General features: G+C 40.4%; 49 protein-coding genes and 1 pseudogene. 25 read left to right on the plus strand and 25 right to left on the minus strand.

What is annotated here, in order from left to right; all coding sequences use genetic code 11:
* Positions 1-243: 243 nt before the first annotated feature.
* Positions 244-1,346: pseudogene (locus tag FTU65_RS11155) on the plus strand (OmpW family protein).
* A gap of 68 nt (positions 1,347-1,414) precedes the next feature.
* Here FTU65_RS11155 and FTU65_RS11160 read toward each other — a convergent pair.
* Positions 1,415-2,935: an acetyl-CoA C-acetyltransferase gene (locus FTU65_RS11160; protein WP_180010379.1), complete on the minus strand. Its 1,521-nt coding sequence runs from the start codon at positions 2,933-2,935 to the stop codon at positions 1,415-1,417.
* A 241-nt stretch (positions 2,936-3,176) separates the two neighbouring features.
* Between FTU65_RS11160 and FTU65_RS11165 the strand changes: the two genes are divergently transcribed.
* From FTU65_RS11165 to dnaX, 5 genes are all read left to right on the plus strand, one after another.
* Entirely contained in the window at positions 3,177-4,568 is a 1,392-nt protein-coding gene (locus tag FTU65_RS11165; RefSeq protein ID WP_180007894.1) for a 3-oxoacyl-ACP reductase, read from the plus strand.
* Positions 4,569-4,736: 168 nt separating this feature from the next.
* The gene (locus FTU65_RS11170) at positions 4,737-5,591 is read left to right on the plus strand and encodes a MaoC/PaaZ C-terminal domain-containing protein (protein WP_180065288.1); all 855 of its coding nucleotides are present in this window, start codon (positions 4,737-4,739) and stop codon (positions 5,589-5,591) included.
* Positions 5,592-5,666: 75 nt separating this feature from the next.
* Positions 5,667-6,953 carry a serine hydrolase gene (locus FTU65_RS11175; RefSeq protein ID WP_180066801.1) on the plus strand — a complete coding sequence of 429 codons (1,287 nt, stop codon included), beginning with the start codon at positions 5,667-5,669 and terminating at the stop codon, positions 6,951-6,953.
* Between the two features lie 84 nt (positions 6,954-7,037).
* Positions 7,038-7,487 carry a copper resistance protein NlpE N-terminal domain-containing protein gene (locus FTU65_RS11180; protein WP_180007896.1) on the plus strand — a complete coding sequence of 150 codons (450 nt, stop codon included), beginning with the start codon at positions 7,038-7,040 and terminating at the stop codon, positions 7,485-7,487.
* A 134-nt stretch (positions 7,488-7,621) separates the two neighbouring features.
* Positions 7,622-9,841, plus strand: a complete 2,220-nt coding sequence (dnaX, locus tag FTU65_RS11185; RefSeq protein WP_180066803.1) for a DNA polymerase III subunit gamma/tau — start codon at positions 7,622-7,624, stop codon at positions 9,839-9,841.
* A 21-nt stretch (positions 9,842-9,862) separates the two neighbouring features.
* Here dnaX and FTU65_RS11190 read toward each other — a convergent pair whose 3' ends face one another.
* The gene (locus tag FTU65_RS11190) at positions 9,863-10,294 is read right to left on the minus strand and encodes a thioesterase family protein (protein ID WP_180041166.1); all 432 of its coding nucleotides are present in this window, start codon (positions 10,292-10,294) and stop codon (positions 9,863-9,865) included.
* A gap of 36 nt (positions 10,295-10,330) precedes the next feature.
* On the minus strand, positions 10,331-11,491 hold the full coding sequence (locus FTU65_RS11195) for an iron-containing alcohol dehydrogenase (RefSeq protein ID WP_168377751.1): 1,161 nt from the start codon (positions 11,489-11,491) through the stop codon (positions 10,331-10,333).
* A 118-nt stretch (positions 11,492-11,609) separates the two neighbouring features.
* Here FTU65_RS11195 and FTU65_RS11200 point away from each other — a divergent pair, with 118 nt between their 5' ends.
* Genes FTU65_RS11200 through FTU65_RS11215 form a run of 4 tightly spaced genes read left to right on the plus strand, consistent with a single transcriptional unit; the run spans position 11,610 to position 15,376 of the window.
* Complete coding sequence (locus FTU65_RS11200; protein ID WP_180005225.1) at positions 11,610-12,125, plus strand: low molecular weight protein-tyrosine-phosphatase; 516 nt, start codon at positions 11,610-11,612, stop codon at positions 12,123-12,125.
* Positions 12,126-12,134: 9 nt separating this feature from the next.
* On the plus strand, positions 12,135-13,172 hold the full coding sequence (gene murB / locus FTU65_RS11205; RefSeq protein ID WP_180066805.1) for a UDP-N-acetylmuramate dehydrogenase: 1,038 nt from the start codon (positions 12,135-12,137) through the stop codon (positions 13,170-13,172).
* Positions 13,173-13,193: 21 nt separating this feature from the next.
* Positions 13,194-14,333: a YdcF family protein gene (locus FTU65_RS11210; RefSeq protein WP_180066807.1), complete on the plus strand. Its 1,140-nt coding sequence runs from the start codon at positions 13,194-13,196 to the stop codon at positions 14,331-14,333.
* Positions 14,333-15,376, plus strand: coding sequence for an alpha/beta hydrolase (locus FTU65_RS11215; protein ID WP_180066808.1), 1,044 nt, complete (start codon positions 14,333-14,335; stop codon positions 15,374-15,376). The genes FTU65_RS11210 and FTU65_RS11215 overlap by 1 nt, the downstream gene beginning before the upstream one ends.
* A 453-nt stretch (positions 15,377-15,829) precedes the next feature.
* Here the strand turns inward: FTU65_RS11215 and FTU65_RS11220 are convergent, their stop codons facing one another.
* On the minus strand, positions 15,830-17,500 hold the full coding sequence (locus tag FTU65_RS11220) for an FMN-binding glutamate synthase family protein (protein ID WP_078188593.1): 1,671 nt from the start codon (positions 17,498-17,500) through the stop codon (positions 15,830-15,832).
* Positions 17,501-18,340: 840 nt separating this feature from the next.
* Entirely contained in the window at positions 18,341-19,339 is a 999-nt protein-coding gene (locus FTU65_RS11225) for a YafY family protein (RefSeq protein ID WP_168377745.1), read from the minus strand.
* A gap of 260 nt (positions 19,340-19,599) precedes the next feature.
* Here FTU65_RS11225 and FTU65_RS11230 point away from each other — a divergent pair, with 260 nt between their 5' ends.
* The 4 genes from FTU65_RS11230 to FTU65_RS11245 are packed head-to-tail and all read left to right on the plus strand — an operon-like array spanning position 19,600 to position 23,300.
* Positions 19,600-21,147 carry a circularly permuted type 2 ATP-grasp protein gene (locus FTU65_RS11230; RefSeq protein ID WP_168377744.1) on the plus strand — a complete coding sequence of 516 codons (1,548 nt, stop codon included), beginning with the start codon at positions 19,600-19,602 and terminating at the stop codon, positions 21,145-21,147.
* Between the two features lie 22 nt (positions 21,148-21,169).
* Positions 21,170-21,772: an alpha-E domain-containing protein gene (locus FTU65_RS11235; RefSeq protein ID WP_168377743.1), complete on the plus strand. Its 603-nt coding sequence runs from the start codon at positions 21,170-21,172 to the stop codon at positions 21,770-21,772.
* Entirely contained in the window at positions 21,769-22,548 is a 780-nt protein-coding gene (locus FTU65_RS11240; protein WP_168377742.1) for a transglutaminase family protein, read from the plus strand. Before FTU65_RS11235 ends, FTU65_RS11240 begins: the two co-directional genes overlap by 4 nt.
* Before the next feature lie 17 nt (positions 22,549-22,565).
* A complete protein-coding gene (locus tag FTU65_RS11245) occupies positions 22,566-23,300 on the plus strand; it encodes a proteasome-type protease (protein WP_180010367.1) in 735 nt (244 codons plus the stop codon).
* 94 nt (positions 23,301-23,394) lie between these two features.
* Here FTU65_RS11245 and alr read toward each other — a convergent pair whose 3' ends face one another.
* The 12 genes from alr to ppsA all read right to left on the minus strand — a co-directional run bounded on the left by alr (position 23,395) and on the right by ppsA (position 36,238).
* Complete coding sequence (gene alr / locus FTU65_RS11250) at positions 23,395-24,465, minus strand: alanine racemase (RefSeq protein WP_180010366.1); 1,071 nt, start codon at positions 24,463-24,465, stop codon at positions 23,395-23,397.
* A 48-nt stretch (positions 24,466-24,513) separates the two neighbouring features.
* Entirely contained in the window at positions 24,514-25,953 is a 1,440-nt protein-coding gene (gene dnaB, locus FTU65_RS11255) for a replicative DNA helicase (protein WP_078188586.1), read from the minus strand.
* 237 nt (positions 25,954-26,190) lie between these two features.
* Positions 26,191-26,637, minus strand: coding sequence for a 50S ribosomal protein L9 (gene rplI / locus FTU65_RS11260; RefSeq protein WP_078188585.1), 447 nt, complete (start codon positions 26,635-26,637; stop codon positions 26,191-26,193).
* Positions 26,638-26,646: 9 nt separating this feature from the next.
* Positions 26,647-26,874: a 30S ribosomal protein S18 gene (gene rpsR, locus FTU65_RS11265; RefSeq protein WP_004278792.1), complete on the minus strand. Its 228-nt coding sequence runs from the start codon at positions 26,872-26,874 to the stop codon at positions 26,647-26,649.
* A gap of 12 nt (positions 26,875-26,886) precedes the next feature.
* A complete protein-coding gene (gene rpsF / locus FTU65_RS11270) occupies positions 26,887-27,273 on the minus strand; it encodes a 30S ribosomal protein S6 (RefSeq protein WP_004696436.1) in 387 nt (128 codons plus the stop codon).
* 518 nt (positions 27,274-27,791) lie between these two features.
* Entirely contained in the window at positions 27,792-28,670 is an 879-nt protein-coding gene (cyoE, locus tag FTU65_RS11275) for a heme o synthase (protein ID WP_180066810.1), read from the minus strand.
* Between the two features lie 10 nt (positions 28,671-28,680).
* The gene (locus tag FTU65_RS11280; protein ID WP_078188582.1) at positions 28,681-29,007 is read right to left on the minus strand and encodes a cytochrome o ubiquinol oxidase subunit IV; all 327 of its coding nucleotides are present in this window, start codon (positions 29,005-29,007) and stop codon (positions 28,681-28,683) included.
* On the minus strand, positions 29,007-29,627 hold the full coding sequence (gene cyoC / locus FTU65_RS11285) for a cytochrome o ubiquinol oxidase subunit III (protein ID WP_078188581.1): 621 nt from the start codon (positions 29,625-29,627) through the stop codon (positions 29,007-29,009). Before cyoC ends, FTU65_RS11280 begins: the two co-directional genes overlap by 1 nt.
* Positions 29,628-29,631: 4 nt before the next feature.
* Positions 29,632-31,620, minus strand: a complete 1,989-nt coding sequence (cyoB, locus tag FTU65_RS11290) for a cytochrome o ubiquinol oxidase subunit I (RefSeq protein ID WP_078193968.1) — start codon at positions 31,618-31,620, stop codon at positions 29,632-29,634.
* 3 nt (positions 31,621-31,623) lie between these two features.
* Positions 31,624-32,691, minus strand: coding sequence for a ubiquinol oxidase subunit II (gene cyoA / locus FTU65_RS11295; RefSeq protein ID WP_078193967.1), 1,068 nt, complete (start codon positions 32,689-32,691; stop codon positions 31,624-31,626).
* Positions 32,692-32,993: 302 nt separating this feature from the next.
* A complete protein-coding gene (locus FTU65_RS11300; RefSeq protein WP_180010364.1) occupies positions 32,994-33,776 on the minus strand; it encodes an RDD family protein in 783 nt (260 codons plus the stop codon).
* Positions 33,777-33,859: 83 nt separating this feature from the next.
* Positions 33,860-36,238: a phosphoenolpyruvate synthase gene (gene ppsA, locus FTU65_RS11305; protein ID WP_180010363.1), complete on the minus strand. Its 2,379-nt coding sequence runs from the start codon at positions 36,236-36,238 to the stop codon at positions 33,860-33,862.
* 153 nt (positions 36,239-36,391) lie between these two features.
* Here ppsA and FTU65_RS11310 point away from each other — a divergent pair, with 153 nt between their 5' ends.
* Positions 36,392-37,228: a pyruvate, water dikinase regulatory protein gene (locus FTU65_RS11310; protein ID WP_168377735.1), complete on the plus strand. Its 837-nt coding sequence runs from the start codon at positions 36,392-36,394 to the stop codon at positions 37,226-37,228.
* Positions 37,229-38,229: 1,001 nt separating this feature from the next.
* Here the strand turns inward: FTU65_RS11310 and FTU65_RS11315 are convergent.
* The 5 genes from FTU65_RS11315 to FTU65_RS11335 form a co-directional block, all read right to left on the minus strand.
* Positions 38,230-38,802, minus strand: a complete 573-nt coding sequence (locus tag FTU65_RS11315) for a flavoprotein (protein ID WP_180004943.1) — start codon at positions 38,800-38,802, stop codon at positions 38,230-38,232.
* 260 nt (positions 38,803-39,062) lie between these two features.
* The gene (gene yiaA / locus FTU65_RS11320; protein ID WP_180065293.1) at positions 39,063-39,539 is read right to left on the minus strand and encodes an inner membrane protein YiaA; all 477 of its coding nucleotides are present in this window, start codon (positions 39,537-39,539) and stop codon (positions 39,063-39,065) included.
* Positions 39,540-39,772: 233 nt separating this feature from the next.
* Positions 39,773-40,780: an LLM class flavin-dependent oxidoreductase gene (locus FTU65_RS11325; protein WP_180010361.1), complete on the minus strand. Its 1,008-nt coding sequence runs from the start codon at positions 40,778-40,780 to the stop codon at positions 39,773-39,775.
* A gap of 178 nt (positions 40,781-40,958) precedes the next feature.
* Positions 40,959-41,486: a hypothetical protein gene (locus tag FTU65_RS11330; RefSeq protein ID WP_168377731.1), complete on the minus strand. Its 528-nt coding sequence runs from the start codon at positions 41,484-41,486 to the stop codon at positions 40,959-40,961.
* 287 nt (positions 41,487-41,773) lie between these two features.
* Complete coding sequence (locus tag FTU65_RS11335; protein WP_078193959.1) at positions 41,774-42,202, minus strand: glycine zipper domain-containing protein; 429 nt, start codon at positions 42,200-42,202, stop codon at positions 41,774-41,776.
* A 368-nt stretch (positions 42,203-42,570) separates the two neighbouring features.
* Here FTU65_RS11335 and prfA point away from each other — a divergent pair, with 368 nt between their 5' ends.
* Together prfA and prmC are read left to right on the plus strand one after the other, a co-directional pair.
* Positions 42,571-43,659: a peptide chain release factor 1 gene (prfA, locus tag FTU65_RS11340; protein ID WP_078188570.1), complete on the plus strand. Its 1,089-nt coding sequence runs from the start codon at positions 42,571-42,573 to the stop codon at positions 43,657-43,659.
* The gene (gene prmC / locus FTU65_RS11345; RefSeq protein ID WP_180010360.1) at positions 43,659-44,477 is read left to right on the plus strand and encodes a peptide chain release factor N(5)-glutamine methyltransferase; all 819 of its coding nucleotides are present in this window, start codon (positions 43,659-43,661) and stop codon (positions 44,475-44,477) included. The genes prfA and prmC overlap by 1 nt, the downstream gene beginning before the upstream one ends.
* 76 nt (positions 44,478-44,553) lie before the next feature.
* On the opposite strand, the gene FTU65_RS11350 is transcribed toward prmC, so the two are convergent.
* Together FTU65_RS11350 and FTU65_RS11355 are read right to left on the minus strand one after the other, a co-directional pair.
* Entirely contained in the window at positions 44,554-44,907 is a 354-nt protein-coding gene (locus FTU65_RS11350) for a hypothetical protein (RefSeq protein WP_078188566.1), read from the minus strand.
* A gap of 200 nt (positions 44,908-45,107) precedes the next feature.
* Entirely contained in the window at positions 45,108-46,142 is a 1,035-nt protein-coding gene (locus FTU65_RS11355) for an AraC family transcriptional regulator (protein WP_180010359.1), read from the minus strand.
* Between the two features lie 141 nt (positions 46,143-46,283).
* On the opposite strand from FTU65_RS11355, the gene FTU65_RS11360 reads away from it, so the two are divergent.
* The 3 genes from FTU65_RS11360 to FTU65_RS11370 all read left to right on the plus strand — a co-directional run bounded on the left by FTU65_RS11360 (position 46,284) and on the right by FTU65_RS11370 (position 50,463).
* Positions 46,284-47,054 carry a 3-hydroxyacyl-CoA dehydrogenase gene (locus FTU65_RS11360; protein WP_078188564.1) on the plus strand — a complete coding sequence of 257 codons (771 nt, stop codon included), beginning with the start codon at positions 46,284-46,286 and terminating at the stop codon, positions 47,052-47,054.
* A gap of 318 nt (positions 47,055-47,372) precedes the next feature.
* On the plus strand, positions 47,373-48,509 hold the full coding sequence (locus FTU65_RS11365; RefSeq protein ID WP_180010358.1) for an acyl-CoA dehydrogenase family protein: 1,137 nt from the start codon (positions 47,373-47,375) through the stop codon (positions 48,507-48,509).
* A gap of 310 nt (positions 48,510-48,819) precedes the next feature.
* Entirely contained in the window at positions 48,820-50,463 is a 1,644-nt protein-coding gene (locus tag FTU65_RS11370) for an AMP-binding protein (protein WP_180010357.1), read from the plus strand.
* Between the two features lie 162 nt (positions 50,464-50,625).
* On the opposite strand, the gene FTU65_RS11375 is transcribed toward FTU65_RS11370, so the two are convergent.
* The gene (locus FTU65_RS11375) at positions 50,626-51,141 is read right to left on the minus strand and encodes a pyridoxamine 5'-phosphate oxidase family protein (protein ID WP_180066811.1); all 516 of its coding nucleotides are present in this window, start codon (positions 51,139-51,141) and stop codon (positions 50,626-50,628) included.
* Between the two features lie 661 nt (positions 51,142-51,802).
* Between FTU65_RS11375 and FTU65_RS11380 the strand changes: the two genes are divergently transcribed.
* The 5 genes from FTU65_RS11380 to FTU65_RS11400 all read left to right on the plus strand — a co-directional run bounded on the left by FTU65_RS11380 (position 51,803) and on the right by FTU65_RS11400 (position 55,319).
* A complete protein-coding gene (locus tag FTU65_RS11380; RefSeq protein ID WP_180066815.1) occupies positions 51,803-52,531 on the plus strand; it encodes a HesA/MoeB/ThiF family protein in 729 nt (242 codons plus the stop codon).
* 58 nt (positions 52,532-52,589) lie between these two features.
* Positions 52,590-53,888 (plus strand): AarF/ABC1/UbiB kinase family protein, encoded by a 1,299-nt coding sequence (locus FTU65_RS11385; RefSeq protein ID WP_180066813.1) that lies wholly within the window; start codon positions 52,590-52,592, stop codon positions 53,886-53,888.
* 83 nt (positions 53,889-53,971) lie between these two features.
* Positions 53,972-54,352, plus strand: a complete 381-nt coding sequence (gene folB / locus FTU65_RS11390) for a dihydroneopterin aldolase (protein ID WP_111884985.1) — start codon at positions 53,972-53,974, stop codon at positions 54,350-54,352.
* Positions 54,309-54,758 carry a 2-amino-4-hydroxy-6-hydroxymethyldihydropteridine diphosphokinase gene (locus FTU65_RS11395; RefSeq protein ID WP_078193947.1) on the plus strand — a complete coding sequence of 150 codons (450 nt, stop codon included), beginning with the start codon at positions 54,309-54,311 and terminating at the stop codon, positions 54,756-54,758. The genes folB and FTU65_RS11395 overlap by 44 nt, the downstream gene beginning before the upstream one ends.
* 162 nt (positions 54,759-54,920) lie before the next feature.
* Positions 54,921-55,319, plus strand: a complete 399-nt coding sequence (locus FTU65_RS11400; RefSeq protein WP_257222994.1) for a DedA family protein — start codon at positions 54,921-54,923, stop codon at positions 55,317-55,319.
* The last annotated feature ends 94 nt before the right edge of the window (positions 55,320-55,413 follow it).

Genomic DNA, 55,413 nt, shown 5'->3' on the forward strand with positions numbered 1-55,413 from the left:
GAGGATCAGAAAGCTTGTTTGAATCGATGTATTTCATCCGCAGATTATGCACGAATGCTAAGAAATCCGGAGTGCAAATATTAACCAAAAAGAAGATCGTTTTTTGATTTATGAAAGAGATCTAATATATAAAAACATAATATAACTATAGAAAATTATACTAATTACATAACTTTTAAATATAAGAACAAAGAATGTTTTTATAAGTTGATTAAAAAAATATGCAAGACAAGGAGTTAGCATATGAAATTGATAAAAATTGTCACACCTGTTGTTTTACTTGGGCTTACACAATTTACATTTGCAGATGGTAACTTTAAACGTTTTTCTGTATCTGCGGGTTGGATGCATGTGATGCCGCAAGGAAAGGCAAATCCATTTAATATTAATACTGCGGTAGCAAATGGCACACAGGCTGAAGTAGGCACAATTAGTACTGAAGGTTTTCTAAAAGCGATTGATCCGAATGCAATTTATAATGAAGGGAGTAATTCTGCGAATCTTAAGGACACTTTAACCGACCTTGTGAATGGCCCTTTGGGAGGATTAATTAAAGATAAAGATGGCAATATCAAGTCAGAGATTGCAGGGATCGCAACGATCAATGGACTAGATAATTGGTCAGCTGAAGGTACGGGGCTTGAAGCAGAAGATGTTGATACATTAGGTTTAACATTTAACTACCATATTAATGATAATGTTTCTTTGCAAGTGATTGGCGGCATCCCACCTGAGGTAGATATTAAAGGTAAGGGTATGATTACCGCGCCATTATCTGGTCTAGCAGAGCCAGGTGGTCTAGGCGGTTTATTATTCCCTGATGGTTTGCCACTAGATTACGCAGTACCCATTACGGATTTATCATCTTATGGTAAAGCGGCGAGTGCGAGAGCTTGGACGCCGGTATTTCAGGCACAGTACCAATTTGGTCAGTCGGGTGTAAATAAGTTTAGACCTTATGTGGGCGCAGGGATCATGTATGCTTATTTTAATGATATTGAACTCAATAAAGGGGCATTGAATCTGACTTAATTGCTGCAGGGCATATGATTCAAAACATTAAAGATAATAATGCAGGTGCAGCACTCGATGGTAAAGAATCATCTGGAAAAATGGTGGTCGATGTCGATGCGGATGATGCGATTGCTCCAATTGTCACACTCGGATTTACCTATGACTTCACCCCAAGTTGGTTTACAGTTGCTTCGGTGTCTTATGCGAAGTTAAATAACAAAACCAAGATTGATGTGATTAACCAAACGACGGGTGAACAATTAATTCATGCAACGACCAAGATCGATATTGATCCGCTGATTACTTATTTAGGTGTTGGTTATCGTTTCTAAAAATTTACGGAATCAAAGAATAAAAAAACCGCTCTCAAGAGCGGTTTTTTGCTTTAAAACATAAAGGATTATTTTTCAATAATTGCTGTTACGCCTTGACCACCCGCAGCACAGATCGATACAAGTACACGGCCTGAACCTTTTTGGTTCAATAGTTTTGCAGCAGTTGCGATAATACGACCGCCAGTTGCAGCAAATGGGTGACCTGCAGCAAGTGATGAGCCTTTCACGTTCAATTTAGAACGATCAATTGAACCCAATGGTGCATCTAAGCCTAAACGTTCTTTACAGAATTTAGGATCTTCCCATGCTTTCAGTGTAGACAATACTTGAGATGCAAACGCTTCATGAATTTCATAGTAATCGAAGTCTTGTAGTGTAATGCCTGCACGTTCAAGCATACGAGGCACTGCATACGCAGGCGCCATCAACAAGCCTTCTTTCTTCTCTACAAAGTCAACCGCCGCAGTTTCTTGGAAAGTTAAATAAGCAAGAACTTCGTGACCGTTTGCTTTTGCCCATTCTTCTGACGCAAGAAGGACACATGACGCACCATCAGTCAGTGGAGTCGAGTTACCCGCAGTCATCGTACGCGCATCGCCTTTACCAAATGCTGGTTTTAACTTCGCTAGTTTTTCTACTGATGAGTCTGCACGTAAGTTATTGTCACGCTCTAAACCAAGGAATGGCGTAATGAGGTCATCGAAGAAACCTTCATCATATGCTGCTGCCATTTTTTGATGTGAAGATGCAGCAAGTTCATCTTGCGCTTCACGAGAGATACCCCATTCAAGTGTCGTAATTGCTTGATGGTCACCCATAGAAAGACCTGTACGTGGTTCACCGTTCTTCGGTGCATCCATCAAATCTTTAACATTAATTTTAGTTAATGCTTTTAGGCGGTCTTTACCCGTTTTAGCAATGTTCAACTCAAGTAAAGCTTTACGTAAACCATCACCAAAAGCGATCGGTGCATCAGAGGTTGTATCTACACCACCAGCAACACCCACTTCGATTTGACCCAAAGCAATTTTATTAGCAACTAAGAAAGCAGCTTGTAAACCCGTACCACATGCTTGTTGAATATCGTAAGCAGGTGTTTCAGGAGCAAGTTCAGTATTGAGTACACACTCACGGGTCATGTTAAAGTCACGACTATGTTTTAACACAGCGCCAGCAACAACTTCACCAAGGCGTTGACCTTGAAGGTTGAAGCGTTCAACAAGACCATTTAATGCAGCTGTGAACATATCGCTGTTCGATGCAGTGAAGTAAGCGCCGTTAGAACGAGCGAAAGGAATACGATTACCACCGATAATAGCAACGCGGCGAACTGTGTTTTGACTCATGGTATTATCCTGTTGAACAGACGTTTGAGTTGTTGATTTTGAAGCTGTTTTAGGGGTTGAAGCGGGTGTCTTAGTACGTGTAGATGCACGACGAGGAAGGCTCGTTTTAGCGGCATCACTTGTAGACTTGGTTGCTGTGCCCATACTTTTAGCGGTACGTGGCGTACTCTTTGATGTATTTGACACAGTTTCCGTAGTCGGACTTTCGACTGCTGGATTTTCTTGAGTTGTTTTGCTCATAAGGCTTTTCCAAGCATGTTGATGATCTTCTTGACGGCTACATTAGCATATTCACCAAAGGGGTAAATTGACTAAAATGACATTCGCTAAAGCATTCAGGTCAAGCCATCTGCGGTTTAACTCAAGTATGATTCCATGGAAACTGATGGAACTATTGAAATATAAGTATCTGACATCATCTTGAAGTTAAAGGGATATCTTCAGATCCATCAAAAATTAATCTGTATGAGAGATAATAAACATGACTGATCAATACCAAACATTTGCAAAATCTCCTATTGGTAAATTTGTCATCAAAAATTTAGGTTTACCATCACCGACTTTTTTAGAGCGTTTTGAGTCTGCAACACCTGTAGTTAAAGGTGCGGTTTTATTCGGTGCAGCGCCTGCTTCAACATTGTCTGGTGCAATTGCACAAGTCTTGGCAAATATTCATGCTAATAGCTATGCAGGTAATAATGCTGAATTACAACAAGCTGCGGCAAAATCAGGTCTGAACTTAAGCGCATTTAACGAAGGCGATAAAGAGTCTAAGTTTAAAGTTGTGGTATTTGATGCTTCAGGTATTCAAAACTCAGAACAACTGCATGCCTTATATGCATTTTTTAACCCAATCGCACGTCAAATTCAGGCGTCTGGTCGCGTTGTCGTTGTTGGTACAACACCAGAGACTGCGAAAACTGTGAAACAAGCCATTGCACAACGTGCATTAGAAGGTTTTGTAAAATCAGTGGGTAAAGAGTTTAAGAAAGGGATTGCTGCACAGTTAGTCTATGTAGACGAAGGTGCTGAAGCAAACTTAGAATCTGCATTACGTTTTGTGATTTCACCACGTTCAGCTTATGTATCGGGTCAAGTGATTCGTGTATCTAAAGCAGATGTGGTAGATGTTGATTGGAATAAGCCGCTTGCAGGTAAAACAGCTGTTGTAACAGGTGCAAGCCGTGGTATTGGTGAAGCAATTGCACATGTATTGTCACGTGATGGTGCGCATGTGATTTGTTTGGACGTTCCACAGCAGCAAGCAGACCTTGACCGTGTTGCAGGTGAAATTGGCGGTTCTACGCTCGCGATTGATATTACTGCAAGCGATGCAGGTGAAAAAATCAAAGCTGCTGCAGCTGCTCAAGGTGGTTTGGATATCATCGTGCACAATGCAGGGATTACCCGTGACAAAACTTTGGCCAATATGAAGCCTGAGCTTTGGGACTTGGTGATTAACATTAACTTGTCTGCGATTGAACGTGTAAATGATTACCTTCTTGAAAATGATGGCTTCAATGCAAATGGTCGTATTGTGTGCGTATCTTCTATTTCAGGTATCGCAGGTAACTTAGGTCAAACCAACTATGCTGCATCTAAAGCAGGTGTTATTGGTGTTGTGAAGTTCACAGCGCCGTTACTTAAAAATGGTGTAACGATTAATGCTGTTGCTCCGGGCTTCATTGAAACGCAAATGACTGCTGCGATTCCATTTGCAATCCGTGAAGCAGGTCGTCGTATGAACTCGATGAGTCAAGGTGGTTTACCTGTGGATGTTGCTGAAACGATTGCGATGTTTGCTTCAACTGCGTCGACTGGCTTGAACGGTAACGTGGTACGTGTGTGTGGTCAAAGCTTGTTAGGGGCTTAAAGCATTCCTCTTAAAATTCCCTCTCCTTTTAGGAGAGGGCTAGGGAGAGGTAAAAATTTGCTATAAATGGAATGGGGCTAAGCCGCATCCAGCCTTCTCCTCGAGCCATATATGGCGCAAGCGAAGAGGCTTTTAAAACATTGAAATAAAAACTTCCAAAGGTTTCGTATGAATACTCGCCATTTTAGTCAACTTCCAAAGCCTTATTTAGCCTATCCAAAAGTGATTCAAGGCTTGATTTTTAAAAAGCCAAAAGGTGAAAAAGTTCTGCCGCAAGTTGAATATGTGGTGGATTCATTTAAGGTCGATCAAAAGCATTTAAAAGCTTATAACGAAGTGTGTGGCTTTAAAAACAATGGTTATATCCCAGCGATTTATTTGGCTGTGCTTTCTCAAAGTTTGCAAATGCATATGATGACTACGGAAGCTTTTCCATTTGCGATCTTAGGTTTGGTACATATTCGTAACCAAGTGAAGCAATATCGCAAAGTTGGTGTGAATGAAACACTGTCATTGTCATGCAAATTCGGTGAATTACAGCCACATGATAAAGGTGTGCAATTTGACTTTATTACTACTGCAAAAGTGGGCGATGAAGTGGTTGTAGAATCATTAACCACGTATTTAGCACGTCAAAAAAACGACAACAAAGCTGTGGCAAAATCTACCGAAATAAAGCCAGCAGAGTTGCAAGTTCAAGCTGAATGGAATGTTTCTGAAAATACCGGTCGCCGTTATGCGTTGACTTCTGGTGACTTTAACTTGATTCATATTCATGCTGTAACAGCAAAAGCGTTTGGTTTTAAACAAGCCATTGCACATGGTATGTGGAGTAAAGCCAAAGCCTTGTCGAGCTTAACTTTGCCAGATGCCTATGAAGCAGATGTATGGTTTAAATTACCGATGTATTTGCCTTCTCAAGTCGAGTTCCTAACTGCGCAAACAGGTAAAGATACAGAGTTTGCCATTCGAAATAGTAAGAACAAAAAACCGCATGTCGCGGGAAGTGTGAAGGCACTTTAAGACTTAAGCCTAAATCGATATCGGTTTAGGCTTTTTTGTTTTAATCTCAAGCGATTCATATTCAAAGGAATGATGATGCAGGCGCTCAAAGAATATCTATTTGCACAGAAGAATAATTATCAAGGTACAGTCGACGAGGCGTTTCAAGATTTGGCGGTGCAATTTAGCCGGATGCAGGATGCTCGAACCCACTTAGGCGGAGCTGCCTTAGTGGTGTATTTTAAAGGTCAAAAAGTTGTGGATATTTGGACCGGTAAAAAATCAGCCGAAGAAGCTTGGAAGTCCAATACCCCCTCGGTCTGTTATTCCACGGGTAAAGGCGTACTTGCAACGCTAGCACATATCTTAGTGAGCGAAGGCTTTCTAGATTACGATACTCCCGTTGCAGCATATTGGCCGGAGTTTGCTCAAAATGGCAAGTCGGATATCACATTAAGGCACATGCTGAGTCACCAAAGTGGTTTATACGATATCCGTAATATCATTGAAACGGCATCTGAAATGGCAGATTGGCCACATATGCTCAACGTGATTGAACAAGCTAAGCCACGTTTTGAGCCATCAACTGATGCAGCATATCAACCGTTAACCTTCGGTTGGCAAGTCGGTGGTGTACTTGAAAAGGCCACAGGTCGACCGCTTGCTGAACTAATGCAACACTATTTGGTTGAGCCTTTGGCATTGGATCATGCATTTTTTGGCGTACCAGAGCATCAACTTAGTGAGGTTGCTCGCTTGATTCCGAAAAAGAAACAAGTAGAACGTGCTGTAGATACATCTGCACAAGAAAATACCCAAGCGCAGACAACGAAAAAAAAGACTGATACACGAAAACCATCAATCTTTGATCAGCTCCTACAACTTTCGGGACAAAATTTGCAAGACTTTCAAGATGGTATGATTCCAAAAGGAATGCGCAAGTTTTCATTTTTTAGTGATGAGGGTTTACAAGCCATCATTCCTGCAGCAACAGGCGTATTTAGTGCTAATAGTTTAGCGAAAATCTATGCAATGCTAGCCAATCATGGCCAGTGGCGAGGACAGACCTTAATCACACCACAAGTTTTTGAATCTTTAAGTAAAATTCAATATAAAAAACGTGATCGTATTATGCCTTTACCGATGAATTGGCGTTTGGGATATCATCGAATTTTAACTTTAGGTAAATCTAGTGAAGGTTTTGGACATATTGGTTTTAATGGTTCTGGGGCCTGGTGTGATCCGCAGCGTGATTTAAGTTTTGCTTATACACATAACTTTGCGACGGGTTCAATTACCGGCGATTATCGCTTATGGGGCTTAACTCAAGAAACGCTACGCTGTGCAGACAAAGCACTTAAAGGACGCAAGGGCTGGCTTTAAGATACTTCGGGATAGAACAGAAATTGGGGAAATGTGAAAAATATGCTATTTTCCCTCGCTGTTTTAGACTGCTGTGATATCCCTATGAAAAAAGTTGTTTTGATTCCCTTAGTCGCAACGTCGGCAATGTTGGGTTGTCAGGATTCAACTCCAACGAAAGCAAAAGAGATAGAAGCGATTACTGCCGAAAAACAGCAAGCTGCATGGGTGGGTGATTTTAAAGGTACAACGCCGTGTATGGGCTGTCTTTCTCGTTGTGAAGATTGTCCCGGTATGGCTGTGGCTCTTGAGCTACATGAAGACCAAACCTATACACTTACTCGTGAAAGTCTAAGTGGTCATAACGAAGTAGAAGTGCTAAAAGGTGTAATTCGTTTTAAAGATGAATCAAAGCAGCAGCTAGAACTTATGAATGTGCAAACGCGTAATCTTTTGTATGTTGATTTGGATCAGCAATTACTTGAAATTCGGGAAGACCAGACGGCGAAACGCTATCAAATGCAGAGTGATTTCCTTTTAAATAAAGCAGTTTAAGCATTCGTAATTTATATTAAATTTGCCTGATCATTGTGATAGCTCAAGATCGGATTTTTATTGTCCAAACTCTGCCATTTATTTCACTATTAGACAAAAAAACAGTATGCTTACACCTGTAAAAAGGAGCATACATGTATCAAGTACTTGCACGAAAATACCGTCCACGAAATTTTATTGAACTCGTGGGACAAAACCATGTGTCACGCGCACTTACCAGTGCCTTAGAACGTGGTCGGTTACATCATGCGTATTTATTTACAGGTACTCGAGGTGTGGGTAAAACCACTATTGCCCGTATTTTGGCAAAATGTCTGAACTGTGAAACAGGTGTAACCTCAACGCCGTGTGAAGTCTGCCCAACGTGTAAAGCAGTAAATGAAGGTCGTTTTATTGATTTAATTGAAATCGATGCGGCATCACGGACCAAAGTTGAAGATACGCGAGAACTACTCGATAACGTTCCTTATGCACCAACCCAAGGTCGCTTCAAGGTTTATCTGATCGATGAAGTGCATATGCTCTCTACGCATTCATTTAATGCGTTATTAAAGACTCTAGAAGAACCGCCAGAGCATGTGAAGTTCTTATTTGCTACTACAGATCCACAAAAATTACCGATTACTGTAATTTCACGTTGTCTGCAATTTACTTTGCGTCCTTTAGCGGTGGATGAAATCACATCGCATTTGACAGATATCTTACAAAAAGAACAAATTCAAGCGGAGCAAGATGCGATTTGGCAAATTGCTGAATCGGCTCAAGGTTCACTGCGTGATGCATTGTCACTAACTGATCAGGCGATTGCCTATGGTCAGGGTTCAATTCAGCACCAAGATGTTAAAGACATGTTGGGCCTAATTGACCGTACGATCATTTATGATTTGATTTTAGCCATTCATCAAAATCAGCGTGAACGCGTGAGTGCTTTACTCATGCAATTCCGTCAACAAGCGTTGGATGTTTCGCTGGTATTAGATCAGTTGATTTCAACGTTACATGAACTGGCATTATTACAATACTTGCCAGACTTAGCGTTGAAATATAGCGCTGAGATCAATCAAAAAATTATGCAATTGTCGCAGTTGATTTCAGCTCAAGATTTGCAGTTGTATTATCAAGTCGCATGCAAAGGTCGGGCAGACTTGCAGTTGGCAGTCACGCAAGAGCAAGGTTTTGAGATGTGTGTGCTGCGTCTATTAGCATTCCGACCATTACAGCCAAACGAAATGTTGGTCTCTGCCGTACAGCAAGAGTCAGCCGCACAGCCACAGCTTGCTCAAAATCAGGCCGAAACAGTTCAGCCGACTCAAACACAGTCTTTGCAGCAACCCAATACCGTTGTTGAGTCTGCTGCACAGGTTGCCACTGTTGAGCAGCCTGAAGCTGTACCCGCTGTAGACACATCGCCAGCTTTCGATGATTTTGATGATTCACATTATGATGACGATGATGGCTATGTTTCTGCACCTGCAGCCGACGAACCTTCATCTGATGATTTTTTAGATGATCCTGAAGAAGACGCAATAAGCCAAACTTCTACAGCATCTACAGCAAATGGCACTCTAGATACGCAAGAGGTTGCACCGGTTGAGTCTGTATCGACACAGCAAAATGACACGCTTGTTATGGATGCCGTGGCAGAAGATACATTATTTGATTTAGATCCGACGCCGAGTACTGAAACTGAAGAAGTTGATGTGAGCGCTATAAATTTTGAAGATATTGCACCTTTAGAACCAACAGCTTTAGAGCCAACAAGTACACAGCCTGAAACAGCTCAGCCACATTTGATAAATGCCGTTGAACCACAACATGTGGTGAATGAATCAGTTTCGGGTGCTCAAGGCGACAATGGTTTTGATCTAGCATCACCACAAGTTACGCAAAGTTCCGTTTCTTCGGATGCTGTTCAAACGGGTTCATCCTCTACCTTGATGCCACAAGATATTTTGACTTTACAGCCTCAAACCCTTGAAGGTGAGTGGACGGTCGAAAAGTGGGAGTATTGGTTCCGAAATAGTCAACTTTCACCTGCGGTACAAGAGTTGGCGCAGCATGGCATTATGCGAGGTACGATTGACGGTGAATCGACTTTCCATATTCCAAAGCGGTACGAAGCTTTAGTGACTCAATTACAGCATGTATTGGAACAAGCGATTCATACGCAATGGTCAAAATGTCGTTTCCATATCAGCTTTGAAGATGTCGAAGAAACCACACCATATGCTTTACAACATGTCCGCAAGGAAAAGGCCTTTGCACGTGCAAATGAGTTATTACATGCAGAGCCTGTTGTGAAAGACTTACTCAAAAGCTTTGATGGTGAGTTGCAAAATATCCAGCTCAAATAAGTTTTAAGCTGGATATAAAAATTAAAGTAAAAACTGAGTTAAAGCATCTCGCATTTCATCGGGTATCGAGGTGCTTTTTCGTGTTTGGCGGTCAACAAACACATGCACGAAATGTCCTTGGGCTGCAGCCTCATTTTGTCCTTGTTTAAAAATAGCCAAGTCATAGCGCAGTGAAGAATTACCAATTTTTTCAATCGCAACCCCAACTTCAATGATTTCTGGATAGGACAGTTCTTGTAAAAAACTGCAGGCTGAATCGACCACTAAACCGATGATCGGGGTATTTTGCAAATCAAAACCGGCATGTTGAATCAAGAGTGCATTTGCAGCGGTATCAAAATAGCTGTAATAGGTGACATTATTGACGTGGCCATACATATCGTTGTCTGCCCAACGCGTTTGGATTGGAAATAAAAATCGATAGTTTTGGCGGCGTTTAGTTTCAGGTTTCATCGTTGGTATTTTCTTTATTTCAAAAATGAGTGAACTTTAGGCATAAATTGATTGGTAAATCTGGCGTGCATCTTCAAACTGCAGTTCTCGCGGATTATTTTGTAATAGTCGTGTTTGTAATAATGCGTCTTCTGCTAAACGATCGAGCATATTTTCAGGCACATTCAGTTGGCTGAGTTTTAGCACCAAACCGCTCTGATCTAAATGATTTTGCATATGATCAATAAATAAATCACATAAACCATCGGTACAGCCCGTACTGTATGGGTCTAGCCAACTCATAAGTTCTGCATAATGCTGCTTGGCCTGAGGTGCATTAAACTTTAACACTTCAGCGAGAACCAGTGCATTGGTATGACCATGCGAGAGATGAAAGTGTCCACCGAGTGGATAGGCGAGTGCATGCACCGCTGCAACTGGAGCATTAGCAAAGGCCTGACCTGCAAGCATTGAACCGACTAGCATGTGCTGACGCGCTTCGAGGTTATGTCCATCTTGTAAAACCAGTGCTAAGTTTTTATTTAATAAACGCAAAGCTTGTTTGGCGAGCATATCCGCATACGGATTTTTTTTGATTTTTGATGTATAGGCTTCAATGGCATGCACCATGGCATCGATACCTGTCGCTGCGGTAATATGTGCGGGAAGATTTAATGTAAAGTTCGCATCGAGGATGCAGACATCGGCATACAGTACAGGGGAGACGATACCAGTTTTGGTGGTTTCACCTGTAGTGACGATAGAGATTGGTGTGACTTCAGAGCCGGTCCCTGCCGTTGTCGGGATCAAAATGAGCGGTAAGCGTGGTCGTTTTGCATTAGCAACACCATATAAATCACTGATCTGTTGTGTTTGCTTAGGATGAGCCAAGATCGCAATAATTTTAGCCACATCCATTGAACTGCCACCGCCAAAACCAATAATCAAATCCACTTTTTCATTCTTGGCAAATTGAACTGCATCCAAAACTATATGTTCTGCAGGGTCAGCTTGAATACTGGAATAAATCACATAATCTTGATGGATACTTTCTAAAATATCCAAAATGGGTAAATGTAATTGTTGTTGCAACATACCGGGGTCGGTCACAAGCATGACACGTTTGGCTTGAAAGTCGTCTAGGACCTCTCTCAGTTGGGAAATAGAGCCTAAGCCTGAAATAATATTGCTGACGGTTTGAAACTGAAATTGACTCATTGGCTTATCCCTAATTTTTTATATCCAAATAAACATTATTCTTGAGTGTTGATATAGGATTCATCCTGTAAATAACTTAACATAAGACGCTTGAAATAAAAGTAGTCTTGAGGTTGTTATGTCATCCAGCACGCCATATAAGGTGTTGTGTGTTTGTTTAGGAAATATTTGCCGTTCACCTACGGCTGAAGTGGTTTTTAGACATTTTTGTGATGAAGCGCAACTCAATATTCACGTCGATTCTGCGGGTACGAGCAATTATCATCCGGGTAAAGCGCCTGATCTTCGTAGTCAACAGCATGCAAAATTACGTGGCTATAACTTATCTGCATTACGCGCACGTCAGTTAACGGTTCATGATTTTATTAAATTTGATTTGATCTTGGCCATGGACTACGAAAATTTAGACAATATTCAAAACCTCATGCAAAAAGCGCAGCAACAATTGGGTCAGCTACGTGCCCAAGTGTCTTTGATGAGTCAACATGATCACCAATATCCGCAACAAGAAGTACCAGATCCGTACTATGGTGGTGATGCAGGGTTTGAACATGTATTAGATCAATGCGAATCTAGCAGTCAGGCTTGGGTCAATTATTTAAAAACTCAGTTACAAGCACAGCAAAAAAATTAAGGTTTAAGAATGCAAATTCAAACACAGGTTCAGCTTAAGCCATTTAATACATTAAGTCTCGATGCTGTAGCATCTCATTATGTACGTGTTCAATCGGTAGAAGATATCCAAGCAGCGCTCGACTTTGCCAAAGCTGAGCAATTAAATGTATTGGTGCTTTCAGGGGGTAGTAATATGCTGTTGCCTGAGCAAATTCATGCTTTAGTGATGCACATGGATATTCAAGGGATTGAATATGTACAAGACGATGCCGCAACCCAAACTTTAAAAGTGGGTGCAGGGCAAGTGTGGCATGACTTTGTGCTATGGACGACGGCACACCAGTTTTATGGCTTACAAAATTTAGCATTGATACCTGGTTTAGTCGGTGCTTCACCTGTGCAAAATATTGGAGCTTATGGTGTTGAAGCGGGTGAATTTATTGAATCTGTGCAGGTCTATGACCGAGTAACAGAACAGCAAAGTAGTATTAGCGCTGCCGATTGTCATTTTTCATATCGCCATAGTATTTTTAAAGATGAGCCAGAGCGTTTTATTATTACGCATGTCACGTTTAAACTTTTAAAACATGCCGATTTAAAATTAAATTATGGTGATTTAAAGCAGGCGGTAGGCGAAGACTTAAGTGCAGAAAACCTACAACAACAAGTCATTCATATCCGTCAAACCAAACTGCCAGATCCCAAAGAATTTCCAAATGTCGGAAGTTTCTTTAAAAATCCCGTGATTAGCCAGCAAGTCTTTGACCAAATTGCGCTGCAATTTCCAAATTTACCCCATTACCCGCAGCCGAATAATGCGGTAAAACTGGCAGCGGGCTGGTTGATTGATCAAGCGGGTTGGAAAGGGAAATCTGTGGGTTCAGTGGGTATGTTCCATAAGCAAGCTTTGGTATTGGTCAATTACCAAGACGGCACGCTGCAAGATGTACGTACAACATACAAAGCTGTACAACATGCTGTTTTTGAAAAATTTAATATTGAACTACATCCTGAGCCTGTATTATTTGATACAAATGGCTTGATTCGATCTCACGCAGATCAATAACAACACTTAGGTTTTAGATTTATGCATAAAACACATTGGATGGTTCGCTTAGTACAAATTGCCGCAGTGCTATTTGTACTTTTGGGCTGTCTAATGATTTTTATCTATACGCCGTTTTATTCTAAATTGATCGTTAAAAGTTTAAATTATTTCGTTCCTGTAGAAGTCAATCAGCTTGCAGCGCAAAGTCAAAAACTCGGTGCTTTGAGTGACGATGATAACTATGAGCCGGGTTCTGACTTATGGATCGCGCGCCAAGCGTATTTAAAACTCATGGAGCAAGCCATACAGTCTGATGAGCCTCAAGATTTAACCCTTATACAAGCACGTTATAAGGCGTTACAGCAGCTCATTGAAGAAGAACATGAAAAAGAAAAGAATGATAGTCAAAAGGACATGCCGAAAGTTCCTTTGCTGAATCCTTCTGCATCCGAGGCGGCATCCTCTGAAGCAATGGCGGAAAATCCTGCTCAAAAAATGAAAGAGCTGCTCGAACTCAATAGTGCGGAAAATAAAGGACTCATGACGCAATATACAGAGTTCTTAAAAACTCATGAAATTGAGCAAGCTGCTTCAGAAGCGGAACCGATCGATGATGAAACCTATCTTGATCTAGCCAAAATGAAAGATAAAACCCTGAAGAAACCAACCGCAGATCCGTATGCGATCGTGGTGTTAGGTGGTGGCTTAACTTTAGATAAAAATGATAAAGATATCGTGGTGAATGACTACACACGACTTCGACTGGAAAAAACACTCGATGTCGAACGCGCACATAAGTTACCGATTGTACTGAGTGGTGTGGAAGCACCGTATATGCAAGCTTGGTTAAAGCAATATGATGTCGATGCGAAATTGCTTGAAAACCGGAGTATGAATACTTGCGAAAATTCACGCTTTAGTTCGTTATTGTTACAGAAAAAAGGCGGCGCACCGACGGTTATTTTAATCACCGACCAATATCATATGCCTCGAACACGGCGTTTATTTGCATTAAATGGTATTGAAACCATTCCTGTTGTTGCACCTATGCCAACGACATTAACCACATGGCGACCAAGTGAAAAAAATTATGATCATAGTCGTCGTGCCAATTATGAATTATTAGCTACCTTACGTGACGTTTGGTTTGGCTCAAGTGACTGTCGGGAGGTCCCATAATGTCAGATATCCCATTTCTTAATCCTTCGATTCTTAAACAATTAGATCTTCCAGTTCCAAGTCGAGAATTAACCCCACAATTATTAGAACCTTTAAATTTAAATCGACCTTTTGAGCCTAGTGTTGAAATACAGTCTTATCGACGACTTTATGGTTTAGATGCCTTGAACTGTGAACATTGGCAAGGCTATGTAGAAATGTCTTTGTTCAAATTACATGTACAAGTATTTCAACCGAAACTGAAAACTGAAACGGATGTCATTAAAGGCACTGTATTTTTATTGCATGGTTATTTAGAGCATAGTGGAATATATCAGCCGATTATTCGTGAGCTCTTAGATCAAGGTTTTAGTGTTTTGACCTATGATTTACCGGGGCATGGTCTAAGTAATGGATCGCCAGCCAGTATTCAAAACTTTGATCATTACCAACAAGTTTTGGAAGCGGTATATCGTTATGTGAAACATGCAGCTCAATTACCGACACCGTGGTTAGGGATTGGGCAGAGTACGGGTGGGGCGATTTGGCTGCATCATCTGTTAGATTTTGCTGAACATCGCAAAAACCCTTATGTCGAACGAGTTTTATTATTATCTCCGCTGATTCGCCCTGCAAAAACGGCATGGTGGCATAACTCGGTTGGATTAGGCATTATTCGTCGTATTAAACGTGAAGTGCCACGTCATTTTAGACGGAATAATCATAACCCTGAGTTTTTGCGTTTTGTACGTTTAAAAGATCCTCTACAACCTCGAATGATGGGGATGGACTGGATTTTGGCCATGTCAAAATGGATGCAGGAAATGGAAGAGCGACCTGCATGTCGTATTCCAGTGTGGTTAGCTCAAGGCGCACAGGATCAGACGGTGGATTGGCGTTATAACATTGAGTTTATACGTCGTAAATTCCGTTTACAGACGCTTCTCATGCTTGAAGAAGGTTCACATCAGCTGATTAATGAACGTGCCGATATTCGTGCTGCATTAACAGGTTTGATCCCGGCATTCTTGCATGCTCAATCCAACAGTAAGTCTTATTACTAACTGATGTTACGCACGTAAAAGTAATTACGCATTTTTAAAATGATTTTTTAATTTTATTCGACGGAGTCTTGCATCTAGAGATTAAATAAAAGGATTAGCCTTCGACTGGAGGTACTCTTACGAAACATTGTTTCTCATTAGGCAAAATGAGAAGCAAAGCTTCGCAAGGAAACCATCTTGCGGTGCAATGCACCTCACCGACAAAACTCGTTCACTAGCATCTACTTATTTAAACTATCGCAAAAACTTTTTTGATTAGATGTCGTCCTGCCTCAAACACTTGCGGATGACGTTGCCGCGTATCGTACTTTTATTTAAATCAAATTGCGCTTCTGGTGTTACTGCGTAACATCAGTTACTAATTGACGATTGAGCACAGCTTACCTTAATCAGTGTGATGGATCTAGACGAAAAAAAAGAGGCGTAGTCGCCTCTTTTTTTTGGGTGGAGGAATCAGAACTTTTCTAGATGAGCCATATTCCACATACGGAAATAGAAGTTTTCCTCATCTTTATTTTCACAGCTGAGTAACTCCCCATCTTTTAACCAAAAATGTAGCTGTGCATAGTTTTTAATTTCACGGTTATTAATCCGCTGCGCTAGATGGTGCGCACGGATATCGGATGGATGTTGTAAACCTGCTGAGGCAATAAGTTCAGATAAGCCATGCAAGGTATTTTTGTGGAAATTAAAAACACGTTCTGCTTTGGTCGGAACATGGATGGCTTTTTGACGGTCTTTGTCTTGTGTCGCAACGCCAACTGGACATTGGTTGGTATGACAGCTTTGAGCTTGAATACACCCAACTGCAAACATAAAGCCACGAGCTGAGTTGACCCAATCTGCACCAATTGCCATGGTACTGGCAATATCAAAAGCACTAATAATTTTACCACTGGCACCGACTTTAATTTTTGAACGTAAGCCTGCACCAATCAGGGTGTTATTAACAAAGAGTAGGCCTTCACGCAGGGGTGTACCCATATTATCAATCAATTCAATCGGTGCTGCGCCAGTCCCACCTTCAGAACCATCTACCACGATAAAATCGGGTGTAATCCCTGTATGTAACATAGCTTTTACGATACTCATAAATTGCCATGGTTGCCCGATACACAGTTTAAAACCCACAGGTTTGCCTTCTGACAGTTCGCGCAATTGCTGAATAAATTGCATCATTTCAATAGGGGTGCTAAAGGCAGGATGGCTAGATGGAGAGATACAGTCATGTTCACGGCTGACACCACGGATTTGAGCAATCTCTTCGGAAATTTTGTCTTTAGGTAAAATGCCACCATGGCCTGGTTTTGCACCTTGAGATAATTTGATCTCAATCATTTTGACTTGAGGGTGCTTGGCTTGTTCAGCAAAACGTACAGGGTCGAATTGACCATCAATCGTACGGCAGCCAAAGTAACCACTACCGAGTTCCCAAACAATGTCGCCACCATTTTCCAAGTGATAAGGACTAATACTGCCTTCACCAGTGTCATGGTAGAAATTACCCATTTTTGCGCCTAAGTTTAAGGCACGAATGGCATTGGCACTTAAGCTACCAAAGCTCATCGCAGAAATGTTTAATATCGATGCGCTATACGGTTGTTTACATTGCTCATTGCCGATGTTAATACGGAATGTTTCAGGAATGGCAGGAATGCAAGGTGACAAGGAGTGATTGATAAAGCGGTAATCATTTTGGTAAACATCAACAATTGAACCAAATGGTTTATCTGCATTTTGGTTTTTTGCACGTTGATAGACCAAGCTACGTTGCATACGAGAAAAGGGCAGTGCATCTTGATCAGATTCAATAAAATATTGGCGAATTTCAGGTCGAAATTCTTCAAATAGAAAACGAAAGTGCCCCATGATGGGGTAATTTTTTAAGATCGAATGTTTGTTTTGTATGACGTCATACAAACCCAATAAACTCAAAAGCCCAGTAATGACCCAGATACTATTCAATAAGGTTTGTGGAATAAAATATTGAATATAACGAGGGGAATAACCTAAATGAAAACTCGAAATGAGTAGGAAGATAAAAATACAAGCAAACCAAATGGAATGCCGAGAAAAAAAAGTATTTAGTAGCTTGTGGCGAATAGTTTGCGCTGGACTGGCCATATTTTGAAAAATCTTATTCAGCTCATTTGCTCATAATTTGCCGAGTTTATGCACAATGCTCAAGCTTTAATTTGTTGATTCAGTGTAGCATTTATAAAAAGCAGCACTGAAGTTGGATGAATTTTTCATTTAAATCCAAATCAGATAAGAAAAGCAGGAATGTTCTTTAAGAAAATTTATGAAAAGTAGCGCGGTTCTTGTTATTTCACAGTGTACAAAATGGAGGTTAAAGTGATTTTACTTTCTAAACACGAGGTGCTGAATATGACTATGAAATCTATTCGTTATAATAATGCCGACCTAGCCTGCCTATGTCAGTAATTGATTATAGCCATGAGAAATTAGCGCTACGGCATAAGGTATTCAGCAGATACTTATGCTGTAGTTCCTTTGACCTAAACGACTAAAATTACAAAAATATTCTAAGAAATTATCCAGTCCCAGCGTTGGGACTTTTTTATGTGTTGATATTTTAAGGGAAAATCTAAGCATAAATAATGTACTAGATATTCATTATGCGTTAGAAGTTGTCACCTCAAATAAAAGAATGATACGCGGTAAGGTCATCCGCAAGTGTTTGAGACAGGACTACATTTATTTAAAAATGTTTTTGCGATACTTTGAATAAGTAGACGTTAGTGAACGAGTTTTGCGGATGACAATGGTTTTGGGTACTTTTGCCGAAACAAAAGTACCTCCAGCCGAAGGCTAATTCCTTTATTTAAACCCTAGATGTAAGACTCCGTCGAATAGACTTAAAAATCATTTTTAAAATGCGAAATTACTTTTATGTGCGTAACATTAGTTAGTATTTAAGATAGTAGAAAACCTTAGATCGGTTTAATCATTGCGTTGTTGTACAACTATAGCGACTTCTTCAGGTTCAATTTTCTGAATCTTTTTCCCAAAACTACGCAGCCACCATGTTAACTGAGAGGTAAATGGTACTGTTGCACTAACTTCAACCCAGCCATCTTCGGTTTTTTGAATCACTTGATCTTTACTTAGCTGACTTTCTTCAAAATAAACTGCTTCTGATTCCGACATGGTTAATTTGAGCTGAATCATTTCAGTCGGCTTATTGAAGTCCACACGGAAGCCAAGCGCTCCAGAGTCAATATAGGCATCAATATCAAAATCGACAGGGTGTAATGCACGTGAATTTAAGACTGTAGCTGATTTAAAACGATGTAAAGCAAAGGTTTGGATGTCTGTTTTGTCATGACGTGTGCACACCAAATAAATAATTGCACCTTTTTGGACCAACGCCAGTGGATTTAAAATATAGGTCTTTTCTTCGCTTTGTTGTCCACGACCTTGATATAGACATTCCAGTTGTTTGTCTTGTAGTAAGCCTTCATAAATCGATTGCTGTGCGACTTTTTCAACCACAGGAGGAATCAATGGCTGAGTAGCTGGCACGATCCGCACGCGGTTAATCCACTGACGGACATTATTTTGCGACGACAGACTTCGACGTGCGAGGTCAAACCAAGGATTCATTTCTTCAATTAAGCTTGGCGGAAGCAAATGCTTTAGATGCTCCTCAACCATCATAAAGGTGACCGCTTGTGAGCTGGTCATATGAGGCAGGCTTTGAATCGGTGCATCAGAACGCCAACGCCAGCCTTGCGGCGTTGTTTTACTGCTCTCAATTGGGAAACGTAGAGAAATTTGATTTAAGTCACGCTGAATGGTGCGTAGGCTGATATCAATGCCTTCACGGTTCAGTATTTCTTGTAATTCACGGGTACCCATCCACTTACCTGTGGACAGTCGTGAAAGAATTTGCCACTGACGATAGAGGCTGTTCGACGTTTCTTTTTCTTGTGAAGACATAATCTAGTGCTTGAACTTGGACTTAAATGAATAAAATGATGCTGTGGGACACAATAAGAAATCTTCCTGCGTTAAGCAAGTCTTCATCTAAAAAAACTAAGATGATTTTAATAACGCAATTTGACACAACTTGAGCAGTTACATGCTGTACCACTTTGCAAAAATGATGCGTAAATAATCAAAGAGAAGCAGCATATGTATTGATGGCATATATATTGCTTTATCTGATTTACAAAACATGACAAAAACATGGAGTTGCTATGCTGAAAGAAAATCGTAATACAACTTCAAATGGAATTGAGGGTTATGAGGCAAAGTTGGTTAATACTTCTGTCTCTACATTAAAAACTTTACCACTTGCTCGAGGATATGCGCTGTTTAATCAATTCAATTCGGATTTTTTTAATGAAATGCGCGACAGCAAAACGGTAGCTAAAGAATCATGCCAACGGATAGAGCAGTGGTTATCACAGCATACGCTTGATGAATTGAAGCAACTAAATCAGGTTGCAAAACAACATTTTCTCTATGAAGGCATTACTTTTACAGTGTATGGCGAAGATGAGGGCATTGAACGCACCATACCTTATGATCTTATTCCGCGTGTGATTGCACGAAAGGAATGGAATAATTTATCTCTAGGTTGCGCACAGCGCGTGAAAGCACTCAATCTGTTTTTACATGATGTCTATCATCAACAAGATATTTTAAAAGCAGGAATTATTCCTGAACTGCAAGTCTTAACCCATGAAGCCTATTTGCCACAAATGTATATGCATGGGCTAAAAGGTAAAATTTATAGCCAAATCAGTGGCATTGATATCATCCGAGATCAATCAGGCGAATTTTACGTCCTTGAGGATAATCTTAGAACACCGTCTGGTGTGTCGTATATGCTAGAAAGCCGTAAGATCAGTCAAAAACTGATGCCTGAACTTTGCCAGCAAAGCAACATCATGGGGATTGAGCAGTATCCGCAGCTTTTACGTGAAATTCTTGCAGAAAATGCCTACGTCGATAACCCGTTTATCGTGGTTTTAACCCCAGGGCGTTTTAACAGTGCGTATTATGAACATGCCTTTTTGGCAAGGGAGATGGATGTACCCTTAGTGACATCGCGTGACCTTTATGTAGAAAACGATAAGGTTTATGTGAAAACCATCAAAGGTCGACAACAGGTTGATGTAATTTATCGTCGTGTGGATGATGCTTTCCTCGATCCATTATGTTTCAAACCTGACAGTACTTTGGGCGTAGCAGGGCTCATGTCAGCGTATATGCAACATAATGTGGTCATTGCAAATGCACCGGGAACAGGCGTAGCAGATGATAAATCGATTTATCCTTATGTGGATAAAATGATTCATTTCTACTTAGGCGAACAAGCGATCCTGAAAAATGTGCCGACCTATCAATGTCGTGAGCAGAACGAATTGGACTATGTGCTGTCGAATATCGAAAAATTGGTAGTAAAAGAAGCACAGGGTTCAGGTGGATACGGTATGCTGATCGGTCCACAAGCCTCTTTACAAGAATTAAATAGCTTTAAAGATAAAGTGGCCGCAGCACCACATCTATATATTGCACAGCCGACTTTAAATTTATCTGTCAGCCCAACCCTAAGTGAGGCCGGTGTTTCGGAACGCCATATCGATTTGCGTCCATTTGTACTGAGTTCTCCATATCGAACTGAAATTGTACCGGGTGGCTTAACTCGTGTCGCGATGCAAGCAGGTTCATTGGTAGTGAATTCTTCGCAAGGCGGCGGGATTAAAGATACGTGGGTAGTAGATGATTTACGCTCATAGCACTCCAGTGAAGGAGCAAAACATGATTTTATTAAACAGTAATGCAGAACATATTTTTTGGTTGGGGCGTTATTTAGCACGTACTCAATATTTATGCAGTATTTTCCCTTTTCAAGATGTTGATACGGCATTGAACTATGCACATGCTTTTTGTTTGCCAGCATTTGATGCCGACTCAATGAATGAGTTAGTTTTAAATGCGGAGCAGCCGGCGTCATTTTCCAGCCAATTTCAATATGCGCAAAGTAATATTCAGGACTTAAGGGGTGTACTTTCAGCAAAAAGTTATGCAGAACTCAGCCGTTTAATTCGTAATGCGAGTGATAACCCAGGTTATATCTGTGACGTGGTAACAGATTGCCAAGATGTTTTAGAGTCCGAATCTGAAGATGTATTTTTATTTTTTAGTTTAGGACAAGCCATAGAGCAGCTTGATCGCCAGTTACGCATGCAGCAGGACATTCAACACACCCTAGCGAAGATTGAACATATTGTCATGGCTTTGGTTCAGTTTGGATGGGAAAGCGTGCAAGAGGCATGGTTGGCACTTAAACAGCAGCCGAATAGCCAAAACTTCTACCATTTCAGTGATCATATCCAAAATATGTTTGAGGTGGCTGTATGAGGCTCATGATCAACCATCAGACCCATTATGTTTACACTGATGTGGTAAACAGAAGCATTCAATATATCAAAATGACCCCGTCCACCAATGCACACCAACAGGTGCAAAATTGGGATGTGAGTGTGCCGGGGCAGCGTGATATGCAATTGGATACTTTTGGTAATGTGTGGTTGACCACAACGCAGCGCGAACCTTATCTGCAAATGACCATTATGGCGCAGGGCATCGTAGAGATGAATTTGAGTTCAAATGATTCAAATGCGGATGATTTAAACCCGAAATTGTTTTTACAGCCAACGCCGAGTACGCAGTACGATATTCACATGAAAAGTTTTGCCGATTGCTATGTCCCTCGTATCAATCGTGCCAATCTGATTCGTTTGGCTGAAGCGATATTGGCGCATATTCCCTATGTATCGAATCAAACATCGGTACATACTTCAGCGATTGATGCTTTTCATCATAAGCAAGGGGTATGTCAGGATCATAGCCATGTCATGATCGCAATGTGTCGCTATTTGGGTATTCCTGCACGTTATATTTCTGGGTATTTATTTGTGCCGAATAGTAGCCACCTTGCCAGTCACGCTTGGGTAGAAGTCTATATCGAAAATAAATGGTATTGTTTTGATGTCAGTAATCAGCTATTTACACCACAATCACATATTTATGTTGCGATTGGGCGGGACTACTGGGATGTAGCTCCAGTTCGAGGCGTTCGTGATAAAGGTGGTATTGAGTCTATGAGCTCAATTGTACAAGTGCTGAGTTGTTAATCATTTGAGGGATAAAAATGACCTATTGTTGTGCATTACGGTTAAAAGATGGCATGGTATTTATCAGTGATACACGGACAAATGCAGGTGTTGACCATATTTCAGTTTTTCGCAAACTTTATTCCTTTGGTATTGTGGGTGAGCGATTTATTACCATCCAAACCTCTGGAAATTTAGCCACAACACAAGCGGTCATTGGGCATTTACAAAATCAGCTAGAGGTCAAACAAGAGCCGAATTTATATAGTGTAAATACGATGTTCGAAGTGGCTGAATTGGTCGGGCATACCTTAAAAAAAGTCATCTCAGATGTCACATCAGATACTTTAGAACAAAGTAATTATTACTGTAGTTTATTGGTAGGCGGTCAAATTGGCAGTGCGGATATGCAGTTATATAACATCTATCCACAAGGCAACTTTATTTGTGCAACACCTGATACCCCATATTTTCAAATTGGCGAAAGCAAATATGGCAAGCCGATACTCGACCGAACTTTGCGTTACGATATGCCACTCGATGAAGCAATGCGTTGTAGCTTAATTTCTTTTGATTCAACGATACGCTCAAATGTATCTGTAGGTATGCCTTTAGATGCTTTGGTTTATAAAAAGGACAGTTTAGAAATACCAAATGGTAAGCGCATTTATGAAGAGGACCCATACTTCACCATGATCAGTAAAGGCTGGTCAGAGGCATTACGTCAGGGCTTAATAGAATTGGCAAAACCAACAGCTGACTATTTTCAATAACGATTTGATCAACGAATAGATCAATTTAAAAAGCGAATAAAAAAAGCGAGATAAAAAAAGCCCAGATTTGATCTGGGCTTTTTGATTTGGCTAATTAAGCTAATTTACGTACAGGGCGTGCGCTCATACGGCATAATAATTCATAACCAATCGTACCATTGGCTTCAGCTACATCATCAACCAGACGGGATTTGCCCCATAGTTCGACTTCAGTACCTAATTCCAGATTGAGACCAGTTGCATCAATGGCAATCATGTCCATTGCCACACGGCCAATCACACGGGTTTGCTGACCATTAATCGCTACATAGTTCTGTTTCGGGAAAGCACGTGGATAACCATCACCATAACCGATAGAAACAATGGCTAAAGTCATATCTTGATCAGCAGTGAAAGTAGAACCATAGCCGACATGTTCACCCGCTTTGATGTTGTTTAGTGCAATGACTTCAGCTGTGAAAGTCATCACTGGTTTTAGATCCAGATCATGTACAGTTTTGTCTGCAAATGGAGTCGCGCCGTAAAGCATGATACCTGGACGCACAAAGTCAAAATGCAATTCTGGATATTTATAGATCGCAGCTGAATTACAGCAAGAACCCATTAAAGGTGCGCAGTCATTTTTCACTTCAAGGAACTGCTGGATTTGCTGTTCATTGAGTGGATGTTCCGCATCAGCATTGGCAAAGTGCATCGCCAGCACGCAGGTAAAACCTTCTGCTTTTAGTTGATTGATCACATCTTTAATCACATCAATTTTAAAACCAAGACGGTTCATACCGCTGTTGAGTTTTACCCAAACTTTTAAGCCTTTCGCAATATAGGCTTCTTTATTTGCCAGTAACCAATCCAGTTGTGGCTGATGATGCACAATGACTTCAATATTCTGATCGATCACAACCTGCATTTCATCTGCAGAGAAAATGCCTTCGATCAGCGTAATGGGTTGCTGGTAGCCGAGTTCACGAATTTCCAGCGCTTCTTCCAGACAGGCAACACCGAAGGCATCACTGTCTTTTAAGGCTGCTAAGCAGTCTTTAACTCCATGTCCATAAGCATTGGCTTTCACCATGCTTACAATTTTAGCGGTTGGGGCAAGTTGTTTGACACGGTTTAAATTATATTGAAGTGCTTGTTGATCAATATAAACTGTAGCTTGGCGCACCCTAAATACTCCTACAGGGTCGATGAATTAATGGATGATAAAGAGTCTTTACTCTTCATCATCATACTGAGCATAAAACTCAGGGGAGAGGTTACTAAATTTGGTGTATTGACCTTCGAAGGCAAGACGCACAGTACCAATTGGACCGTTACGCTGTTTACCAATAATAATTTCTGCAGTACCTGCTTCTTTAGACTCTTTGTTATAAACCTCGTCGCGGTAAATAAACATGATCAAATCGGCATCCTGCTCGATTGCACCTGATTCACGTAAGTCGGACATCACTGGGCGTTTATTAGGACGGTTTTCCAGTGATCGGTTCAACTGTGACAGTGCAATTACTGGGCAGTGCATTTCTTTAGCCAGTGCTTTTAAGCTTCGGGAAATTTCCGAGATCTCGCCAACACGGTTATCGCCCATACCGGGTACTTTCATAAGCTGCAAGTAATCGACCATAATGCAGCCAAGTTTACCGCCGTGCATTTTGGCAATTCGGCGCGCGCGGGCACGTACTTCCGTTGGAGGTAGTGCAGACGAGTCATCGATATACAAATTCTTTTCTTGGAGATGCACAATGGTACTGGTTACTTTCGACCATTCATCAGCATCCATTTTACCTGCACGTAAATGCCCTTGGTGTACACGACCGAATGAGGATATCAAACGCATGGCAATTGAGTCTGCAGGCATCTCCATGGAATAAACCAGAGCGGGCAGGTTGTTATTAAACAGCACGCTTTCAACCAAGTTCATGGCAAAAGTAGTTTTACCCATCGATGGACGGGCCGCTACAATAATTAAATCGCCTGCTTGCATACCTGAGGTTTTATTATCAAGTTCTACAAATCCAGTGGTTAAACCCGTGATACTGCCTTCAGTTTGTGAAAGTTCATTCAACTTATCAAAAACACTAGCAACGACAGAGTTAATAGCTTTAGGGCCTTGTGCTTTGGCGTTGTTGTTGTGTTGCTCGGCAATAGAGAAAATATTAGTTTCTGCTAGATCTAAAATTTCACTGACCGTACGACCTTTGGTGTCATAGGCATTTTGTAAAATCTCCGAGCTGACTTTAATCATGCTGCGTAAAGTTGAAAACTCTTTAATTTTTGCAGCATAAGTTTCAAGGTTATAGAAACTAGAAGGTGAATCTGACATCAGTTGCATCAGGTATTCTTCGCCACCAGCAGCATCGAGCAAGTTTTGTTTAATTAGCCAGTCATTGACTAAGACCGCATCATAAGGTGAGCTATCTTTTGATAGTTGATCGATTGCTCGGAAAATATATTTATGACGGGTCGCATAAAAATCAGCTTCAGTCAGTACATCACCCACTTGCTCAAATGATTCTGCAACGGTCATCAGTGCAGCAAGCACAGCTTGTTCAATCGCAAGGTTATGGGGTGGGGTACGAAACTCTTTCAACGAACTTTGTTCTGTGGTTTTTGCTGTTGGCGTAGAGTTTGGCTTGCTGGCATTCGCCTGTGACATAAAAATCCCTGATGCTGAAACCATTTAATGTGATGGAAATGGGTGCTAATTACAGTTTTTTCAACTCTTCATTAAACTGAAATGATAGGCGTTTTCTACAGAAATGCGAACAAGTATTTCCGATTAATTCGTCACACATTGAATTGAATGAAGAGTTGAAAATGTAAAAAAGTGGAGCACTATTTTTTACAGATAAAAAAAGAGCATGCGTAAGCATGCTCTTTTCTTTGCAAGAAATTACTCAGCTACGATAGTAACTAGAACTTCTGCAACAACATCATGATGCAATTGGATTGCGATGTTGAATTCACCAGTGTTGCGAAGCGCACCATTTGGTAAACGAACTTCTGCGCGGTCTACAACAAGACCAGCATTAGTTAACGCGTCAGCGATGTCACGAGTACCGATAGAACCGAATAGTTTACCTTCGTCACCAGCTTTAGCAGTGATTACGATGTTAACTTCGTTCAATTGGTCAGCACGTGCTTGAGCAGCAGCTAATACTTCAGCTTCTTGTTTCTCAAGTTCAGCACGACGAGCTTCAAATGCAGCAGTGTTAGCTTCAGTAGCAGCAACTGCTTTACCTTGAGGGATAAGGAAGTTACGGCCGTAACCAGCTTTAACTGAAACTTTATCGCCTAATTTACCAAGGTTTTTAATGCGTTGTAATAAGATAATATCCACAGCTCAACCTCACTTATGATTGTCAGTGTAAGGGATCAAAGACAAGTAGCGAGCTTGTTTGATAGCAAGCGCTAATTGACGTTGGTAACGAGCTTTAGTACCTGTAATACGGCTAGGAACAATCTTGCCGTTTTCAGTGATGTACTGTTTTAAAGTGTCGATATCTTTGTAGTCGATGTACGTAACGTTCTCAGCTGTAAAGCGGCAGAACTTGCGACGACGGTAAAAACGTGCCATGTTATGTTCTCCTTATGCTTCAGCAGAGTCTTGAGCTTGTTGTGCTTCTTCACGTTGAGCTTTACGCGCACGTTTTTCTTCAGCACTCTTAGCCAATAGTGACTCTTCAGTGATAGCGTTTTCACGACGGATGATAAGGCTACGAATGATTGCATCGTTGTAACGGAACAATTCTTCTAGCTCATCAAGAGTAGTTTGACCACACTCAACATTCATAAGAATGTAGTGAGCTTTGTGGATCTTGTTGATTGGGTAAGCCAATTGACGACGACCCCAGTCTTCAAGACGGTGGATTTGACCTTCAGCTTCTTTGATGTGAGTTAGGTAACGTTCTACCATACCCACAACTTGATCGCTTTGGTCTGGATGTACCAATAGTACGATTTCGTAGTGACGCATTGTCAGCTCCTTACGGTTTAGGCAGCCCCAATCATTAATTGATTGAAGCAAGGAGTCACAACCAAAGTTGTGTCGCAATAATTGCGAAGCGTGAATTCTAGAGCGTTTAGGTTTGAAATACAAGGTATACGCCTAAAAAGGCTTAATTATTTTGTGGTTTAATGACTATCTTTAGGACGCAACTAGAATCGGATGCAGATTGTAAAATAGGATATTTGTTCTCAATCTTGGGGAGCTTATCTTGTATTTTATGAGTTAAGAACATATAGACGTTGTAATGATATAAATTTGATTTAAATTAAAGGTCTTTTGTCATATTTGATTGTAGATATCGCTTTGAATGCTAGTACGAATATGAAATATTTTTGTACTTGTCTGAAATTTATTGTACATGGGTAGATATTGGGAGAATCAGCGTTAAAACAGTTTTAGTGTGTATAGCAGTATTTCGACTTAAATTTTTGCTTTGCATTGAAGATATCTAGAAATAAAAAAGATAGAGTAAAACTCTATCTTTTTTAAAAAAATACAATTGGCTTTAGAGGGGCAGTGGAAGTAAAACAAAAAATTAAACTAATCACTGTGATCAATTTGACCGAAAACATGAAATATTGTTTTGCCCAAACTTGATCATCTTCAGCTTTGAATCCTTGAATGGTTAAATAAATCCAATACAGACTTAAGGCATTCAGGACAATCATATAAATCCAATTGGCATAACCATAAAAGTATAAACCGTTCATGGTGATGCAGAACAAAATCACGTAAACCAAAGATTCAACTTTGGTACGGTGAATTGAACGTGCTACAGGTAAAATTGGAATTCCTGCATTTTTGTAGTCATCAAATCGGTAAACTGCAATTCCCCAAGAATGAGGCATTTGCCAAAATGCATAACCAATAAAAATCAGTAATGCACCTAAATCAAACTGGTTTGCAACAGCCGTATACCCGATTACAGGTGGCGCTGCGCCAGAAAGACTGCCGATAATGGTTTGATGAATTGTTGTTCGTTTTGTCCATAAGCTGTAAAAACCAACGTATACGACAAAACCAATAACAGCAAAAAGAAAAGCGTAAGCATTTACCCAGAACCATAAAATGCTAAAACCAAATACACCTAAAACTAAAGCAAAAACTAAAGCAACAGGAATCGAGATTGATTTTTTAACCATCGCACGATTTTGAGTGCGTTGCATTTTTGAATCGATGTCTTGGTCAATAACGTTATTGACAACACATCCAGAAGCGACCACAAAGAGGGTGCCTAAGAGGGTGAGAAGCAACAGAAGGAAATCTACAGAACCTTGGGCAGCTACAAAGTAGCCACCCAAAGCGGTAACAAAGTTACCAAAGAGAATTCCTGGTTTAGTCAGGAATAAATACTTTTTCAGCATGACGACCAGTTTAGATCATCATGTTGAAGTGAAGGTAGTTCATAATCCACACAGAACCTACTAAAAGGATAGCAATTGTGAGGATTGTATAAACAAATGCAATCACGTTCCAGCGTTGCTCTGAAGAAGAGTTCATATGCAGGAAGTAAACTAACTGAATAAGAACCTGAGCAACCGCAGTAATCGCGATTACGGCAACCAATAGACCACGGCTAAAACCACCTGCCATTACCATACCGAATGGAATTACGGTAAGTAGAACAGAAAGGATAAAACCGATTGTATATTGTTTAACGTTACCGTGAGCTGCACCAGCAGAGTTATGATCGTGACTCATTAGATAACTCCCATCAAGTAAACAACGCTGAATACGCAGATCCAAACGATGTCAAGGAAGTGCCAGAACAAGCTTAGGCAAGCAAGACGACGAGTGTTTGGAAGTGTCAAACCATATTTCTTGATTTGGAACATCAACACAAGCATCCATACCAAACCAGAAGTTACGTGAATACCGTGCGTACCAACTAAAGTAAAGAACGCAGATAAGAACGCACTTGTGCTTGGGCCATGACCAGCATGAACTAAATGATTGAACTCATAAAGTTCCATGCCAATGAAGGCTGCACCAAATACCCAAGTAACTGCTAACCAAGTTAAAACTTGACCAACATTTTTCTTGTATGCTGCAAGAACAGCAAAACCAAAAGTTACAGAAGAGATAAGAAGGGCGAAAGTTTCAGTTAAAACGAAACCTAAAGATTCACCAAACAGCTCTTGTGCACTTGGCGTACCCACTGGAACGTGGCTACTTAATACAGCGAACGCGATGAAGAGTGTCCCGAAAAGAACCAAGTCACTCATCAAGTAAGTCCAGAAACCAAAGACAGTGATGTCAGTATCATCGTGATGATGATGTTCGTCATGTCCGTGGTTGTCGTGATGAAGTACTTCAGCCATTGTCTTAGTCCTTCTTCAAATGTTTTTCAAGAAGCGCGTAGCGTTCATTTTCAATACGTTCAACTTCTGCAGCTGGAACATAGTAGTCAACTTTCTTAGTGAAAGAAGAAACGATGAAGCTGATAATTGAAGCAATGAAAGTTACAACGACTAACCACCAGATATGCCAGATTAATGCGAAGCCCATAACTGTAATAAACATTGCAATTACGAAACCTGCCGCACGGTTTGTAGGCATATGGATGTCTTCGTATGTAGTTGGCTTAGCGTAAGCTACACCATTTTCTTTGTCAGTCCAGAAAGTATCAATACCATTGATCTTTGGAAGATAAGCAAAGTTATAGAATGGTGAAGGAGATGAAGTAGCCCACTCAAGAGTACGACCATCCCAGATATCGCCAGTAACGTCCATGTTGTCTTTGCGTTGAAGGAAACCAACAACGATTTGCATAACAAAACAGAAGATACCGATAGCAACCAATACAGAACCAAATAAAGCGATCGCTAAGTACGGATCCCATTCAGGGTTGTCATATGTATTCAAACGACGAGTCATACCCATGAAACCAAGGATATAAAGTGGCATGAATGCAAAGTAGAAACCGAAGAACCAGAACCAGAACGCTGCTTTACCCCAAGTTTCATTCAATTTCCAACCAAACATTTTTGGCCAGTAGAAAATGATACCCGCGAACATCGCGAACACTACACCACCAATAATTACGTTATGGAAGTGAGCGATAAGGAATAAAGAGTTGTGTACTAAGAAGTCCGCTGGTGGAACTGCCATTAATACGCCTGTTAAACCACCAATACCGAAAGTCACAAGGAAGCCAAGTGTCCAAAGCATTGGAGTTGTATAGGTGATGCGGCCCTTGTACATGGTGAATAACCAAGAGAAGATTTTCACACCAGTAGGGATCGCAATGATCATGGTCATGATACCGAAGAACGCGTTAACGTTGGCACCAGCACCCATTGTAAAGAAGTGGTGAACCCATACAACTAGTGAAAGAACACCAATTGCTACAGTTGCGTACACCATAGATTTGTAGCCGAACAACGCTTTGCGTGAGAACACAGCAGTAACTTCTGAGTAAATACCAAAAGCTGGTAATACCAAGATGTAAACTTCCGGGTGACCCCAAGTCCAAATCAAGTTTACATACAACATTGGGCTACCACCCATGTCATTTGTAAAGAAATGGAAGCCGAAGTAACGGTCAAGTGAAAGCATTGCAATAGTCGCAGTCAAAACTGGGAATGTTGCAACGATAAGCACTACAGTAACTAATGCAGTCCAAGTGAAAATAGGCATGTCCATAAGTTTCATGCCAGGCGCACGCATTTTGATGATGGTAACGAAGAAGTTAACACCAGTAAGAAGCGTACCTAGACCAGAAACCTGAAGTGCCCAGATATAGTAGTCTACACCTACACCTGGAGAGTATTCGATGCCAGAAAGTGGAGGGTAAGCCATCCAACCTGTTGCAGCGAATTCACCAATTGCAAGAGAAGCCATCATTAAGCCCGCAGCGCCGGCGAATAACCAGAAGCTAAGAGAGTTTAATAATGGGAATGCTACGTCACGTGCGCCAATTTGAAGTGGTACAGCAACGTTCATTAAACCAACAACTAGACCCATTGCTACGAAGAAGATCATGATTACGCCATGGGCAGTAAAGATCTGGTCATAGTGTTCTGGGTGTAAGTAACCTTCACCGCCACCTTTTGCAAGGAACAGTTGAAGACGCATCATAATCGCATCGGCAAAACCACGCACAAGCATGACAATTGACACGAGGATATACATGATACCAATTTTTTTATGGTCTACAGATGTGAACCATTCGTTCCACAAGTAGCCCCATTTTTTAAAGTAGGTGATACCAGCAACAATTGCGATACCGCCAAGGATCATCATTGCAACAGTAACCAACACGATTGGGTCGTGTGGAATTGCATCTGGTCCTAACTTACCTAATAAGCTCATGTCTTATTCCCCTGCAACAGTCGCATGTTCAACGCCTGCATGAGCTTCAGAAGCAGCAGCTTCGTGTCCAACAGTAGCTGTATGATCAGCACCGTGGTAGTTGCTCATGTATTTGTTAATCACTGATTCGAACAATTTAGGTTCAACTGAAGAATAGTAAGTCACTGGGTGTGGCTTAGTAGGGTAAGGCTTCATTGCTTCAGCTAGAGCCTTCTCTTCAGGAGTAGTTGCTTTGGCAACTAAAACTTCGATCTGGTGTTTAGAACGGTTGCCGTCACGTAAGGTTGCAAATTCAGCTTGGTCTAAAACAGTTTTTTGAACCGCTTCAGGATTAACTGAAGAACCATTACCAGCTTTAACAGCAGAAACCCATTCAGCAAACTGAGCATCAGTCACAGCATGTGCACGGAAGCGCATTTGTGAGAAGCCATAACCTGAATAGTTAGAAGAGAAACCACGGAAGCCTTCAGCAGGACTAGTTTCATCAGCTAATAAGTTCAAGTGAGTTTGCATACCTGCCATAGCATAAATCTGACCACCTAACGCCGGAATGAAAAATGAGTTCATTGTGAAGTTAGATGTTAAACGAAGGCTTACAGGAGTTTTCTCAGGGAAGCGGATCTCGTTTACAGTCGCGATGCCTTGTTCAGGGTAGATGAAGATCCATTTAAATTGTTCAGCAATAACTTGAACAGTTAAAGGAGCTTTATCTGACTCGAGTGGACGGTAAGGGTCATACTTGTGGGAACCCCACCAAGTTAACCAAGCTAAAATAGCGATAATAATTACGGGAATACCCCAAACTACAACTTCAATTGCAGTCGAGTGTGCCCAAGTAGGTGCATAGTCTGCATCTTTATTTGACGCGCGATATTTCCAACCAAACCAAAGAGCCATAAGTGCTGATGGAATAACTACCAACAACATTAGGTAGATCGCAGTAAGCATGAGGTTTGACTGACCTTCAGCAACTGGACCTTTTGAGTTTAGAAGTACCATATCACCACCACACCCAGTTAAGAGTGCAGCGATCGCAGATAAAGACAATACAGCTAAAATTGTTTGTCTCATTTTACAACCTCGGTGAAGAGTCCCATTCCCTAAATTTAAAATTTGGGATAGCGAATAAAGTGTCGCATGATTGTGATTTTTTCAGACATGAAAAAACAGTCACAATCATGTGACACCGCTACGTTGTAGGGCATTATGCCTGATATCGGCAAACTAAGCTATACATAAAGATGCTTTAAATGACTGTATTAAAACCCTATTTTGCTAGTCGGGATTGTATTTTTTTTATCTAAATTTTATTTTAATTTCAATATAATGCACAAAAAAGGGATGAGAAAATCATCCCTGAATAAAAGTGAAAATTATTGGTTTATTACCTTGGTTTTTGCCAATTTGTCATGCAAGGTTTGACGCTTTTTGCCGAAAATAAAAACGGAATCAATGATTGCGCTTAAAGGCATCGATAAAAAGTTCAGGAAAATAAATAAAACACTGCGTAAAGTGAAGCCACGCATGAGGTTTACAGGTTGACTGGTTTCGGCATCTACAATTTTAATCTTGGTGATTTTTTTACCAATGCTTTGACCTGATTTAGCAATCAAATATGCTTGAATGAAAAGCATAATGAAGAGATACGCAAACATTGCAATCCAAGCTTGGTTGGGAAACATTTCAACCATTTGTGTTTGTAGTGCTTGTAAAACATTGGGGTCAGCATTTGGGGTCATCACAGCTTGCATAAACTGTTCATTTAGATTGGCAAATTGTGTCTTTTCACTTGGATTAAAAAATGCCGTTAAGATAAAAGTTGCCGGTATCCAAAGGAGTAAATCGACGATTTTAGCCAGGACACGTTTAGGAATACTTGCTAGGCTAGTTTGCTCTTTTACCGCTTGAGACTGTGCGTAGGTATTTGATGGTGTAGTTGCAGTTTGATTTGATTCGAATGCTGTTGGTGCAGTATATCCTGCAGGCATATAAACCAACTGACCTTGAGTGAGTTCACCCAAAGCTTTCCATTCGGTCATACCTTGGTGCCAAACCAAGTCCGTGAGTAACACTTGTTGGCTCGCGAGCATTTGGTTAAGTTGTTCTAAGGTGTAGGGACCAGCTTGTTGGTTATTTCGTGCCAAGTAAATCTGCATAAAACTAAAATCTCAAAAAACGTCTGTAAAAGTATAAATAAAAAAAAAAGACCCACATGTGGGTCTTTTTTTAACACAGTTTATTAAGCTTGTTGAGCTTTTTCTTCAGAAAGGAAGAACCAAGTGTCTAATACTGAGTCTGGGTTAAGCGAAACAGACTCAATGCCTTGTTCCATTAACCATTTAGCTAGGTCAGGGTGATCTGAAGGGCCTTGACCACAAATACCTACGTATTTGCCAGCTTTACGACAAGCATGGATTGCCATAGAAAGAAGTGCTTTAACGGCTGGATCACGTTCATCAAATAGGTGAGAAACGATACCAGAGTCACGGTCTAGACCGAGTGTTAACTGAGTTAAGTCGTTAGAACCGATAGAGAAACCGTCGAAGTGTTCAAGGAACTGTTCAGCCAACAAAGCGTTAGTTGGAAGTTCACACATCATGATCACTTTAAGACCATTTTCACCACGTTTAAGACCGTTAAGCGCTAACAATTCAATAACACGTTTCGCTTCAGCAACAGTACGTACGAAAGGAATCATGATTTGAATGTTGGTTAAGCCCATTTCGTCACGTGCTTTTTTCAGTGCGCGGCATTCAAGTTCGAAGCAGTCACGGAAGTTGTCAGACACATAACGGCTTGCACCACGGAAGCCAAGCATTGGGTTTTCTTCTTCAGGTTCGTATAACTTACCACCGATTAAGTTTGCATATTCGTTTGACTTAAAGTCAGACATACGAACAATCACTGGTTTGTCAGCAAACGCTGCAGCAAGTGTAGAAATGCCTTCAACTAGTTTTTCAACATAGAATTCGATAGGAGATGCATAACCCGCAGTACGTGACATTACAGCAGCACGAGTTTCACGTGGTAGGCTGTCAATGTTAAGCAATGCTTTAGGATGTACACCGATCATACGGTTGATGATGAACTCAAGACGAGCAAGACCAACACCTTCGTTAGGAATTTGAGCAAAGTCAAATGCGCGGTCAGGGTTACCTACGTTCATCATGATTTTGAACGGAAGTTTAGGCATAGATTCGATAGAGTTGCGTTGGATTTCAAAGTCCAAAGCACCTTCGTAAATAAAGCCTGTGTCACCTTCAGCACAAGAAACAGTCACTTCTTGACCATCAGTTAATACTTCAGTTGCATTACCACAACCTACGATTGCAGGGACACCAAGTTCACGTGCAATAATTGCAGCGTGACAAGTACGACCACCACGGTTAGTGACAATCGCAGCAGCACGTTTCATTACTGGTTCCCAGTCTGGGTCAGTCATGTCAGATACAAGTACGTCGCCGTCTTGCACTTTGTCCATTTCTTTGATTGAAGTCACAATACGTACACGACCAGAACCGATACGTTGACCGATTGAACGGCCTTCACAAATCACTGTACCTTTTTGTTTTAAAAGGTAGCGCTCCATTGTACCTACGCTTTGGCGACTTTTCACAGTTTCAGGACGTGCTTGAACGATATAGATTTGACCGTCATCACCATCTTTCGCCCATTCGATGTCCATTGCAGAACCGTAATGGTTTTCAATGATCAATGCTTGTTTTGCAAGTTCTTGAAGTTCGTGGTCATTTAAAGCGAATTGTTGACGATCTGCTTTTTCAACGTCTACAACAACCACTGATTTACCAGCAGCGCCTTCTTCACCATAAATCATTTTTTGGTGTTTAGAACCAAGGTTACGACGTAATACAGCGTGTTTGCCTGCATTTAGAAGTGGTTTAGATACATAGAATTCGTCAGGGTTAACTGCACCTTGTACAACCATTTCACCCAAGCCATAAGATGCTGTGATGAAAACTGCGTCACGGAAACCAGATTCTGTATCTAGTGTAAACATTACACCAGCTGCGCCTGTTTCAGAGCGAACCATGCGTTGAACACCTGCAGATAACGCAACGACGTCATGTGCGAAGTTTTGGTGTACACGGTAAGAAATTGCGCGGTCGTTATAAAGTGAAGCAAATACTTCTTTAATCGCAATAAGGACGTTGTCGATACCACGGATGTTCAAGAAAGTTTCTTGTTGGCCAGCAAATGAAGCATCTGGTAAGTCTTCTGCTGTTGCAGATGAGCGAACGGCAACCGCGATATCAGGGTTGCCGTTTGAAAGAGCTGTGAAAGCCTCACGAATTTCTGTTTCAAGTTCAGCTGTAAGCGGAGTGTCTACAATCCATTGACGGATTTTTGCACCAGTTTCAGCAAGTGCATTTACATCGTCAACATTGAGTGCAGCAAGTTCAGCGTTAATTTTAGCGTTTAGGCCACTTTGCTCGAGGAATTCACGATATGCTTGAGCTGTAGTAGCAAAACCACCAGGAACAGATACACCAGCATTTGCTAGATGGCTGATCATTTCACCTAATGATGAGTTTTTACCACCCACGAGTTCTACGTCGTGTTTCCCTAATTTTTCTAGACCAATTACGCGCGCTTCCAAAGTTGTTACTCCACTTTTGCAGTATTAATCACTATCTTGGCATGAAATTATAACAAATTACTTAGCATTCTAAATTTACTAAGTGACAGTCATGTAAGATGGTTTACTATAATGATTATATAGCACTAAGACAAATTTTGGAGGAGAATTTTAATGTCAGAAGGTAAACAGATTCAGCGTAGTGTTTTCTTTGTTTCGGATGGGACAGCGATTACCGCAGAAACGCTTGGTCATTCACTGTTAGCCCAGTTCCCTCATGTAGATTTTGACATTCATATTATTCCTTATATTACCTCTGAAGAAGCAGCTACAAATGTGGTTGCAGAGATCAATCTTAGAGCGCAGCAAGACGGTCAAAAGCCTTTGGTGTTTGACACCCTTGTTGACCCGTATGTACGTGACATTATTAATACGGCAGATGCAGTAAATCTTGATGTTTTTGAGGGGCTTATTAGTAAATTGTCGGACGAGTTGGGTACAGCTCCTACAACTTTAGTCGGTCAAACCCATGCAGTAACAGATTCTGAGTCTTATAAAGCACGTATTGATGCGGTGCATTTTGCTTTAGATAACGATGATGGGGCACGTACTCGTCATTATGATAAAGCTGATTTGATTTTAATCGGCGTGTCACGTTCGGGTAAAACACCGACTTCCATCTATCTCTCTTTGCAATTTGGTATTCGTGTAGCGAACTATCCGTTGACAGAAGAAGACTTGGATGACAACCGTTTACCTGCAGTTTTACGTGAGCATAAACATAAGTTATTTGGCTTGATGATTGATGCAGAGCGCCTTGTAGCAATTCGTTCAGAGCGTAAGGCCAATAGTCGTTATGCAAGTTTTAGTCAGTGCCAAATGGAACTACGTGCGATTGAAGGTATTTATATTTCTGAAGGAATCAAATACTTAAACGTGTCAGAAATGTCGATTGAAGAAATTTCAACACGTGTTTTACAAATGACCGGACTGAAGCGTCGCATTGGTTAAGTGTAAATTGAGCCACTTTGGTGGCTCTTTTAATGATAATAAATTACTGTATAAATTATATAAAAATAGTATTAATTTTTGACTTGTCATACTTTTAATGAATGATAAATATTTAAAATATTGATGAAAATTTTTCTCAACATTTAGACTTAAAATTTAAGCAAATTCTGTATTCAAATGTGTACCAATTTGATGAATTTTTTTGGCTGAAAATTTATAAAATATGGCCTAATTGACAGCTTCAATCTTTTAAAATAATCCGTGTATTGCTGTGTTTTTATCTATGAATTAAGCCTGAATAATCTACTTGATAAGAGTAGTGTATATACTAGATTTAGCACATACAGTTTAATATTTGATCATAATTTTAAAAAATACTGATTTAAATGCTAAAAAAATAGGCAGAAAATAGAATAAAAAATAATCAAACAGTCGCTTTTAGGTGTTAAATCTCAAGAAATGGCATCATTTATTTAATTGATGTGGGTGGGGAATGCTCGAATTGAGACTATTTAGGCTTTAAAAGCAGATATGAAGTGATATTAAAATTGGATTTTTAGCAGTTATTTTCTTATTGAATATAGATTAGAACATAAGTAAATGTCGGCTGAATATGAGCATCGGTATAAATTTTCCTACTTATAATTAGTCATTAAAAGAGTTGTGTAAGACAAAATTAAGAGACTGAAAATTTATTGGTTTGAAATAAAATTTTCATGAAGAATTGATCATAACTATTCAAAAATCGCACTTCTATAAATGAACTGTAGCTGATGATGCAGGTCGGAGGCATGATTTAAGTCTGAGCGCTGAAAAAGCATGTAGCACGATTAAAGCTATTTTCATTTATGGATTTTTAAGAATCCTTAGCCTTACCGAATAGAAGTATTCAATAACGTAGGGGATCTAGCAAAAGCCACCAGAGATGGCTATTGGTGTTGTGAGTTTTGATCAATCGGATAAATTCTAGTAATTGTCATGTGAAAATAATTGCAATGTAATTACTTTTCTTTAGGCTGGTTAGATTCGCTGCGCACAATGACATCACACTCAAACGTATGCTCATCTAAAGCCGTGATTGAATTACTCTGAATTTTTGCAATAGGCCAAGTGTTTAAGATGCAGTTGGGCTGCTGTAATGCTGCATAATAATGATCCGATTTTAGGAAGGTTTTGTTCTGAATTGCGGTATTTGGACTGAGTAAATGTCTTAACCAATGGTTCGGCACTTGATCTTCTAAAAAGCGAATCGCCAAAATACTCTTAATACGATTGCTAAATAAACGTCGATTTTTTGCAATCAGTGGGTGCTGGATTAATTTATTCAGTAGACGTTCGGTGCGTGGTAAGACAAATTGCGGTTTGATTTGATAGACCATGATGTTATCTGCAACCTGACATAGATGATGTAGTTCAGAGACCACATGCTGATCTATCCCAATAATTGCGATTTTTTGATTCTTAAAATCATAATCTTTGATCTGTTCTGAACTGATGATCGTTCCACGAAAGTGTTCAAAATCTTCTAGATGATTATTAAAAATATGGTGGGTTGCATCCTGCTTGTTGGCCATATTTATTCCTTATCTTTTGTTTTTTTAGTTGAGTCTTAGATAGGAATATATTCTGTGATGGGCCAGTTGGGGTAAAGCGTTTTTTCAGTCTGATGAGTCATGCAATTTGTCTAGAATTGATTTGCTTGGCCCTTGTCATTTATAGATTTCTAGGAGTGAACTGATTTTTTTATGCGTTGAAGTTCATCTTTCGCTCAAGCAGGTCGAAATAATGAGCGACCTGCATGAACGGCTTTTGAGATCTATAAATTTTGTGAGTTTTAAAGTGGTTCATCATCTTGTGAGCTATAGTCAAGCTGACTCGTGGTTGAATGTTTAAGTTCGGGTTGGTCGGTATGTGTACGTAAATAGTCCATATCACGAATATTTTTTTGTACAGCAACTGCACCAAACAGACTCATTAGGAAAGCCATCATGTAAAACCCTTTTTCACTTAATGCCAGTTCAGCATTCCATAGACCAATGGCAAGAAGTACGAGGCAAATAATGACGGATGCCCAGCACAGTCCAAAGTAGATTGCAGTGACATGCATTCCTTCTAAACGGTCACGAATGATTTTTTGTAGTGAAACCGATGAAAATAATCCATAAAGCAATAAAATGAGATAAAAGCCTTTTTCATTCAACATCATATTTGCATTGAATAAACCTATGCAAAACACCACAGCGCCTAAAATGAGGGCACACCAACTTGCTGCGATAAATGCGGGTGTGGGTTTATTAATATATTGGCTCATTTGCTTATTTTTCTCTTTGTTTTGCTTATGTTTAATATTTATACAGTAATAAAAATGAGTAAAGCAATTATTTCGTTGAGGCAATGATGGTTTTTAAGTACAGGTTTGGGCGTTGTTAGCCGAAACCATATTATCTGTTGACTGCTATCCGTCTAAAGAGCCACAAAACATGTAGTCACAATTCTACCTTTAGACGGATTAAACGCTTGGATTAGATCATTAAGTTTAGAGTCTTAAGCGAGATCATTTTTGATTTGCATTAAACGTTCGAAGTTTTCAATGCGCTTATCGGTATCGTAAATGTCACAGGTGAAAATAAATTCATCAACGTCATATTTGGTGAGTAGGTTTTCTAAACCTGCTCGAACGGTTGCATTTGAACCGACTTGTCCCATAGCGTAGAAATTATCAACAGACATCTTCTCTGTAGCAGACCATAAGCCTTGCATACTGTCGACTGGAGCTTTGAGTTTTAAACTTTGACCACGCATTAAACCTAAAACGCGTTGATAAGCACTCGTTGCCAGATATTCTGCTTCTTCATTTGTTTCGGCGACAACCGTTGGTACGCCCATAGACACATAAGGTTGATCTAAATATTCGGATGCTTGGAAATTTTCACGATAGAGCTGAATTGCTTGTCCAAGCATGCGTGGTGCGAAATGTGAAGCAAAAGAATAGGGTAAACCTAAACGTGCAGCGAGTTGTGCACTGAACAGACTTGAACCTAAAAGCCATACAGGAACATGTGTATTTTGTCCCGGTGTAGCAATGATGCGCTGCTGTGGCTCAGGTGCTTTAAAGTATTGCAATATCTCAAGGACATCTTGTGGAAATTGATCTTCGGTTTCCTGACGGCCACGGCGTAAAGCGCGCATGGTGGTTTGGTCGGTACCTGGTGCCCGACCTAAGCCGAGTTCAATGCGGCCAGGATATAACGTTTCAAGTGTGCCAAATTGTTCAGCGACAACTAAAGGCGCATGGTTGGGCAACATAATCCCGCCTGAACCGAGCTTGATAGATTGTGTATTTGCTAAGAGATAGCCAAGTAAAACCGCAGTTGCAGAACTTGCGATGCCGTCCATATTGTGGTGTTCGGCTAACCATAGACGGTCATAGCCAAGTTGTTCTGCTTTCTGTGCTAACTGGAGTGCATGTTTGAGTGAAAATTCGATGGTTTTATCATTTCGAACAGGTGCGAGTTCAAGTATTGAAAATTTTGTATCGGCTAGAGTACGCATGTTTTCTCTCAGAGATCTTTATATCGAAATAATACGATATAAAAAGCTGAATGTATATCGAATAAACTCGATATGGTCGTGGGACGGTGTAAAAAGACAACTTTAGATATATCTAAACTTTTTTTTATACAAAAAAAGCACCCGAAGGTGCTGATTTTTTTCCATTGAAATATATCGATTAACGTTTACCGTTTTTGTACCAACCTAAGTGACGACCATTGTCTCCACGGTAGCCTCGGTCGTTGTAGCTATAATTATTGGTACGATAGCCACGGTTGTTATAACGACGGTCATAGCGATCATCATAACGACCATTATAACGGTCATCATAGCGACGGTCTTCAGACACTTTTTTACCTAGTGCAGAACCACCAGCTGAACCAAGTGCAGCACCGATATAACCACCGTTTGTGCCGCCCATGTTTTTACCTACGGTATAACCACCTGCGCCACCAAGTGCACCACCGATGATGGCACCATTACGGTCACGTTTGTTTGCCGATGCTGCTGCACCTGCACCGCCACCAATTGCTGAACCAATCATTGCGCCAGTTTGGCCGCCAACTTGGTTACCGATTGCTGCACCAACAACACCACCTAAAGCAGATGTTAATGCAGTATTGGTGCTATTACCTGCATGTGTTGCAGTCATAGTAAGTGCTGAAGCGGCAATTGCTGCACTGAATAGAATTTTATTAATTTTCATTTTTAAACTCCTTACGAAGCATGATGTTTATCTGTTGATATCAATATATGAAAACACATAGCGAATATTTGGAGCGTGATGTGAAATAAAATACGTATTCCGTTGCTGCAATGTAAATTTTGCACTTTATTTCTACATGATTGATGACATGGTTGGAGAGAAGGCAAATCTACATATTTGAGGTGCAATAAATAAAGTTGTATTTATCATTTGAAAAAAGGCGATACATAAAAAAAGCACCCGAAGGTGCTATTTTCACTATTCAATAAGGACTCACTAATTTTGAATTAGTGACGACGACGGTAACGTTTTTTGTATTTACGTTCTTGGTGTTTGTCGTAAGCTTTATCTTTAGAGATTTTATTACCTAGAGCAGCACCACCAGCAGCACCTAGTGCAGAACCAATGTAACCACCGTTTGTACCGCCCATGCTTTTACCAACGGTATAACCTGTACCGCCACCTAAAGCACCACCGATTGCAGATTCTGTACGGTTACGTTTATTACTTGCTACCGCAGCACCACCAGCACCACCAAGAGCAGCACCAATTGTAGCGCCGGTATTACCGCCCATGTTTTTACCAATTGCAGTACCTGCAACACTACCTAATGCACTAGCTGCAGCAACGCGTGTTGTACTATCTGCATTTGCAGACACAGTGAACATAGAAGCAGTTGCTAGAGTGGCTGTCATTAAAAGAGTATTCAGTTTCATAGTTCACTCCATGTCCTTCATAAACGCGAGGACTTTTTGATAATCATTTCGATGGCAGTAAATGTAACAAAACTATTCGCTATAAATATGGAGAGCTTTCTCTTTATTTGGTGATTTGAGTGTCTAGTTTGTATAAGTTTTATTAATATTGTGAAAAAAAAGGTCGAATGCTGAAAATCTGTACGACTTTATGGAGAAAGGTAGGAGTGATGAAGTTCACACTTTGATATTTAGGGTCATTGATAGGCCAAAAAACAATATATATGTCATTTCAGACCCATTATCGGTACACTAGCCCCATTATTTTGAATTTTGGCATATCCGTGAAAGTTTAGCGGTAGAGCCTGTGTATTGAGATTTTTTGAAAAATGAAAGAATCGTTACGTTTACGATTAGATCAGCTCTCTGACCGTCACGAAGAATTAAATGCATTACTCGCAGATGTAGAAGTCATTTCAGACAATAAACGTTTCCGTCAGTTGTCACGTGAGCATAGTGATTTATCTGAAATCACTGAAGTTTGGAAAAAATACCGTCAAGCAGAAGAAGATATTGAGACTGCTGAAGTAATGATGACGGATCCAGATTTTAAAGAGATGGCTGTTGAAGAAATTAAAGAAAATAAAGCTTTGATTGGTCAGCTTGAAGCAGACTTAAACATTCTGATGATTCCAAAAGATCCGAATGATGCGAACTCTGCTTATTTAGAAATCCGTGCCGGAACAGGTGGTGACGAAGCTGCAATTTTCTCGGGTGACTTGTATCGCATGTACAGTAAATATGCTGAATCACAAGGTTGGCGTATTGAAGTGTTGTCTGAAAATGACGGCGAACACGGCGGTTATAAAGAAGTGATTTGCCTCATCAATGGTGAAGGCGTATATGGTCGTTTGAAATTTGAAAGTGGTGCACATCGTGTACAGCGTGTTCCTGCAACAGAGTCACAAGGTCGTGTTCATACTTCGGCATGTACTGTTGCGATTTTGCCGGAAATTGATGTAGACACTAGTGTTGAAATTAATCCTTCAGAACTACGGATTGATACCTATCGTGCATCTGGTGCGGGTGGTCAGCACATTAACAAAACTGACTCTGCTGTGCGTATTACCCATATACCAACGGGTACAGTTGTAGAATGTCAGGATGAACGTTCACAACATAAAAACAAAGCCAAAGCGATGGCGCTATTGGTTTCTCGTTTAGAAAATGCCAAACGCGCAGCAGCAGATGCAGCGACATCTGAAATGCGTCGTGACCTGGTGGGTTCTGGTGACCGTTCTGAGCGTATTCGTACCTATAACTATCCACAAGGTCGTATGACTGATCATCGTATTAACCTAACACTGTATAAGTTAGATGCTGTGATGGAAGGTGATTTGACTGAATTGCTAGATAGTTTGCATCGTGAATATCAAGCCGATCAGTTGGCATTATTAGCACAGCAGAATGGTGGCTGATGAATATTGCACAGGCTTTGGCCTATCGTGGTGAACCTGAAAGTTATGAACGTCAGGAAAATGCGTGGTTGTTAGAGCACATCACCAAGATTGATTCTTTTGATTTAATCCTGAAAAAGGATCAAGAATTAACAGCTGAGCAAGAACAACTCTATGTTGAAAGTCTTGCTCGTATTGCTGCGGGTGAGCCTTTGGCTTATGTCACAGGTTCTCAGCCATTTTGGACGCTAGATTTAAAAGTGACTAAAGACACTTTGGTGCCACGTCCTGATACCGAAGTGCTCGTTGAAACTGTACTCCGTTTAGAACTTCCTGAAGATGCTCGTGTGGTGGATTTAGGAACAGGAACTGGCGCTGTAGCCTTGTCATTAGCCAGTGAGCGTCCAGAGTGGTCAATTGTAGCTTCGGATATTTACGAACCTACCTTGGAAGTTGCTGAGTTTAATGCCAAAAAGCATGATCTTGAACATGTGCAGTTTGTCTTAGGTTCTTGGTTGAAACCTTTTGGACGTGCTTTCTTTGATGTAATTGTGTCAAATCCGCCGTATATCGATGTTGATGATGTACACATGAAGGATTTGGCGACAGAGCCTGAACGTGCTTTGGTTGCAGACAATCATGGACTTGCAGATCTTGAACAAATCATTCTTCAAGCCAAAAAACATTTAACCGTGAATGGTTGGGTGGTGCTCGAACATGGTTATGACCAAGGGGAAGCAGTCAGACATTTGTTCTTACAGGCTGGATATCGAAATGTTCGGACTGTAAAAGATTATGGTGGTAATGACCGTGTCAGTTTAGGTCAGTGGCAACATTGATTTGGTATTAGAGATAGTCAAAAATAAAGCGCATTGAATGCGCTTTATTTTTTTGTTTTTGATATTCGATCAATACTTACATTGGGTAGTCTTGTAAGCTATCGAAAACTTCAACTTGTTCTAAAGCTGCTGTTTCTACTGCAAGACAGTAAGCAATAATTTTTGCAGTTGCATTCACTAAATTTTCATCTTTTAGATTTGCACCTGCTTGAATTGCTTCAATGTCATCCGCTTGGATATCCAGTGCATGAGCAACTTCAACTGCATTTTCAGTGCTAAAAAATTGTGAGATCAAATTTTGCAAATCGATATCTGCGACAGTTTTAAGCTGTTCATGAAACAGTTCATCAATTGCGTCAATCTGAGTGAAAAGAGAATCTGAAAAGTTTTGAACAAGTTGTTGTTCAAGAACATCAATCATCTTAAGCATAGGAAAGCCTTTCAAGGAGATGCAGGAGAATTGGAAAATAAATAAGCAAAGTGCTTTAAATTGAGTGAAAAATAACCTAATTAGACTAAAGTAGCAATCGTTCAAGGATGAATGGTCAGTCTATTTATTGAATATTTTTAAGTTATTGATTTTCTATTAATTAGATGAATATTCAATTTATAAATAGCGAATATCAAATTTTAGGCCTTGAATTCAGGCGCATTATTTTGTCGATATGCACCAGGACTGACACCTGTCCATTTTTTAAAAGCCCGATGAAAAGCACTCGGATCATGAAAATTTAGTTCTTCACTGATATCTTGTAAGCTTTTATCGGTATGGGTTAAAAAATCGATGGCGGTATCTCGTCGGATATCATTTTTGAGTTGTTGATAACTCACACCTTCACTTTTAAGACGGCGATGCATCGTGGCTTCCGACATATTCATTTTGACCGCCAACTCATAAAACTCTAACCATTCAGCAGGAGGAACGTCTAACAGTTGTTTACGAATTTGGCTGCTGAGCGCATACGGGTTTTTAAAGCGTACCAAAAGGTTTTCAGGTGTTTGTTGTAAGAATTGATACCACGAACGTGTGTTTTGCTTGATTGGTAGACTTAAATAACTGGCATCGAGCTGTATGTAGTTTTGACTGGCTTGGTAATGAATATTTTCACAGAAGCGAACTTTGTAGTCGTGATCATCAATAGGTGCATCACATTTAAATTGGATTTGGTTTAATAAAATCCGTTGTCCACTTAGCCAGCACAGTAGCGTGTGGATGAGCATCAAATATGTTGCATAGCTGAACATGCGTTTAAGCGCTTGTTGGTCATAGATCACGATATAAGCAAAGTGATCTTCAATGGTTAAATCACTATGCAAGTCATCTAAAACCAGATTTAAAAATTGTAGGATTTGCTTAAGTGCATCCCCCAAGGTGCTGTTGTGCATGACCATTTTCGAAAGTAGTTTAAAACTACCACGTCGCATGGCATGCCGATCCATGCCAAAAAATTCATCATCCATCACATCTGCAAGATGAGTCCATAAAGCCGCATATTGAGAAACAGAAACTCTGGTTTTACGCGATAGCAGTAACTCAGAGGGAATACCCGCCTTTTGTAAAATAGCAGAAATATCAAAGTGCTTTTGTTGCGCATCGTGTAATGCTTCATGCACCAAGTCGATAGAAATCGTCCCTTTACTGTATTCGAGTCCATGCTTCGGCATTTGTGCAGATAGGTCCTTGTTCAGAATTGTCCAAATACATCAGAAAAGATGCAACATTTGGAAATTGTACTGAATAAATTCTCTGTTTACTCTGCATCTTAAGTCGAATTTAAAACAAGACATCGTAAATAGGGAAATGCTATGGACATTAAAGGAAAAGTTTTTGTTGTGACAGGTGGTGCATCAGGACTAGGCGCTGCGACAGCAACACATCTGATTGGCCTGGGTGCAAAAGTGATTATTGTGGATATGAATCATGAGCATGGCGAAGCGATGCAACGTCAACTGGGTGATCATGCCAAATTTGTTCAATTGGATGTTACCGATGAACAAGCGGTCGGCGCTTTCTTTGCACAAGTTGAAGCGGAATTTGGTCAACTTAATGGCTTAGTGAACTGCGCAGGTATCGCACCCTCTGCAAAAGTTTTAGGTCGTGACGGATTACATGATTTGGCGATGTTCCAAAAAGTATTAAATATTAATGTTTCAGGCACATTCAATATGCTGCGCTATGCGGCACAACTGATTGCTAAATATGAATTAAAAGCGGGTGAAGAAGAGCGTGGCGTGATTGTGAATACGGCGTCGGTTGCGGCTTTCGATGGTCAAATTGGTCAGTCGGCTTATGCAGCATCTAAAGGGGCAGTGGTTGCAATGACATTACCTCTTGCACGTGAGCTTGCACGTGAATCAATCCGTGTGATGACCATTGCTCCGGGTATTATGGAAACGCCGATGCTCAAAGGCTTAGCACAAAATGTACAAGATGCTTTGGGGCAAATGGTGCCTTTCCCACCACGTTTAGCAAAACCACAAGAGTTTGCAAAATTAGTGACGCATATTTTTGAAAATGCCTATCTCAATGGCGAAGTGATTCGTCTTGATGGCGCGATTCGTATGCAGCCTAAATAGTTATTTATTAAAACTGCTTATTCTGGCTTCTACGACGGAGTCTGATCGAGAATAACTTCGTTGACAGTAGCTCATCTCGTTACTTTTGTTTCGGCAAAAGTAACCAAAACCATAGTCATTTGTAAAACTCGTCATCAAGTATTTATTGATTTACAGATTACACAAACATTAGAGATTAATGGCGTCCTGCCTCAGACAGTTGCAAATGACGTCGTCGTGTATCCAACTTTGCTTTATACAGCCAAAGTATTTTTAATTCCGCAGTTATCCAAAATTTAAAGCTATACGCGCTATAAAAGATTTAGAAAAGGAAGTCTCATGATTTTAAATGATGAACAAAAAATGGTTCAGGACATGATGCGAAGCTATTCGCAAGAAAAACTGAAACCAACGGCAGCAGAGCGTGACAAAACGGCAGCATTTCCTGCACAAGAGCTAAAGGAACTTGGTGAGCTAGGTGCTTTAGGCATGACGGTTTCGGATGAATGGGGTGGTGCAGGTTTAGACTATGTGTCTTTGGTTGTTGCCTTAGAAGAAATTGCTGCTGGCGATGGTGCGATTTCCACAATTGTTAGCGTACAAAACTCACTGCCATGTGGCATCACGCAGCGTTATGGTACAGAAGCACAAAAAGAAAAATACTTAAAAAAATTAGCCACAGGCGAATGGTTGGGATGTTTTTGCTTAACAGAACCACAAGTGGGTTCAGATGCGAGTGCGTTGGAATGTAAAGCGGAGCGTGATGGTGACGAGTGGGTGTTAAATGGCACCAAGCAATTTATTACCACAGGAAAACATGCCCAAGTAGCCTTGGTTTTTGCGGTAACGGATAAGTCTGCAGGTAAAAAAGGGATTTCGTGCTTTTTAGTACCAACGGATGCGCCGGGTTATATCGTAACGCGTTTAGAAGACAAAATGGGTCAGCATTGTTCCGATACAGCAACGATTGTTTTAGATGACTGTCGTATTCCTACAGACAGTCTTTTAGGTCAAGAGGGTGAAGGCTATAAAATTGCCTTATCGAACTTAGAGTCAGGTCGAATTGGTATTGCAGCACAGTCTGTGGGTATGGCCCGTGCGGCATTAGATGCAGCCGTTGAATATGCCAATGAACGCAAGGCATTCGGCGTAGAGATTGTACAGCATCAGGCCGTGGCATTTCGCCTCGCGGATATGGCTACCCAAATTGAGGCGGCTCGCCAATTGATTTTCCATGCAGCGACGTTAAAAGATGCAGGTTTTCCATGTTTAAAAGAAGCCTCGATGGCGAAACTTTTTGCATCGACGATGGCTGAACGGGTGTGTTCAGATGCGATTCAGATCCATGGGGGCTATGGTTATGTATCTGATTTCCCAGTAGAACGAATTTATCGTGATGTGCGTGTCAGTCAAATCTATGAAGGTGCATCGGACATTCAGCGGCTGGTGATTGCACGTGAAGTCACCAAAGGGTGAAAGGTTAAAAAATAGACTTTAGTCGATGTTCAAACCCTGCAATGGCGTTGATGGTTATGGAAATTGCAGGGCACATCCAAACATGGTTATCTAGGTATAGACAGTCTAAGAATAGGTAATTTACGAATAGATTGTCGAAGAGTATAAGTTTCAAAACTAAAAAACCGACATTGCAATCGGTGTATAGAAAAGCAGTAAAAGCGGATGTGGCAAAGGATTCGTCACGGTTACGCAGCGGTACAACAACAAGATTAATAAACCTCAAAGTATTGCACTTTGAATCATAGAGAACAGGATAGGAATTGTCGTCATGAAGACACTAGAACAAGCATATCGTGATTTTAATTTTGAAAAGATGGTTACAGAACAATTGGTCGGTACGCCAAAATCAATCAATGCTTATGATGAATGTTGTGGGCGCTATGTTGGGCAAAATCGAACTGCACTGATCTGGGAAGGTAAAAATGGTGAATCTGAGCAATGGACTTTTGAGCAATTAGATTTAGCATCTGCACAATTGGCAAATTATTATCAACGCATTGGACTGAAAGCAGGTGATTGCATTGCAGGTCTTTTACCTCGCACAGCAGAGTTGTTGATCACCGTATTGGCAACATGGCGTATAGGGGCAATTTATCAGCCTTTGTTTACGGCATTTGAGTCCAAAGCGATTGAACATCGGGTGCAAACAGCGGGAACAAAGCTGATTGTAACCAACACCGAGCAACGCTCAAAACTCAATCATATTGATTTACCGCATATTTTAACTGTACATGCCGATCAAGCAATTCAGACAGATCCTGACTTTTGGTCAGAGCTGCAACTTCATGACACCACATTTAACTCAGTACCGCGTTCATTTGATGATGAATTTTTAATGATGTTTACCTCAGGGACGACCGGTTTAGCCAAGTCTGTCCCTGTGCCACACAAAGCGTTGTTGGCATTTAAAGGGTATATGACACATGCAGTTGATTTGCGTGAAGAAGATTCATTTTGGAATTTGGCAGATCCGGGTTGGGCTTATGGTTTGTACTATGGAATTGCAGGGCCATTAAGTTTAGGACACAGCATTATTATGGATGAACGGGCTTTTAGTGTTGATCATGCACTTCAAGTCATCAAAAAATATAAAGTCAGTAATTTGACCGGTTCTCCAACGGCTTTTCGTATGTTCTTTGGCTTCAAAGAAAAATTTGACGCATCCATAAAATCACATTTACGGGTTGTGAGTAGCGCAGGTGAGCCGCTAACGCCTGAAGTGATTCAATGGTTTAATCACGACTTAAACGTCAATATTTATGACCAATATGGACAAACGGAACTCGGCATGGTGATTGCAAATCATCATGCTTTAGAACACTACAAAAAAGTGGGTTCAGCCGGTTTTGCTATACCGGGCCATCGTTTCGCGGTGCTTAATAAAGACTATCAAGAAATTGAACGTGGTGGCATTGGAACATTGGCATTAGACTGGTCGCAATCTCCACTCATGTGGTTCACAGGCTATGGTGGCAATAACCGTAAAGCCTTTGTCGGGAACTACTATTTAACCGGTGATACCGTTCGTTTAAACGAAGAAGGCGGCATTGATTTTGTAGGTCGTGCAGACGATGTCATTACAACGTCAGGCTATCGTGTTGGGCCTTTCGATGTGGAAAGCACATTATTAGAATGTGAAGAGGTTTTAGAGTCGGCAGTTGTTGGTAAGCCTGATCCTGAGCGAACTGAATTGGTTAAAGCTTTTGTGGTATTGAAACCACAATATCAAGCAAGTTCAGAACTCATGGATAAACTACAAGCCTATGTACGATCTCGTTTATCCAAGCATGCTTATCCAAAAGAAATTGAATTTGTGGATGGGTTGCCTAAAACATCGAGTGGAAAAATCCAACGTAACTTGTTGAAGCAACAAGAAGTGGCCAAAGCGCAATTAATTCAAAAGGTCAGTTGAGTCAATTTATATACGCAAAAAAGGCTGCTTGATGCAGCCTTTTTTAAATTGATGTTTGAGCTGGTAAAACCATTCATTCGAGATCATATATGCACTTGACTAACTATGGGACAATCCAAATTAACCTAAAATTAAAGCATTCATTCAAATCTATAAAATCATTTATTTTAAGTTCAGGGTATTATGTTCAGTATCAAGTTCTTGAGTTTTACCCGTTAAATTGCCCTTCAAAACTTTGAATAAATGGGTGACTTTATTGTCTTTGACATTCCAGAATTCTGCACTAATAGGATTAGCTATCAAAACGCGAACAGTAGGATCAGTCTTGCCATCGAACCAGTTTTCAGCCCAAGGATTCCATAATTTATCGATTAGGGCCGCATCTGTACTGATTTCTCCATGAGCACTAATTGATACATAAATATCGTCTGAAGGTTTAGCGAATGCTAATCCAAGATGATTACGACCTGCATTGACTGCCTCTACAAGGTCATTGTTTTCTTTCATAAGAAAATAGATATTTTCATGCTCATTCATCTTATCAGAATTAAGCATAGTCATAGGTTGAGAATGAATTTCTTGCTTGTCAGTGACATGGCTAATCATGGTGAAACGCACGTCTTTAATGAGTTCCCATAATTTTTGTCGCTGATCTTGTTCAACGTATTCTTGTGACATTTTTATTCTCCACTTTTAAGTAATCACTTTGGGGTAAAGGGGTAAATATGACTGAGCACAAAGTATTTGAATAATGTGTGTTAGGTCATAAGTTTATCGAACATATTGTGTCAGCAATTTAATTCTCACTGAATTCATACATATACCTACGGATTAAATCTCTTTGCATACATAAACGCTTAAAATGTCTTGGATTAAGTTTTATTTTCTGAGGCTAAGGTAGAAAAGAATCATTAAAATTAACCTAATATAAGCAGCCCTAGTGCAACTAAATATGTTTAAAAATATAACTATATTTTTTATTTATTATTTTTAAAACATGTATACGCTATACCTCTATGATGTTTCTACGTACTAAGGTGTCTGAGATACTGTATTTTAAATAGTGTAATTGAAGATACGCTAACTGAGAAAAATGCCATGTCTACAGAGCATTTATTTTAACTTTAAGCTGTATATTGTCTTGCTCAAATAGCAGGGTATTTTTACACTGTTTCGGGTTTGTACTCGAACAACATTTGATGGATATCGGTGTTTTAATCTTTTGCGTGCGATATAAACTCGCCCATTTTTTATGCTTGACGAATTTTAATAAGGAAATACTTTGTCTACGTTTAAATCGAATGAATCAACATCTGAATTTGAATTAAGTGATGATGAAATGCATTTATACAGCCGTCAAATATTGCTTGATGGATGGGACATCGATGCACAAGAGAAGCTAAAACTTGCCAATGTACTCATCGTAGGGTGTGGTGGAATTGGGTGTACCACAGCCGAATTATTGGCACGTGCAGGCGTCGGACAAATTACTTTAATCGATGCAGATCGAATTGAAATCAGTAATTTACAACGACAAATCGCGTATACCAAAAATGACGTAGGTTTTTATAAATCGGAAATTTTGGCTAAACGCTTACAAGCGATTAACCCGCATATCCGAGTGCAAAGCTATACCTCAAAATTAGATGAAAGCAACGCAAAGGCATTGATTTCACAGCAAGATTTGGTTCTCGACGGTTGTGATAATTTCAGTACACGGTATTTGGTTAACGCAAGCTGTGTGGAAAATAATGTGGCGCTGATTAGTGCTTCTGCAATTGGCTTTCAAGGACAGTTATTTATGGTTGAAGCCGATGCTGCCTGTTATGAATGTTTATTTCCAAAAGAACAGCATGCCAATGAAAGTTTGCGCTGTGCAGACTCGGGTGTACTTGCAACTACACCAAATGTTATGGCAAGTTTGCAAGCACATCATGCCTTGCTCTATTTGGGTTTAGGGACGACAGCACTGAAACAAAAGCTTTTGTTGTGGGATGGTCGGTCAATGAAGCAAAAAATTCTCGCTTTTGAAAAAGATCCCGATTGTCCAATCTGTCAGGCAAGATAAAGCAGCAAGCCCTTATTTTTTTGCTACACTCACGTTAATTATTTTTTTCTAAGACATTATGAAAAACAATATCTGGTTAGATGGAATTCGCTCGGTTGCCCGAATGGGTGAGACCGCAGTCGTTGCGGCGAAAGCCGGCTTTAAATATGCAACTGAAAAACCAAGTAACGCAAAATTAATGCGTGAAACTTTTGAATCACTGGGTTCAACCTATATTAAATTAGGTCAATTTATTGCAAGTACACCTTCTTTATTTCCACGTGAATATGTCGAAGAGTTCCAAGGCTGTTTAGATCAGACACCGTCATTGCCGTTTAGTTATGTGCAGCAGGTATTGGCTTCAGAATTTGCTGGCCGTAATTTAGATGAAATATTTGCTTCAATTGATGAAAAGCCTTTGGCTTCTGCATCGATTGCACAGGTACACGCTGCTAAATTGGTCAGTGGTGAAAATGTTGTTATCAAGGTGCAAAAGCCGGGTGTCGAGACGATTCTCTATACAGATTTAAATGTCTTACATTGGGCTACTAAACTGGTTGAAAAAGCTGTACCCAAAGTCAAATTTGCTTCACTTGCAGATATTGTTGAAGAAATTAAAGTTCGAATGGTACGTGAAGTGGACTTTATTGAAGAAGCTCAAAATCTTGATGACTTTGTGAATTATCTGAACGTAACTCAAAACAAAGCCGCAACAGCACCAAAAGTTTATCACCAATATTCAACGCGTCGAGTCTTAACGATGGAACGTTTATACGGCGTACCATTGACTGATTTTGATGTGGTCAAGAAAGTCGCTAAAGATCCATCGCAAGTTTTGGTGACAGCGATGAATACATGGTTTGGCAGCTTGATGTTATGTAATAGTTTCCATGCAGACTTACATGCAGGCAACCTGATGCTGCTTGAAGATGGTCGAGTTGCCTTCATCGATTTTGGTATCGTGGGCCAGTTGAAACCTGAAGTGTGGACAGCATGTATTGCGTTTATGGATGCCCTACAAAAAACTGACTACAACTTGATGGCTGAAAACATGCTGAAAATGGGCATGACGGCTGTCAAAATTGACACACAAGTCTTAGCTGCCGACTTAGAGCGCTTATTTAGCGGTGTGCTTTTGGCCGATCCGCAAGAGTTATTAACCTCGAATCCTGCCGATTTGAATGACATCATGATGGATATGGTACAAGTCGGAGAGCGTCATGGTATTCGCTTCCCACGTGACTTCGCTTTATTATTCAAACAAATGTTGTACTTCGATCGCTTTATGCGCATCCTTGCGCCATATACCGATATTTATGCAGACCAGCGTATTCAGATGGTGCAGACTATGGATCCTAATTTATTGTTGAAGCAATAATTTAGCCGCAAGATATAAATAAAATCCTCTTGCTTAAACAGGAGGATTTTATCGATGTTTAAGATTTTATTTTGAGTGTAAGAATGGACGCAATTATCATTGAAGGTTTGAAAGTTGAAACTGTAGTCGGCTGTTTCAATTGGGAGCGTCAGATTATTCAGCCTTTGATGCTCGACCTCAATATTCAAACCAGTTTAGCGCAGGCGGCTCAGTCAGATGAGCTTGAAGATACCTTGAATTATGCTGAAATTTGCGAAATATCAGCCAAAGTCATTCAAACTGCTCAACCTAAATTGATCGAACATGCAGCAAAACTGGTGATTGATGCACTTTTCGCTACCTATGACAGCATTGAATCTATTATGATTACCATCCGGAAGCCTGCCATTATCGCGCAAGCCAATTCTGTAGGAATTCGTCTTGAACGCCACCGAAACGATTTTCGCCCTAGCTCTGGCGAGTAATTTCAATCCCAAACCGCATTTTCAACAGGCTTTACGTCAAATTCAGGCTTTGGGTCATGTTGAATTTTCCAAAATTTATGTGATTCCTTGTCGTGATGGCATTGGGGCGGATTATTGGAATGCAGCTTGTTTGGTGAAAAGCAGTTTATCTGTAGATGAAATCAGCACCTTACTGAAAAAAATGGAAGCAGACTCAGGTCGTGTTCGTCCGTCTCATAATATCGCTTTGGATCTGGATCTGATCGCGTGGGGCGAAAGCTTAGCGCACATGCAATTTAATCCGAAAAAACTGCCTTTAGCACTCGATGTTAAAATACCAATGTTCGACATTTGGAAAAATGAAATGTTTGAACATCCAGCACATCAATTTCCTATGGTGAGTTGCCAAAAAGTTTTAGTGGATTGAGCGAATGAAACGAAATGTTTTCAATGCACATGAGTGATATTTCAAACTGACCTTAAATACGCTAGATAAACAATAACAAAAATATTCAAATCCTGTCATGGTATGCGCTAGCGTATAGGCTGTCGCAGGATTACATTATCTTTTTAGCTTCAAAATAATGATATGAACTGGACTGATCTGATTCAGCACTATGGCTATATTGCGATTTTTATTGGCACATTGTTTGAAGGAGAAACAGTGCTGATGATTGGCGCCTATGCCGTCCATCAACACATACTTCATTTTCCAATGTTGATTGCGATGGCGATGCTAGGCAGTTTTATTGGTGATCAGTTTTATTATCAAATGGGCGCTCGCTATGGGCAAAAACTTATCCAGTCGAATGCAGAATTTGCACAAAAATTCGATCGTGCGAGCCAGTTTATTGAACGTTATCCTATTTTGACCATTTTATTTATGCGCTTTGCTTGGGGTTTTAGAACTATTTTACCTATTGCAGTCGGTGTGCGTGCTTATCCTGTTTGGAAATATAGCCAAATCCTAAAAACTATAGAACAATAGAGATATGGGATATTCAAAAGATTTTAAAGACAAAGTCATAGAAATTATGATTCGAGATGAAATGTCTGTGCGAAAAGCAGCACAGCATTTTAAC

The sequence above is a fragment of the Acinetobacter sp. YH12129 genome, from assembly GCF_013418685.1.
GTDB lineage: Bacteria > Pseudomonadota > Gammaproteobacteria > Pseudomonadales > Moraxellaceae > Acinetobacter > Acinetobacter amyesii.

Excerpts from the sequence above, each read along its gene's own strand:
- FTU65_RS11325 (WP_180010361.1), bottom strand. The coding sequence starts at position 40,780 with ATGCGTACTCTAGCCGATACAAAATTTTCAATACTTGAACTCGCACCT.
- cyoA (WP_078193967.1), bottom strand. The coding sequence starts at position 32,691 with ATGAGACAAACAATTTTAGCTGTATTGTCTTTATCTGCGATCGCTGCA.
- FTU65_RS11190 (WP_180041166.1), bottom strand. The coding sequence starts at position 10,294 with ATGAAACCTGAAACTAAACGCCGCCAAAACTATCGATTTTTATTTCCA.
- folB (WP_111884985.1), top strand. The coding sequence starts at position 53,972 with ATGGACGCAATTATCATTGAAGGTTTGAAAGTTGAAACTGTAGTCGGC.
- FTU65_RS11225 (WP_168377745.1), bottom strand. The coding sequence starts at position 19,339 with ATGTCTTCACAAGAAAAAGAAACGTCGAACAGCCTCTATCGTCAGTGG.
- FTU65_RS11195 (WP_168377751.1), bottom strand. The coding sequence starts at position 11,491 with ATGAGTCAATTTCAGTTTCAAACCGTCAGCAATATTATTTCAGGCTTA.
- FTU65_RS11315 (WP_180004943.1), bottom strand. The coding sequence starts at position 38,802 with ATGGCCAACAAGCAGGATGCAACCCACCATATTTTTAATAATCATCTA.
- FTU65_RS11300 (WP_180010364.1), bottom strand. The coding sequence starts at position 33,776 with ATGCAGATTTACTTGGCACGAAATAACCAACAAGCTGGTCCCTACACC.
- cyoC (WP_078188581.1), bottom strand. The coding sequence starts at position 29,627 with ATGGCTGAAGTACTTCATCACGACAACCACGGACATGACGAACATCAT.
- FTU65_RS11335 (WP_078193959.1), bottom strand. The coding sequence starts at position 42,202 with ATGAAACTGAATACTCTTTTAATGACAGCCACTCTAGCAACTGCTTCT.
- FTU65_RS11165 (WP_180007894.1), top strand. The coding sequence starts at position 3,177 with ATGACTGATCAATACCAAACATTTGCAAAATCTCCTATTGGTAAATTT.
- FTU65_RS11240 (WP_168377742.1), top strand. The coding sequence starts at position 21,769 with ATGAGGCTCATGATCAACCATCAGACCCATTATGTTTACACTGATGTG.
- prmC (WP_180010360.1), top strand. The coding sequence starts at position 43,659 with ATGAATATTGCACAGGCTTTGGCCTATCGTGGTGAACCTGAAAGTTAT.
- FTU65_RS11235 (WP_168377743.1), top strand. The coding sequence starts at position 21,170 with ATGATTTTATTAAACAGTAATGCAGAACATATTTTTTGGTTGGGGCGT.
- FTU65_RS11375 (WP_180066811.1), bottom strand. The coding sequence starts at position 51,141 with ATGTCACAAGAATACGTTGAACAAGATCAGCGACAAAAATTATGGGAA.
- FTU65_RS11355 (WP_180010359.1), bottom strand. The coding sequence starts at position 46,142 with ATGCCGAAGCATGGACTCGAATACAGTAAAGGGACGATTTCTATCGAC.
- FTU65_RS11310 (WP_168377735.1), top strand. The coding sequence starts at position 36,392 with ATGTCAGAAGGTAAACAGATTCAGCGTAGTGTTTTCTTTGTTTCGGAT.
- FTU65_RS11230 (WP_168377744.1), top strand. The coding sequence starts at position 19,600 with ATGCTGAAAGAAAATCGTAATACAACTTCAAATGGAATTGAGGGTTAT.
- cyoE (WP_180066810.1), bottom strand. The coding sequence starts at position 28,670 with ATGCTGAAAAAGTATTTATTCCTGACTAAACCAGGAATTCTCTTTGGT.
- FTU65_RS11200 (WP_180005225.1), top strand. The coding sequence starts at position 11,610 with ATGTCATCCAGCACGCCATATAAGGTGTTGTGTGTTTGTTTAGGAAAT.
- FTU65_RS11370 (WP_180010357.1), top strand. The coding sequence starts at position 48,820 with ATGAAGACACTAGAACAAGCATATCGTGATTTTAATTTTGAAAAGATG.
- FTU65_RS11210 (WP_180066807.1), top strand. The coding sequence starts at position 13,194 with ATGCATAAAACACATTGGATGGTTCGCTTAGTACAAATTGCCGCAGTG.
- FTU65_RS11400 (WP_257222994.1), top strand. The coding sequence starts at position 54,921 with ATGAACTGGACTGATCTGATTCAGCACTATGGCTATATTGCGATTTTT.
- FTU65_RS11180 (WP_180007896.1), top strand. The coding sequence starts at position 7,038 with ATGAAAAAAGTTGTTTTGATTCCCTTAGTCGCAACGTCGGCAATGTTG.
- FTU65_RS11380 (WP_180066815.1), top strand. The coding sequence starts at position 51,803 with ATGCATTTATACAGCCGTCAAATATTGCTTGATGGATGGGACATCGAT.
- FTU65_RS11160 (WP_180010379.1), bottom strand. The coding sequence starts at position 2,935 with ATGAGCAAAACAACTCAAGAAAATCCAGCAGTCGAAAGTCCGACTACG.
- prfA (WP_078188570.1), top strand. The coding sequence starts at position 42,571 with ATGAAAGAATCGTTACGTTTACGATTAGATCAGCTCTCTGACCGTCAC.
- dnaX (WP_180066803.1), top strand. The coding sequence starts at position 7,622 with ATGTATCAAGTACTTGCACGAAAATACCGTCCACGAAATTTTATTGAA.
- FTU65_RS11175 (WP_180066801.1), top strand. The coding sequence starts at position 5,667 with ATGCAGGCGCTCAAAGAATATCTATTTGCACAGAAGAATAATTATCAA.
- FTU65_RS11360 (WP_078188564.1), top strand. The coding sequence starts at position 46,284 with ATGGACATTAAAGGAAAAGTTTTTGTTGTGACAGGTGGTGCATCAGGA.
- rpsR (WP_004278792.1), bottom strand. The coding sequence starts at position 26,874 with ATGGCACGTTTTTACCGTCGTCGCAAGTTCTGCCGCTTTACAGCTGAG.
- FTU65_RS11330 (WP_168377731.1), bottom strand. The coding sequence starts at position 41,486 with ATGAAAATTAATAAAATTCTATTCAGTGCAGCAATTGCCGCTTCAGCA.
- FTU65_RS11385 (WP_180066813.1), top strand. The coding sequence starts at position 52,590 with ATGAAAAACAATATCTGGTTAGATGGAATTCGCTCGGTTGCCCGAATG.
- FTU65_RS11170 (WP_180065288.1), top strand. The coding sequence starts at position 4,737 with ATGAATACTCGCCATTTTAGTCAACTTCCAAAGCCTTATTTAGCCTAT.
- yiaA (WP_180065293.1), bottom strand. The coding sequence starts at position 39,539 with ATGAGCCAATATATTAATAAACCCACACCCGCATTTATCGCAGCAAGT.
- FTU65_RS11220 (WP_078188593.1), bottom strand. The coding sequence starts at position 17,500 with ATGGCCAGTCCAGCGCAAACTATTCGCCACAAGCTACTAAATACTTTT.
- FTU65_RS11215 (WP_180066808.1), top strand. The coding sequence starts at position 14,333 with ATGTCAGATATCCCATTTCTTAATCCTTCGATTCTTAAACAATTAGAT.
- cyoB (WP_078193968.1), bottom strand. The coding sequence starts at position 31,620 with ATGAGCTTATTAGGTAAGTTAGGACCAGATGCAATTCCACACGACCCA.
- FTU65_RS11280 (WP_078188582.1), bottom strand. The coding sequence starts at position 29,007 with ATGAGTCACGATCATAACTCTGCTGGTGCAGCTCACGGTAACGTTAAA.
- FTU65_RS11365 (WP_180010358.1), top strand. The coding sequence starts at position 47,373 with ATGATTTTAAATGATGAACAAAAAATGGTTCAGGACATGATGCGAAGC.
- murB (WP_180066805.1), top strand. The coding sequence starts at position 12,135 with ATGCAAATTCAAACACAGGTTCAGCTTAAGCCATTTAATACATTAAGT.
- FTU65_RS11350 (WP_078188566.1), bottom strand. The coding sequence starts at position 44,907 with ATGCTTAAGATGATTGATGTTCTTGAACAACAACTTGTTCAAAACTTT.
- rpsF (WP_004696436.1), bottom strand. The coding sequence starts at position 27,273 with ATGCGTCACTACGAAATCGTACTATTGGTACATCCAGACCAAAGCGAT.
- dnaB (WP_078188586.1), bottom strand. The coding sequence starts at position 25,953 with ATGTCACAGGCGAATGCCAGCAAGCCAAACTCTACGCCAACAGCAAAA.
- FTU65_RS11245 (WP_180010367.1), top strand. The coding sequence starts at position 22,566 with ATGACCTATTGTTGTGCATTACGGTTAAAAGATGGCATGGTATTTATC.